The organism is Streptomyces wedmorensis, from assembly GCF_000716445.1.
Taxonomy (GTDB): domain Bacteria; phylum Actinomycetota; class Actinomycetes; order Streptomycetales; family Streptomycetaceae; genus Streptomyces; species Streptomyces wedmorensis.
Window position 1 is genome coordinate 1 of the sequence record NZ_JNWK01000061.1, and the last position, 42,905, is coordinate 42,905.

The following is a 42,905-nucleotide window of genomic DNA, read 5'->3' on the forward strand; positions in this document are numbered from 1 at the left end:
CGGTGATGTTGAGGGCGCAGCCGCTGGCGCTCTTGAGGGTCTGGGCGCCCTGGGCGGTGGCGAGGTTGAGCTGCTCGAAGGACGTGCAGGTGGAGTTGTTCCGGTCGGAACAGTTTCCGGAGGACGACCAGGTGATCCCGGAAGCGCTGAACATCGACGTGGCGGTGGCGTGGCTGATCTTGGTGACGGCGTGGGCGTCGGTGGCGGCGGACAGGGCGCCGAAGCCGGGGGCGAACAGCGCGCCGGTGACGAGTGCCAGTGCGGTCATGACGGACCGGATCCTCATGCTTCATCTCCTGGGTGAGAGGTGGGTGGAAAGGGCCTTCGGCGCGGATGCCGCACATGAAGGACAGATGGGGGCCTGGCGAACCTGGCGAGGTGAGGGCACTGCCTGTGGGCCGTGGTGCCGTACAGGGAGGGGCGCGAACGTGGGCGGTGGGGATGGTGGGAGGGCGCCTTGCCCAGGGTCAGGGCGTAGGGCGTTCGTCTCCGTCGTTCGCGTAGACGCGCGGAACGCGCGTCCCGATCCGAGTGACGATTTCGTACACGAGGGTGCCGGCCGCCTCCGCCCAGTCCTGGGCCGTCGGTTCGCCCCGGCTGCCCTGCCCGAACAGGACGGCTTGCGTGCCCGGCTCCGGTTCGTCGCCGCCGAGGTCGACCATGAACTGGTCCATGGCGACCTGTCCGGCCACCCGGCGGACGCCGTCCCCGACGAGGACGGGCCCGCGACCCGAGGCGTGCCGGGGGATCCCGTCCGCGTACCCGAGGGGGACCAGCCCGATGGTCGTTTCGTCCTCGGTGACGTAGCGCTGTCCGTACGAGACGCCGTGGCCGCCCGGCAGGCGCTTCACCAGGGCCAGGCTCGCTTTCAGCGACATCACGGGTCGCAGGCCGAGTCGGGCCGGGGTGCCGATCTCGGGGCTCGGTGAGAGGCCGTACAGGGAGATTCCCGTCCGGACCAGGTCGAAGTGGGCCTCGGGGAGGGTGAGGGTCGCCGGCGAGTTGGCGATGTGCCGGACCTCGGGCTCGACCCCTGCTTTCTCCGCGTGCTCGACCATCGAGCGGAAGACGTCCACTTGCGTGGCGTTCAGGGGGTGGCCGGGTACGTCCGCGCAGGCCAGGTGCGACCAGAGGCCCGTGACCTCCACCAGGCCGTCCTTCTGCGCGTCCAGGGCCGCGCCGACGAGCCGGGGCCAATCGGCGGGCGGGCAGCCGTTGCGGCCCAGCCCCGTGTCCGCCTTGAGCTGGACGCGGGCGGTCTTCCCGGTGGACCGAGCGGCCGTGCGTACCTCGTCGAGGGCCCACATGTCGCTCACCGACATGTCGAGTCCGGCCTCGATGCCCCGGTCCCACGGATCGCCGGGGGTCCACAGCCAGCACAGGACCGGCACGTCGGTGATGCCGGCGGCCCGCAGCGCGAGTGCCTCGTGAGGCGTTGCCGTGCCCAACCAGGAGGCGCCCGCGGCGAGCGCCGCTCGGGCACAGCGGACGGCGCCGTGACCGTAGCCGTCGGCTTTGACCACTGCCATCAGCTGGACGTGGGGGGCGACGCGGGCGCGCAGCGCTCGGACGTTGTGCCGCAGCGCACCGAGGTCGATCTCCGCGGTGGCCCGGCGGGGTGGTGAGGGTTCCGTCGTCACTGACTCTTCCTTCAGGAGGCGTCCGGTGTGGACACGCCGAGGACGTGTCGGCAAGCGGACGTCCGGTACCCGCCCGGCCTGTCGGGGGCGGGGAGCAGGTGGGGCGCTCGCTTCCCCGCGGTCGTCCGCGGGGTCAGGAGGTGCAGCCGGAGGACGGAAGGATCCACGGGGACGGCGGAGCGAGACCGTCGTACAGGGCGATCAGCAGCTGCTGGGGGCAGACGGACGCGCCCTGCCGGAAGATGCCGAAGTGGAGGTGGGGGCCGGTGGAGTTGCCGGTGTTGCCGGTGCGGGCGACCAGCTGACCGGCGGTCACCCTGGTCCCGTCGGCCACGCTGCGGCTGTCGAGGTGGCAGTACTGGTAAACGATGCCGTCATCGCCGTCGATCGCCACGCCCAGACCGCAGGAGTCGTCGAGTCCGCCGTTGAGACGGGCGGTGCCGGAGGTGATGGCGTAGGCAGGGGTTCCGGTCTCGACCGCCATGTCGCCGGCCGGGTAGTCGTGGTGGGGCCACAGGAGGCTTTCGCGACCGTCGAAGACAGCCGTGCGGGGGATGATGAAGGCGTAGGTGCCCAGGGGGCCGGATCCGGGCGGTGAGCCGAGCAGGTGCTGCCAGGTCGTGGCGCCCACGGTCGTTCCACCGGTGAGCTGGTGCTGCGCCTTGTAGTCCTGGACGGCGTTGCTCGTCAGCTCCCCGAAGACTCCGTCGGCGACGATGGCGTATCCGTGCTTGCGGAGTTGGAACTGCAGGGCGCGAACGGCGTTCACCTGGGTGGAGCCGGGAGCCACGGAGACCACCAGCCTGCTCCAGGTGGCCGGCCCGACGATCCCGTCGGCCGCGAGCCCCTGGCTCTGCTGGTAGGAGATCACGGCGCTTCTGGTCTGTGCGTCGAACTCGGCGTTGGCCGTGACGCTTCCTCCCTGCTGGCGCAGGAGGAACTGCAGGCCGGCGACGTCGTTTCCGGTGGCCCCCTTCTGCAGCACGGGCCAGTTCGGAAGGGCCGCGTGGGCCGGGACCGCGGACAGCAACCCGAGGAGCAGCACCGAGACGAGCGCGGTGACCACTGCTCGCGTGCCTCGGGGAGGGGAACTGTGCGTGGCGGAGACGGCGGATGCTGAGACCATGGGCGGTCCTCTCTGCTCGTACGGTTGCCGACCTCGGTGACCTCGGGGGAGACGGGCCCCAGGAGGACGGGACAACGTGGCCGCTCACGGGGAGCGTGGCCGGCAGGCGTACGGTAAGAACCGGACCGACTGTCTTGAAATGGACGGGATGTCGATCCGTCCGCAGGGTGCTTGGACTGTTTAACCCTGGGTGGGAACGGTGTTCTTGTATCTCTGCTGATGGGGGAGGGGTGTTCCCACCGCGCGTGCCGTCAGCGCCAGCCAGAGGTCGACCCGGTCCTCGGCCCGATCCTGCTGTCGTCCCGTCAGTCTGGCCACCTTCTCGATGCGGTTCTGGACGGTGTGCCGGTGCAGTCCGAGCAGGGAGGAGGTCTCGGCCCAGGAGCCGTTCGTCTCGAGCCAGACCCGAAGGGTTTCGACGAGCTCCCCGCCGGGGTCGGCCGCGTCGAGGGGGGCCAGTACCGTGTCGGCGAAGGCCGCCAGCGTCGCGGGACTTCCGAGACTGAGCAGGAGCCTGACGGAACCGGCTTCGGACGCGCTGACGGGACGCCCCAGTTCGGCACTGGAGGACAGGAGGGCGATCGCCTGTCGCATGGAAAGGGCCGCGTGCTGGGGGGCGACCGCCGGGCCGATCCCCGCCGGCCGGCCCGGTGCGAAGCGGCGGAGCACGGCCGACGTGTCCAGATCCTCCGAGACGACCATCTCGACCCTGCCGCCGGTCACGCGGGCCAGTCCTCCCGGCACCGCCAGGGCGAGGTCCGCCGCGAGTTCGACCGGCTCGCCGGCGGCGAGCACCGCCACGGCCCGGATGGTGGAGGAGGGGACGCCGGCGGTCTGCAGCAGGCCCCGGGCCTGCTCGGCCGTGATGTCGCTCTGGAAGAGCCGGGCGAGGAGGGCCGCACGACGACGGCGTTGCGGCTCGTCCGCCAGATGGCGCCGCTCCAGTTCGACCGAGAGCAGGGACACCAGGACGCTGATGAGCAATCGCGCTTCCGGCGAGTCCGCGTTCAGGAGGATGAGGAAGCCGCGCAGCCTGGTGGTGCCCAGAGGCTGCACCACCAGCCTTCCGCACGGCAGGTCGGCGCCACCGCTTCCCCGCAGGCCGTGCAGGGCGACGGTCTCGATCACCGGGGCGGCGTTGGTCAGGAGCTCTTGTCCGTCGGTCCCGGCCGAGCTGATCAGGCGGCCTGAGGCATCGCAGACGGCGACGCCCGAGTGCACTGCCTGGAACCAGGACGAGAGCAGCCCCGTCAATCCGTCGCTGGAGGCCGCCGCGGAAGACAGGCGACGTTGGGTGCGAAGGGTTTTCTCCAGCAGGCGCCGTTCCTCGGCCGCGCGGGCCGCGAACACGGCTTTGGTGATGGAGGCGAAGGCGACGCTCGGCGGCGCCGCGAGCACGGGCATGCCGGCCTGCTCTGCCTGGTGGCTCAAGGCGGGCGGCACCGTCTGCAGGGGGAGGCCGGGGCCCACTCCCACGATGAGGGCGGCTGCCTTGCCGGCGCTGAGCTCTTCGACGTACGCCGCGTAGTCGCTCTCGTCGGCCGACAACAGCAGGCCGCTGGTCATCACCACTTCGGAGCCCTCGAGCCAGGAGGCGGGGCGGGTGTTCTCGGTGGCGTGCGCTGCCTCGATGACCCGGCCGAGGCCCGTACTCCCGGCCACCAGGCGGAGCCGAAGGGAGGGAATGGCCAACAGGTCGCGAACGGTGAGGGGCATGGGACGCATGGTCCACGAAGCGGTCCCGCCTGTCGACCGTATGTCCAGGGCCGGTTCGAAGATCGTCCGTGACGGCGCACCGGCATGCCCACCCGGCAGGGGCTGCGTCCGCGGGGGCCTTCTGAGGCGGTACGCGGGCGGGCGGGACGCGGACGGCGGCGCTGCTGGGGGGCCAAGGCCGCGGAGTGCACGGCGAGGGCCAGGCGTCACCGACCGCCCCTGGCCCAGGGACGGTCGGTGCTGACCGGAGAGGTCAGTGCGAGGGGCGTGACAGCTTGCCTTGACGCTGGACGCGGTCCACGGCTGCCACCGCGTACCAGCATCCCGCCGGAGCCTCGGCATCGCGGTAAGTGGTCCGTCTTCCCCCGGGGATCACCGCGATGGGGGTGGCGCGTCCGGCCTGGGGACGGTGGCCGGGGTCAGTCGGGAAGCGGTACACCGCGTAACGGAAAGGGCTGTGATCGCTGCCTTGCGCACCTGCGGAGATGTGCAGGACGGCAGCGCCGACGGAGGATTCCCGCTGGACCTTCACGACCGGCCTGAGCGGGCCGGGCCGCGTGTCCAAGCGGGTCGGGAGCGGGCCCAGAACGGGTTCCCGCCAGTGGGCCAGCCGCATGGCGGCGAAGTCTCCCACGCGGTCCGCCCGGACGTCCTTGGCGCTGAAGAACAGGTCACCACCGATCTCGGGAAGCGTGGCGTTCAGCGTCAGGTGGCGTGTGAGCTCCTTGCCGTCCTGCCAGGGCGCCGGCTGGCCGGCCGTCCCGGACTTGTAGACCGCCTGCCCGATCCACAGCTCGGTGTCCGTGTCCCTGACCACCTCGGCCCACCACGGCGCGAGGACGGCGTAGTCGGCAACCGGCAGTCCGATGTGCCAGTACACCTGGGGCGCGACGTAGTCGAGCCAACCCCGTTGCACCCAGCCCCGGGTGTCCGCGTGCAGGCCGTCGTAGGACTGGAAGGCGGCGGTTCGCGACCCGCGTGGATCCGTGGTGGCATTGCGCCAGACGCCGAAGGGACTGATGCCGAAGAGCGCGTTCGGCCTGACCGCGCGTACGGCGTCCCGCATCTCACGAACCATGAGGTCCACATTGGCGCGGCGCCACGCGGCCTTGTCCGCGTGGCCCGCCCCGTGGACCCGGAACGTCTCCTCGTCGGGGAAGTCCGAACCCGCCACCGGATACGGGTAGAAGTAGTCGTCGAAGTGGACGCCGTCGATGTCGTACCGCCGGACGGCGTCGAGCATGGCTTCTTGGCAGAAGCGCCGGGCGTCCGGCACGCCGGGGTCGTAGTAGAGCTTGCCGCCGTAGGAACGGATCCACTCCGGATGCGCGCGGGCCGGATGCCGGGGGTCCAGCCGGGACGGGTCGGCCTGCATCGAAACCCGGTAGGGGTTGAACCACCCGTGGAACGCGAGGCCCCGCTGGTGTGCCGTCTCGATCATGAACGCCAGCGGGTCGTACCCCGGATCCTGTCCCTGCGTACCGGTGAGCCACTGCGACCAGGGTTCGAGGGGCGAGGGCCAGAAGGCGTCGGCCGTCGGCCGGATCTGCACGAACAGGGCGTTGAACCCCAGGGCGAGGGCGTCGTCGGCCAGCCTCACGAACTCCGCGCGTTGTGCGGCGGGGTCCAGGCCGGTGCGTGACGGCCAGTCGATGTTGACCACGGAGGCGATCCACACCCCCCGCATCTGCCGCCCGATGGAAGGGACGGAGGGCGTGGCGGCATGAGCCGCGGCAGGGGGGAGTGCCGCAGCGCAGCCGGCCGCCGCGAGGGCTGCGAGCACCGCTCGGCGGTCGAGGGCGGGACGGAGCGATGAACCGATGGAGTCTTTCGACGGCACGGCTGCCTCCGGGGGGCAAGTGGCTTCGGCCTGTGAGAGAGGGACGGTGCTGGACCGGGTGTCGTGGGCGTCCAGAAGGTGGGGCAAGAAGCGCGCAGCCCTCCGCGGCAAGTAACAGGCGTAAGCCTGGCTGTTAGAAGGCTTCATATGTATCGTCTGTTTCGTCCTTCAGGAGTGTCGCGGCGCGATCGCAGGCCCCTTGTCGAGCACGCGGTGCGTGTCGTGCCTCCAGCGATCGAACGCCGGGTGGGCGTGACAGTCGCCGCGCACGGCCATGCTCCGCCCCGACGGCCGGGAGCCGGTAACGACCCGATGTCCACTGTGCTGGAGGGAGCTTGGACATTCCGTCGATCGTCTGCCCGTCGGCCGGATACCTACGGTGTCGCCCCGGCCCCACTCCACGAGCCGTCCGTCAGCTGCCCCGCTCGGGGCGGCGAACCGCCTTCCCGAAATGAGCACAGCGCACATGAACACCGCCCGCTCCACCGTCCTGGCGGCATCGGTCGCCCTCACCCTCACCCTGGTCGCCACGGCCTGCGGACCGGCAGAGTCGACGAAGGCGAACAACGCGTCCGACAAGCCCGGCGGCACCTACTCGGTAGCGCTGACGGAGCCCGACCACCTCCTGCCGGGTCGGACCACCAGCAGCTACTCCCTGCAGGTCCTGCAGGGACTCTTCGACCCGCCTGCCTCGCTCGACCCGAAGGACGGCACCGTCAAGCCGCTGGCCGCCCTCTCCTGGCTCACCGAGGACAACGTCGTCTGGACCGTCAAATTCAGATCAGGCACCACCTTCCACAACGGCGAGAAGGTCACGGCCGCCAGTTTCGCGGACGCGTGGAACGCCGCCGCCTACGGGCCGAACGGCTGGGACAGCAACTACTACTTCGCCCAGATCAAGGGATACGACGCGCTCAACCCGACGGAAGAGGGCGCCAAGCCGACCGCCCGGACCCTGTCGGGGCTCAAGGTCGTCGACGAGACGACCCTGCAGGTCACCCTGAAGGCCCCCTTCGGCCAGTTCCCCATGCTGCTGTCCTTCCCCGCTTTCGCCCCCCTCCCCAAGGCGGCCGTCGCCAAGCCGGACGCCTTCGATGTCGCGCCGATCGGCAACGGCCCCTACCAGCTCGACGGCCAGTGGGAGCGCAACCAGAAGATCAAGCTGAAGAAGTTCGCCGCCTACGGCGGACCCCGCGAAGCCATGGCCGATCGCATCGACTTCAAGATCTACACCAGCCGCGAGACCGCCTTCACCGAACTGCAGGCCGGAAACGTGGACGTCCTGACGACCGTGCCGGCCGCCAACTCGATGCAGGCCAAGCGCCTCTTCGGCGAGCGCTTCTCCATACGTCCCAGCGGAACCATGGACTACCTCGGTCTGCCCGTGAAGGACCCCCGCTTCGCGGATCCCCGGATCCGCAAGGCCATCTCCATGGCCATCGACCGCAAGGGCATCACCCAGGCCATCTACAACGGCGTCTACAAGCCCGCCACCTCGATCGTGGGCGACATGATCCCCGGATACCGTCCTGACGCGTGTGGCAAGACCTGCGCCTACGACCCTGCCGCCGCCAAGAAGCTGTTCGACGAGGCCGGCGGCTTCGACGGCCCGCTGGAGCTCTACTTCTCGAACTCCGATCCCACCTACGAGCAGTGGATGACCTCCGTCGCCAACCAGCTCAAGGACAACCTCGGCATCCAGGACGTCAAGTTCCGCAAGATGGCCCCCGCCGACCTGTCCTCACTGCTCAACGACGGCAAGAACAAAGGACCCTTCCGGCAGAACTGGGTGATCGACTACCCCAGCATCCAGAACTACCTGGACGGCCTCTACTACCCCGGCAACCGGTCGGGCTGGAGCAACCGCGAGTTCGACGCCCTCGTGGCGAAGGGCAACGCCGCCAAGGGAACCGAAGCCGTCGCGGCGTACCAGGACGCGGAGGACATCGCGCTGCGCGACCTGCCGTACATCCCGCTGTGGAACTGGCAGGACCAGTCCGCGTGGAGCGACCGGATCGGGAACGTCGTCATCGACTCCTACGCCGCCGGCCTCCACCTGGACCGCGTCACCGTCAACGACTGAGGCCGTCACCGACCCTCTGCCGGCGCTCCTTCGGGAGCGTCACGCAGACCGATTCCCTGGGGGCCGTCCGTCGTGTGGAGATTCGTCGCCCGTCGCCTGCTGCATGCCCTGCCCGTACTCCTCGGCACCACCTTCCTCATCTACACCCTCGTCTTCGTCCTGCCGGGCGACCCGATCCAGGGCCTCGCCGGCGACAAGCCCGTCCCACCGGCGGTCCTCGCCGAGCTCCACGCCCGCTACCACCTCGACGACCCGCTGTGGACGCAGTACGCGCACTACCTCGCCGGCCTCCTCACGGGGGACCTCGGAACCACCTTCACCGGCCGTGACGTGTCGGACCTGCTCGCCGACCGCTGGGCCGTCACCCTGCAGCTCGGCCTGACCGCCTGGGTGCTGGAGCTCGTCCTCGGCATGGCCCTCGGCGTGTGGGCAGGCCTGCGCAAAGGAAAGTGGGACGACAGCGCGGTGCTCTTCGGCACCACGCTGATCATCTCCGTCCCCGTCTTCGTGGTCGGGTACCTGGCCCAGCTCGTCTTCGGTGTGCGGCTCGGCTGGCTGCCGGTGGCGGGCACCGAGGGCGGCTGGCCCCTCGCCTTCCTCCTGCCCGGTCTCGTCCTGGCCTCCTTCGGGCTCGCCTACGTCGCCCGGCTGACGCGCAGTTCCCTCATCGAGAACCTCCGGGCCGACTACGTGCGCACCGCCCATTCGAAGGGGCTGAGCCGACGGCGCGTCGTGGTCAAACACACCCTGCGCAACTCCCTCATCCCGGTGGTCACCTTCCTCGGGCTGGAGCTGGGCGGTCTCATGGCCGGCGCCATCGTCACCGAGTACATCTTCAACCTGCCGGGCGTCGGCCAGCAGCTCTTCCAGTCCATCCAGCTCCGGGAAGGCCCTGTCGTCGTGGGCACCACCACGGCCCTCGTGCTCGTCTTCCTGCTCGCCAACCTGCTCGTGGACCTGCTCTACGGGCTGCTCGACCCGAGGATCCGTCATGACTGAGACCACCAGGACCCTGGAGGCCACGAGCGGCGCGGCCGAGGACACAGCCTCCGACACGACGCCCCCGCCGTCGCGGCAACGGGCCTCCCTCGGCAAGGACGCGTGGTTCGAACTACGACGGCGCCCCACGGTATGGGCCGCCCTGATCACCCTGCTCCTCATGACGGCCATGGCCCTGACGCCCGGCGCGTTCACGTCGCTGCTCACCGAAGCCGGAGACCGGTGCGACCTGGCCGACTCCAAGCTCGGCCCCTCCGCCGGCCACCCCTTCGGGTTCGACCTGCAAGGGTGCGACTACCTCGCCCAGGTCATCCGCGGAACCCGGCCCTCGCTGCTGGCCGGCCTCGCGGTCACCGCGGCCTCCCTGCTCATCGCCGTCGTCCTCGGCCTCCTGTGCGGCTTCTACGGAGGCCGGCTCGACGCACTCGTCTCCCGGATCACCGACATCTTCTTCGGCCTGCCCTTCGTGCTCGGAGCGACCGTCATCCTGGTCGCCTTCCCCGACCACGGTCTCGGCGCCATGATCCTGGTCCTCACCGTGCTGGGCTGGACGACCATGACACGCATCATGCGCTCCCAGGTCATCGCGCTGGCCGACGCCGACTACGTGAGAGCCGCCCGCATGCTCGGGGCACGGCCCGTGCGCCTCATGCTGCGTCACATCCTCCCCAACGCCGTCACCCCCGTCATCGTCGTCGCCATGCTCAACGTCGGAGCGGTCATCTCGGGCGAAGCGACGCTCGACTTCCTCGGAGTGGGCCTGCAGTACCCCCAAGTCTCCTGGGGACTGCAGCTGAACGCGGCACAGGCCTTCGTCCTCGACCATCCCCACCTGCTCCTCTTCCCGGCTCTCTTCCTGTCCGCGACCGTCCTGAGCTTCATCCTCCTCGGGGACGCCCTGCGCGACGCCTTCGACCCCCGGCTGAAATGAGCGCCCATGTCCGCCGACACCCCTCCGCTCCTGGAGGTCGACGACCTCTGCGTCGAATTCCGCACCCGACGCGGCACCATCCGCGCGGTGAACGGTCTGTCCTACACGCTCCACGAAGGCGAGACCCTGGCGCTGCTGGGCGAATCCGGATCCGGCAAGTCCGTCGCCGCGCAGGCCGTCATGGGGCTGCTCGACACCCCGCCGGCACACATCACCCGCGGCTCCGTCCGGCTCCGCGGCGAGGACCTGCTCTCCATGCCACCGGAGCACCGCCGGGCAGCGCGGGGCACACGCGTCTCCATGATCTTCCAGGACGCGCTCACCGCGCTCAATCCCGTCCTGACGGTGGGCGACCAACTGTCCGAGATGTTCAGGGTGCACCGCGGAGAGGGGCGCAAAGCGGCGCTCGCCCGGGCCGTCGCGCTCATGGACCGCGTCCGCATCCCGGCCGCCGCCCGCAGGGTCCACGACTACCCCCACCAGTTCTCCGGCGGCATGCGACAGCGCGTCATGATCGCGATGGCGCTCGCCCTGGACCCGGAAGTCGTCATCGCCGACGAACCCACCACCGCCCTCGACGTCACCGTCCAGGCCCAGATCATGCGGCTGCTCAAACAGCTCCAGGACGAAACCCGCATGGGCCTGCTGCTGATCACCCACGACCTCGGCGTCGTCGCGCAGGCCGCCGACCGCATCACCGTGATGTACGCCGGCCGCACCGTGGAGTCCGCGGGGGCGGAAGACCTCTACACCCGACCCGGCCACCCCTACACCCGGGGCCTCCTCGATTCGGTCCCCCGACTGGACCGCATGGGCAAGCCGCTCGTCCCCATCAACGGCGCCCCGCCGCTGCCCTCCTCCGTTCCCACCGGATGCGCCTTCCACCCCCGCTGCCCCCGCGCCGAGCCGCGCTGCGGCAGAGAAGCACCTCCCTACCACACCCTTTCGACCGCAGGACATCGCAGTGCCTGCCACTTCGCCGAAGAGGTTCACCGTGCCCCCGTTGGCTGAGGCCGCTCCGCCCCTCCTCCAGGCGACAGCGCTCACCCGTCACTTTCCGATCACGGAAGGCGTCCTGCTGAAACGCCGCACAGGAGCGGTCAGAGCGGTCGACGGCGTCGACCTGACCGTTCACCCGGCGGAGACGCTGGGCATCGTCGGCGAATCCGGGTGCGGCAAGTCGACCCTGGCCTCCCTCCTGATGGCCCTCGACCGTCCCACCTCGGGCAGCGTCGTGATCGACGGGCAGGATCCGTTCTCCCTGTCCTCCCGGGAACTCCGCACGGTCCGCCGCCGCGTCCAGATGGTGCTGCAGGACCCGTACACCTCCCTCAACCCGCGGATGACCGCCGGGCAGATCGTCGGAGAACCGTTCGCCATCCACCCCGAAGCCGTCCGCAAGGCCGACCGCGGGCGCCGTGTGGACGAACTCCTCGAAACGGTCGGCCTGGACCCCACCCACCGGGACCGCTACCCGCACCAGTTCTCCGGCGGACAGCGCCAGCGTCTCGGAATCGCACGCGCACTGGCCCTCGGGCCACGGCTGTTGCTGTGCGACGAGCCGGTGTCTGCCCTCGACGTCTCCGTCCAGGCACAGGTCCTCAACCTGCTGCAGGAACTCCGCCGCGATCTCCGCCTCGCCTGCGTGTTCATCTCGCACGACCTCGCGGTCGTACAGCACCTCTGCGACCGGATCGCGGTGATGTACCTGGGGAAGATCGTGGAGACCGGAACCCGGGAGCAGATCTACACGACCCCCCGCCACCCCTACACCCGCGCGCTCCTGGCCGCGGCACCCGTTCCGGACCCGAGACGCCGCGCGGCCGACGACGAGCACCTCCTGGAAGGGGACCTCCCTTCCCCGGCCTCGCCACCGTCCGGCTGTCGCTTCCGCACCCGCTGCCCCCACGCGCGCGAACAGTGCCTGGTGGAACCGGAACTGCGCACGCGTGACGGAGCCGATCACCCCACAGCCTGCCATTTCCCCATCACGAGGAGGAACGCATGACAAGACCCGTCCCGCGTCGACGAGTGGCCGGCGCAGCAGCCGTCGTGACGGTCCTGATGACCGCGGCACTCGCCACGCCCCCCGCGCAGGCGCGGTCGTCCGTGCCCACCGAGCGCGACACCGGCGCCGGGAAGTCGTCCCGCGCCGAACTCTTCCGCGAGGCCGGCGAGCGCCACCACGTGCCCGAGACGGTCCTGCTCGCGGTCTCGTACCTCCAGAGCCGATGGGACGACCACCGCGGCGCGCCCAGCGTCGACGCGGGCTTCGGCCCCATGCACCTGACCGACGCCCGGGCGGCGCTCGCCGAGACGCACCACCACTCGAGTGGTCACGAGGACCCACGGGGCGACGCGTCCCGGCCGCCCCTCGTACACCGTGAAGCGCCCGTCGACCAGGAACGGCTCCCCGCCTCACTGGAGACCCTGGGCCGGGCGGCGGCACTCACGGGACTGCCCGCCGGCCGCCTCCGCACCGACCCCGCGGCCAACATCGAGGGCGGCGCCGCGCTCCTTGCGGACCACCAGCGGTCCGCGGGACTGCCCCTGAGCGCCGACCCGGCCCAGTGGTACGCGGCGGTCGCCGCCTACTCGGGCGCCGGCGAGACGGGCGCGGCCCGCCGATTCGCCGACGACGTCTTCTCGCTGATCAACGCCGGAGAGTCGCGCCGCACCGACGACGGGACCGTCGTCACCCTTTCCCCCGTGCCCGTCCGGCCGGAGACCCGGCAGCTGGAAAGGCTCGGACTGAAGGCCACCGTGCCGGGCGCCGAGTGCCCCCGCGACCTGGGCTGTGACTGGACGCCGGCCCCGTACCGGATGCTCTCCGCGGAGCCGGGCGACTTCGGAAACCACGACCTCTCGGACCGCCCGCACAACCAGGCGATCGACTACATCGTCATCCATGACACCGAAGCCACCTGGGACACGACCCTCAAGCTGGTCCAAGACCCGACCTACGTGTCCTGGCACTACAGTCTCCGTTCCGCGGACGGCCACATCGCCAACCACCTGCGGGCCGAGGACGTCGGCTGGCACGCCGGCAACTGGTACGTGAACTCCAAGTCCATCGGTCTCGAACACGAGGGCTTCCTGGCCGAGGGCGGCCAGTGGTACACCGAAGCCATGTACCGGACGTCCGCCCGCCTCGTCCGCCATCTCGCCAAGACGTACGACGTCCCCCTGGACCGGGCCCACGTCATCGGCCACGACAACGTGCCGGGCACCGTGCCCGCCAACGTCGCCGGCATGCACCAGGACCCCGGCCCCTACTGGGACTGGGACCACTACTTCGACCTCCTGGGAAAGCCGTTCAAGGCCCACGGAAAGCCCACCTCGCCCCTGGTGACCATCCGCCCCGACTACGACTCGAACACGGAGCCGTACTACTGCGGAGCGACCCCGGCCGACCTCTGCCCGGTGCACGGTTCCGCCTCCATCACGCTGCGCAGCGAACCCCGTGACGACGCCCCGCTGGTCACCGACGTCGGCATCCGGCCGTCCCCCGGCACCTGGTCCGTCTACAACCACGCCGCGCGCGTGAGCACCGGGCAGAAGTACGTGGTGGCCGAGCACCGCGGCGACTGGACGGCCCTGTGGTACCTGGGACAGAAGGGTTGGTTCGAGAACGACCCCCGCCACCCGATGACGCTGCCCTCCAAGGGGCTGGTGGCGCGGCTGCGCCCCGGACTCGACGGCGCGCCGCTCTACGGCCGCGCCTACCCGGAGCCCGCCGCGTATCCCGCCGGCATTCCCGTCCAGCCCCTGGTGCCGCTGCAGTACACCCTCCGCCCGGGACAGTTCTACAGCGTCGGCCAGACGGTCAACGGCGAGTACTACCACTCCAAGACCTTCGAGCTCGCCGGCCACACCGTGGTCCGCGGCGCACTCAAGTACCACCAGGTGCAGTTCGGCCACCGCATCATGTTCGTCAAGGCGGACGACGTCGTCCTGACATCCGCCGCCGGACTGCCCCGCGTACCGAAGTAGGGCCTGATCCCTGAGACAGGCCCTGACCGTAGGCGGCATCCGGAGCGGCCTGGAACTCCTCATCGGGAAGTCCAGGCCGCTACCATGTGGGGCCCGCCCGCCACCAGCGACAGGCAGGGTCGTACCGGAGCTACGAGAGAGCGGCAGGCAGACCGTGACAGGCGAGAATCCTGGGCGAACGAACGACCCATTCAAGCCCCAGGCGGTGCTGCACCGCTGGTCAGAGGCACGTCACTTCTCCGACGCCACCTTCAAGGGCACGGCCTGGGTGGACGGGGCCCTGCGCCTGGAGAACGTCGGAGGGCAAGAGGCCTTCGTGGACCAGCACGGCCACGCCACCCTGGAATGGGATTACGCGACCTGCTCCACCGGCTGGCGTGAGCTGCCCTTCCCCGCCGAGGAGCTCATCCCCTCGTGGACGGCGCTCACCCCGGCGGGAACCCGGCTGATGGTGAGGCTCCGCGTACGCGACGCGCAGGGAGACACCTCCCCCTGGTACGTCATGGCGCACTGGACATCGGACGACGACGTGGTGCACCGCACCACCGTGCCCGGCCAGTCCGACCCCTTCGGCACGGCCGACGTCGACGTCTTCGTGGCGTCTCCCGGCCGACCCGTGCGCGCCTACGAACTCGAGGTCCGGCTGGCGCGCACCCGAGGCGCCTCCGAAGGACCCGTCGTGCAGGCCCTCTGCCTCGCCGCCTCGTCGACGCCTCCCGACCACCGCCAAGCGGTCAGCGCACCGGCCGGGGCATGGGGCAAGGTCCTCGACGTACCGCGCCGCTCGCAGGAAGTGCACACCGGCCACAGTCCGCAATGGGACGGAGGTGGAGAGGCGTGGTCGGCCCCCACCTGCACGGCGATGCTGGTCGAGTACTTCGGCCACGGCCCGGGCGATGACGAAACGGCGTGGATCGATCCCGCCGACACCGCCCCCCAGGTCGACTTCACGGCCCGCGCCGTGTACGACTACGCCTACAAGGGATGCGGCAACTGGGCCTTCAACGCCGCCTATCCCGCCCGCTACGGACTCAGGGGCCTGGTCACGCGTCTCCGTTCGCTGAGCGAGCTCGAACGCTTCATCTGCGCGGGCATTCCGATCGCCACGGCCCAGAGCTTCCGCATCGGCGAACTGGCGGGCGCGGGATACTCGCCGGCCGGCAGCATCAAGATCGTCTGTGGGTTCACGGACGACGGGGACGTCGTCGTCAACGACCCGCTCTCCGCCACCGACGAAGACGTACGAAGGGTCTACCCGCGCGGGGAGTTCGAACGAGTGTGGCTGTCGGCGTCCGGCGGCGGGGGAGTGGTCTACCTCCTGCACCCGCCCGAACTGCCCCTCCCCGCACCCGTGCCCGGTCTGGACCCCAACTGGTGACGCGTAAGGCACTTCCGGCCCCCGCCCCCTGGAACCGCTTGGCGGAGCGGACCGGCGCCCCAGGGCGAAGCACGGCACCGTGCTTCGCCCTGGGGCGCCGGTCGTCACGGGCCCGGTGCTCCCGAAGCCGCGACTCCCTCCTCCGCCTTACGGGGTGACCCCTCTCCCCGGACGGGCCGTGCCGCCCTCCGGAGCAAAGGCCGCGCCCCGAACGGGCCTTGCCTCCAGGACGGTCCCGAGGACCGACGAAACGTCGTGTGCCTCGTTCCGGGCCGGGACCTTTTGTTGATCGCTCGACCCCGCACCGCCTCTCTAACGTGTGGGTCATGAGAACGGCCCCGCCGCACGACCGCGGTTCGCGTGACGGCACGGTGCACCTCTGCCCGCCGCCATGAGGCACCCGGCGCCCGCGCGTCGGACACGCCCACGCGCAGGCCCGACGCGCCCCGGCCAGGGGCAGGCCCCGCTCGCCCGAACGACCCCCGCGGCCGGCAGCCGCCCGGACGTCCCCGCACGTACCCCCGCACGTGTGCTCCCTCGGCCCTGAGACCCGACCAGCGAAATGCCCGGCGCCCCCGGTTCGCTCGGCACCAGAAGGAACACACCGCCCACCGGCCCGGATCGTGTCCGATCCCGGCCACGAACCCTCCGTGACCGATCTTCGCGACGCCCATGAGCATGGGCACAAGGCGGTAACCCGATGAGTCACCCTTCCGCCGCCCGGACCACGCCGAGTGCTTTCCGGGCCTGGCCCTCCCCCATCACCGCCGCGGCCGTCGCCCGCCAGGACGGCACGCCCGGCTGGGTCTCCCTGGTCGGCGACGAAGTCTGGTGGGACGAACCGCGGCCCCACGAGGCCGGGCGCCGCTGCGTCGTACGCGCCAGACCGGACGGCGAGGTCGAGGACGTGCTCCCGGCCGGCTTCGACGCCCGGAACGGCCTTCACGAGTACGGCGGCCGGAGCTGGCGCCCTACCGGCGACGGTCTCGTCTTCACCCACTGGCACGACCAGCGCCTCTACGTCCACTGCCCGGACGGTCCCGACGCGCCCCGGCCCCTGACGCCCACGCGCAAGAACGTCACCTACGGCGATCTCTACCTTCCCCCGTCGCGCGATGAGGTCTGGGCGGTCCGCGAGACCCGTCTCGGCGGAGTGTGCGACGTCGAACGGGCCCTCGTGGCCGTCTCCCTCAGCACGGGCACCGAACGAACGATCGCCGCGACCCACCGGTTCATGACGTGCCCCCGCATGTCACCGGACGGCCGGCACCTGTCCTGGATCGGATGGAACCATCCGAACATGCCCTGGGACGGCACGGAGTTGTGCGTCGCGCCCTTGCGGGCCGACGGGACGGCCGGCGTCCACGCCCTCAGGGCGGGCGGTCCGAGGGAGTCCGTGGTCCAGGCCGAATGGAGGGACGCCGACAGCCTCTGGGCGGTCACCGACCCCGACGGCTGGTGGAACCTGCACCTCGTGCCCGCCCGGGGAGGCCCCGCACGGCCCGTCGCCGCCGCCGAGGAGGAGTTCGGCGGCGCCCTGTGGAAACCGGGCACCTCATGGTTCGCTCCCCTTCCCGACGGACGCGCGGTGGCCATCAACGGAACAGGCGCGGGACGACGGATCTCCCTGGTCGATCCGGACGCCGGACCCGGAACGCCCGCACTGACACATCTCGACCTGCCCTACACCGACTTCGTCCAGAGCATCGACGCCGACGCCGGCCGCCTGGTCGCGGCCGGAGCCGCCACGACCCTTCCCTACGCGGTCTTCACCGCCGCGGTCCCCGCCACCGGAGCCGTACCCGACCACGAGGTGAGGATCGTCTCCGGCTCGTTCGTCCCGGACGTCGACCCGGCCTGGCTGCCCCGCCCCACGGCACGCACCTTCCCGGCCGGCGCGACCGGGTCCGCCCGCGGCCGGACCGGCACCGACGACCTCCTGGTGCACGCCCACACCTACCCACCCGCCCACCCCCACCACACCACCCCCGACGGGGAACGCCCGCCCTGGGTGATCTTCGTGCACGGCGGTCCCACGGGCGACTACCCGATGGTGTACGACCTCGAGATCGCCTACTTCACCAGCCGTGGCATCGGAGTCGCGACCGTCGACTACGGCGGGGCCGTCGGCTACGGCCGCGCCTACCGGGAGCGCCTGAACGGCGCCTGGGGCATCGTCGACGTCCAGGACTGCGTGACCGTCGCGTGGGCCCTGGTCGCCGAAGGGCTCGCGGACCCCGACCGACTGGCGATCCGGGGCGGGAGCGCGGGCGGCTGGACCGCCCTTGCCGCCCTGACGCACACGGACGCCTTCGTCGGCGCGGTCTCCTTCTACGGCATCACCGACCCCGTCAGCTGGGCGGACACCACCCATGACTTCGAGTCCCGCTACCTGGACGGCCTGATCGGCCCCCTGCCGCAAAGCGCCGCGCTCTACGAACAACGCTCCCCGGTCCTCGCGGCATCCCACGCCAGTGGGCCCGCCCTGCTGCTCCACGGACTGGAGGACGTCATCGTGGACCCCGCCCAGTCCTCTGCCATGGCCCGTGCCCTGAGAGCGGCCGGCATCCCCTACGAGCACGCGGAGTTCCCGGGCGAACGGCACGGCTGGCGGCGCGCCGAGACCATCCGGGCGGCGCTCGAGGCCGAGATCCGTTTCTACGAGCGGATCTTCACCCCTCCCGAAGGACCTGCTGCGGGCCCTGACCGACCTGTGGGCTCCCCGCTCACGGCGGACCGGTCGTGACGGCCGGCACCGCGGGCGGTGCCTCGGCGGCAGACGCCGCGAGAAGGCCACGCCTGCTCCCTCCGCTGTTGCGACCCGGTGACACCGTGGCCCTCGTCGCACCGGCCGGTCCGGTGGACGCGACGGAGGCATCCGCTGCCCGGAGCCTGTTGGAGGGCTGGGACCTCACGGTGCGCTCCACTCGCCGGCTCCTCGCCGGCAGGCTCGGCTACCTGGCGGGCTCCGACGAAGAACGCCTCCAGGACTTCACCGAGGCATGGCTCGATCCCGAGGTCCGGGGGGTCGTCTGCGCGCGGGGCGGTTACGGAACCCAGCGCATGGCGGACCGTCTCGACTACCCGCGCCTCGCCGCCGCGGGCCCCAAGTTCCTCGTCGGATCCAGCGACGTCACGTGCCTCCACCAGGCCTTGGGCGACCGGCTCGGCCTGGTCACGCTCCACGGCCCCATGCCGGCCTGCCGGCCGCTTCACGACGACGAGGAAACCGCCCGTCACCTCCACGCCGCCCTGTTCGGACCGTCCGCGCCCTCGCTTCCCCTCAAGGGGCCCGTCCTCGTTCCGGGAAGGGCCGAGGGACCCCTCACCGGGGGCAACCTCTCCATGCTCGCCTCGTCGGTCGGAACCTCCACCGCACCCGACACCGCAGGCCGCATCCTCGTCCTCGAAGACGTCGGCGAGGACCCGTACCGCCTGGACCGGGCCCTGACGCAACTCAGACGCGCCGGCGCTCTGCACCGAACCGCCGGCATCGTCCTCGGTGACTTCTTCGCCTGCGGCCCCTCGAAGCAGGTGGAGGGCGTCCTGCGTGACCGCTTGTCCGATCTGGGCGTCCCCGTGGCAACCGGACTGCCCGCCGGTCACGGACCGCGGCAGTTGACCGTTCCCCTCGGCGCGGACGCGGTACTCGAGACCGCCCGGCACCGCATCGAACTTCCCCCGCGGAAAAGGACGTCCCGATGACACGCGTACTCATCTCCGCGGACATGGAGGGCGTCACCGGCGTCACGTGCCCGGACGACGTCGAACCCGGCACCGCCTCCTGGGAACGGTTGCGGCCCCTGTTCACCGGCGACGTCAACGCCGTCGTCGACGGACTTCTCGCCGGCGGCGCCGGCGAAGTCATCGTCAACGACGCCCACTACACCCAGCGCAACCTGCTCATAGAGGCCCTCGACCCCCGCGCCCGCCTCCTCACCGGCCGCCACAAGCCGCTGGGCATGATGGAGGGGATCGACCGGGCCGACGCGGTCGTCTTCCTCGGCTACCACACCGGCGCCGGACAGCAGGGCGTCCTGTCCCACACCTATCTCGGAACCGGCCTGACCGCCTTCAGGATCGACGGCGAGCCCGCCGACGAAGGGCGCATGAACGCCTTGATCGCCGAGGAACACGGCGTGCCCGTCCTTCTGGTCACCGGCGACGACCGCACCTGCGAGGCCGCCCGGGCCTGGGCCCCGGGCGCCCGCGTCGTCGCGGTCAAGGAATGCGTCAGCCGATACGCCGCGCTGTGCCTTCCTCCCGCCCGGAGCGCCGAGCTGCTGCGCGCGCAGGCCACGGAGGCCGCCCGCGCACACGGTGCTCACACCGGGCGCCCGGACGGACGGACACGACGCGCGCGCGGCGGTCCCGCACGCCCCCACCGCTTCGAGCTCGACTTCCACGCGCCCCATCTGGCCGCCGCGGTACTCGCCGTCCCGACCGTCGAGCACAACGGCCCGCGCGGCATCGCCTTCACGGCACCCGATGCCACCACGGCGGCCAGGACCTTCAAGGTGTGCACCTCCATCGCGGGCGCCGCGATGGAGGACCACTTCGACTGACCAGGCCCCCGACCCCTCCGTCCCGACTCTCCGCGGAGACCTCCGTGATCCTCGTACCACCGCACGGTCTGCACGACGGCTTCGCCACCGACGTCGCCCGGCTGTGCTCGGACCTTCTGCGCATCGACTCGACCAACGCCGGGGACGAAACAGGACCCGGCGAGCGACAGGCCGCCGAGTACGTGGCGGAAGCCCTCGACCAGGCCGGCGTCGCCGCGACCCTCACCGAACCCAGGCCCCGCCGTACCAGCGTCCTCGCCCGGGTCGCCGGGCAGGACCCGAACCTGCCTCCACTCCTGGTGCACGGGCACCTCGACACCGTGCCCGCCGAACCCCGCGACTGGGCCAGGCACCCCCTCTCCGGCGACCTCCACCACGGCTGTCTGTGGGGCCGGGGAGCGGTGGACATGAAGGGGACCGTGGCCATGACCCTCTCCCTCGTACGCGCCTGGGCGCGCACCGGCCACCGCCCCCGACGCGACCTGGTCCTCGCGTTCCTGGCGGACGAGGAGGCCACGGGGGAACACGGGTCCCGCCACGTCGTCACGACGCACAGGGACCACTTCGCCGGGGTGGAGGAGGCGATCAGCGAATCCGGCGGGTTCTCGATCACCACACGGCCGAGGCACGCCGGGACGGACGCACGGGTGTATCCCATCGCCGTCGGAGAGCGCGGCACCGCTTGGATGCGGCTCACCGCCCGGGGCACGGCCGGTCACGGATCGGGCCCCGGACAGGACAACGCCGTCGCGGAACTCGTCCACGCCCTCTCACGGCTCACCACCCACCGGTGGCCCACCGCCGTGTCGCCGGCGGTCGGCACCCTGCTGGACACCCTCGACCGGATACTGGGCATCCGCATCGACCGCACCCGACTGGAGGAGGAAGCCGACCGCCTCGGACAGCTGGGCGAACTGTTCGACTGCACCGTCCGCAACACGACCAACCCCACCGTGCTCCGAGCCGGCCGCAAGGTGAACGTCATCCCCTCCCGCGCCCGGGCCGAGGTGGACGGCAGGTTCCTTCCCGGCGCACAAGCCACCTTCCTGGAGACCGTCGACCGGCTCCTCGGCCCCACGGTGACGAGGGAGTTCATCAACTGCGAGGAGGCGGTCGCCGCCGACCACGAAGGGCCGGCCTTCGCCGCCATGGCCGACGCCCTCCGCAGCCAGGACCCGCACGCGCATCCGGTGCCCTTCATCCAGTCCGGCGGCACCGACGCCAAAGCCTTCGCGAAGATCGGGATCAGCACCTACGGGTTCACCCCCCTCCTGCTCGACCCCCACCTGCACTACTTCGGCATGTTCCACGGAGTGGACGAACGCGTGCCCGTGTCCGGCCTCGACTTCGGAGTCCGCGTCCTCCACCGGTTTCTGACCACCTACTGAACGCCCTTCGAAGGGGAACCACCGTGCACCCTCCTCAGCACCTGTGGCCCGTCACGACCACCCACGGCACCGAAGGCATGAAGATCGGCGGCCTGCTCCTGAGCGACCTCGCCGAAGAGTTCGGCACCCCCGCCTTCGTCCTGGACGAAGAGGACTTCCGCGGGCGCTGCCGATCCTGGCGTGACGCCTTCAGCGGCCACGGCGTCTACTACGCCGGCAAGGCGTTCCTCTGCCACCAGGTCGCCACGTGGCTCAAGCAGGAGGGCCTGGGAATCGACGTGTGCTCCGCCGGCGAGCTGCGCACGGCCCAGCGCGCGGGAGTGCCAGGCGCCTCGTTGATCTTCCACGGCAACAACAAGTCGGCGGACGAACTCGCGGAGGCCGTCTCCTACGGGGTGTCGCTCATCGTCGTCGACTCCGAAGACGAGATAGCGAGGCTCTCGGCCATCGCCAAGCTCCACGGCGTGCGCCAGCGGGTCCTCATCCGCGTGACTCCGGGCGTGGAGGCACACACGCACGCCCACATCACCACCGGTACCGACGACCAGAAGTTCGGCTTCTCGCTGTCCACCGGAAGCGCCCACCGCGCGATCTCCCACGTCCTCGGCGCACCAGGACTCGAACTCGTCGGCCTGCACAGCCACCTCGGCTCGCAGATCCTGCGCCCGGACGTCTTCGAACTCGCCTCCGACCGACTCGTCGGCCTCATGGCCGACACCGCCCGCACACACGGAGTCCTGCTGCGCCGACTCGACCTGGGAGGGGGACTGGGCATCGCCTATCTTCCCGACGAGAGGCCCCTGGACGTGCGGGACCTCGCCCCGGTCGTCATCGACCGGGTCCAGAAGGCGTGCGCTGAAGCGGGCCTCCCCATGCCGCGGCTGGCCGTCGAGCCCGGGCGGGCGATCGCGGGGCCCACCACGGTGACCCTCTACACCGTGGGCACGATCAAGCGCCAGCCCGGACTGCGCACGTGGGTGTCGGTGGACGGCGGTCTGAGCGACAACATGCGTCCCGCGCTGTACGACGCCTCCTACACGGTCGTCCGCGCGGGCCGCACCACGGGAAGGGCCGCCGAGGAAACGGTCACCGTCTGCGGCCGGCACTGCGAGTCCGGAGACGTCGTCGTGCACTCCGCCCCACTCCCGGCCGACCTCGCCATCGGCGATCTTCTGGCCGTGCCCGCCTCCGGCGCCTATCACCGCTCCATGGCGAACAACTACAACTGCCAGCCGCGCCCACCCGTCATCGCCGTCCGCAACAGCACGGCACGCGTCATCGTCCGGAGGGAGACCGTCGACGACGTGCTGCGCCTCGACGTCGAGTGAGCGACCTCCGGCGGACGGAGCGCGACGACGCCGCCACCGCTCGACGGGGCATCCGGCGCCCACCCCGGTACGGCCCTCATCCCTCACGTCCGCTCACCCGAGGCGACCGGGCACCGCACCCACTGGAAGCGAAGGGAAAGACGCACCATGCTGCACCAGGAAAAAGTTCAGGCCGCACTGCGAAAAGCAACGACGGAGGGCGTCCTGGGAGAGGGTCACCCCGTCGCCGGCTTCATCGACGTCCAGGGCGTACGTGACAGCGTCACCGCACTCCACGACGCGTTCGCCCACGTGCCGGACGTCCTGCACGCCTTCGCCGTCAAGGCGTGTCCGCTCGTTCCCGTCCTGCGGCTGTTGGCGGACGCCGGAATGGGATGCGAAGTGGCCAGCCCCGGCGAGACCCGCCTGGCCCTGGCCGCGGGATTCACCCCCGAGCGCATGGTCCTCGACTCGCCGGCCAAGACCCGAGCGGAGATCCGAGAAGCGCTCACGCTGGGAATCGCGCTGAACGCGGACAACCTCACCGAGCTCGACCGCGTCGACGCCCTGCGTCCCCAACATTCCCGATCCGTCATCGGCCTGCGCGTCAACCCGCAGGTCGGGGCCGGCACCATCGCGGCCATGAGCACGGCGACACACCACTCCAAGTTCGGAGTCGCCCTGGACGACCCCGGAGCCCGTGCACGCGTACTCGAAGCCTTCCTGCGGCGTCCTTGGCTCACCCGCCTCCACGCCCACGTCGGCTCGCAGGGTTGCCCCCTGCCTCTGATCGCGAAAGGACTCGCGGCGCTGCACCGACTCGCCGAGGACATCAACGCGTACGTCGGCAGACGCCAGGTCACCAGCCTGGACCTGGGCGGAGGGCTGCCGGTCAACTTCTCTGACGACACGACCATGCCGACGTTCAAGGACTACGTCCGCGTCCTGGCCGATGCCGAACCGGCCCTGCTCGACGGCCGCTACGAGCTGGTCACCGAATTCGGCCGTTCGCTGCTCGCCAAGAACGGCTTCACCGCGGCGGTGGTCGAGTACGTCAAGACCTCGGGCGGCCGGCGGATCGCGCTCACCCACGCGGGGGCGCAGGTCGCGACCCGTACAGTGTTCATGCCTGAGGCCTGGCCGGTCCGGATCACCGGTCACGCCCCGGACGGCGTGCTCAAGACGACTCCGGCGGTGCCCCAGGACGTCGCGGGGCCCCTGTGCTTCGCGGGGGACGTGGTGGCGCACGAGCGCCTGCTCCCCGAGCTCTCCGAAGGCGACCTCGTGGTGTTGCACGACACCGGGGCCTACTACTTCTCCGCGCCGTGGGCGTACAACAGCCTGCCGCGACCGGGGGTGTACGGAGTTCTCCACCGGGCCGGGGACACCGTGCTCGTCCCGGTGCGGTCGCCCCAGCCGGTGGAGGAGCTGGTGGAGGAGAGCGGCGGGTGTCATGCCGAAGCGTTGCTGGGGCCGTGACCGCGTAGGCGCACCGGCGTGGTCGTGTCAGGCAAGGCCGGCGTCGCGGGCCAGGAGCGCGGCCTGCACGCGGTTGGTGACGTCCAGAGCGGTGAGGATGCGGCTGACGTGGGCTTTGACCGTGCTTTCGCGCATGCCCAGGGAGCCGGCGATGTCCGCGTTGGTGTCCCCCTGTGCGAGCAGGGCCAGGACGTCGCGTTCGCGGGGCGTGAGCCGGTCGAGCCGGGCGCGGGCGTCGGCGGTCTGCGGCAGCCCGGACCGGTGGTAGCGGTCGATGAGACGGCGGGCGGCGGCGGGGTGGAGCATCGCGGAGCCGGTGGCGACCAGATGGACGGCGCGCAGGATCTCGGCCGGATCCGTGTCCTTCAGCAGGAAGCCGTCGGCTCCGGCGGCCAGGGCGTCGTAGACGTACTCGTCGAGGTCGAAGGTGGTCAGGGTGATGATCTTCGGCGGATGGGGCAGGGCGCGCAGGTGGGCGATGGCCGTGATGCCGTCCATGCGGGGCATCCGGACGTCGACCAGGGCCACGTCGACCCGGTGCGCGGTGGCCAGTTCGACCGCCCGCAGACCGTCGGGTGCCTGAGCGACGACGCTGATGTCCTCGTCGCCTTCCAGGAGGTCTGCCAGGCCGAGGCGGACCAGGGCGTCGTCGTCGGCGATCATGACGCGGATCATGGGCGGGAGCCGTTCTGTGCGGGGGGGGAGCGGTTCGGGGGATGCGGGCGGCGAGCCGCCAGGAGCCGGCTCCGTGGGGCCCTGCGTGCAGGTGCCCGCCGAGGGCGTGGACGCGCTCGGCCAAGCCCACCAGCCCGAAGCCGGACGGGGCGGTGTGCTCGGCCGTCTCGCCGGCGGTGTTGATGATCTCCACCACGGTGGCGGGCGCTCTGTATTCCAGACGAATGCGCACCGGTGCGCCGGCCGCGTGTTTGCGGGCGTTGGTCAGGCCTTCCTGGACGAGACGGTAGACCGCCAGCCGGTGAGCGGCCGGTGCCTGTTCGGCCTGGCCGTCGACCTCGAGTTCGACCTGTTGGCCGGCTTCTCGCGCCTGCTCGACGAGCTCCTGGACGTCGCGCAGGACGGGGGCGGGAGGAGTGCCACCGGTGGTGGGGCCGCGCTCGTGCAGGGCTCCCAGCACGTCGCGCAGGTCCGCCAGGGCTTCGGTGGAAGCGGTGCGCAGCAGCGTGAGGCGTTCGGCGACCGGGGCGGGCAGGGTGTCGGCGCGGGTGGCCAGTACCCCGGTGTGCAGGGCGATGAGGCTGAGGCGGTGGGCGAGGACGTCGTGCATCTCGGCGGCGATGCGGGAACGTTCCGCGGCCCGTGCCGTCTCCTCTCGGAGTTCTCGCTCGATGCGCAGATGCTCGACCTGGCTGCTCAGTGCCTGTAGCAGGCGGCGGCGGTTGCCCATCCACAGCCCGCCGACCACGGCCAGGAGCAAGAAGAGGCTGGCGCCGTACTGCTGGGGCCGCCACAGCGAGACCGTGGCCGGCGCCACGACGTTGGCGGCCAGGACGATTCCGCAACAGCCCGCGGCCACGGCGACGCGGCGACGGGCGGCCAAGTCGAACAGAGCCACCAGCAGCAGCGGCAATGTCAGCCACCCCCACAACGCCGTCGCTGCGGTGGTCAGCAGGGGAGCGACGAACCAGGGAAGCCGGGGCGTCACCAAAGCCGCCCCGCACAGGACGGGTGCGATGGCGCGGACCGTCAGGTAATGGCCCCCCTCGGCCACGGCGCTGCTCTGCACCGCGGCGGCCGTCAGCAGCAGTACCAGCCCGTAGCGTCCGTACACGGCCCACCCGGGTCCCTCTTTCCCGCTCATACCGGAAGCCTAAGAGCGCGGCGGGGAAGCCGTCCTCCGGCGATCTTCCCTCCCCGCCCCCTACTTTCGTAGGGGTAAGCCGTCGCACAACAGGGGATCTGTCAGCAAGGCGTTGTCCCTAGCGTCAAATCCATGGACAACTGGACTGCCTCACATGAACGTGTCATCGCGCAGCGCCATGCCGAGGGGTGGATGTTCCTCCTCGAGGCCGCTCGCGACATCCGTACGACCGGCGCCATCGCACCCAGCGGCCCCTCCTTGGCCCGTGCCCTGACCGACCCCGTGCGGGCCCGGGCGGACCGGCCCCTGAACATCCTGGAGGCGGGCGCGGGGACCGGGGCGGTGACCCGCGCGCTGATTCCCCGGCTGTCGCCCGGAAGCCGCCTGGACATCGCCGAGGCCAACCCGCGCTTCACCACCCGACTGCACCGTCTCGTGCACACGCACCCCCACCTCGCGGGTCGCGGTCAGCAGGTCCGTGTCCACTCCCGGCGCGTGGAGGACCTGGACGCCGATCAGCGCTACGACGTCATCCTCTCCGGCCTCCCCTTCGCCAACTTCACTCCCCTCCAGGTGGAGACGATCATGGACCGGTATCTCGAGCTGCTGCATCCCGGCGGCACCCTGACCTACTTCGCCTACCTCGGCACCCGCCTGGCCCGGTCCCTGCTCGTGTCCCGGGTGCAGGCGCGCCGCCACCAAGCAGTGGAAGAGGTGCTGCGCGGCTACCAGCACCGGTACGCCACGGGATGCTGGACGGTCTGGGCGAACCTTCCCCCCGCCCGGGTCTGGCAGCTCACGCTTCCGGCGCCCGCGATCCCCGGCCCTGAGCGCACCGCGTCCGGAGTCGACCGGTGAACACGCTGATCACCGCCCTCGGCCACGTCCCGCCGGCAGGGGCGTACGTGATCGTGGTCCTGGCGGTCCTGGCCGAGTCGGTCCTGCTCGTCGGGGCTTTCGTCCCCACCCTCACCCTGCTCCTCACGGCAGGCGCGCTGGCCCGTACGGGGCAGCTCAGCCTTCCGCTGCTGATCGCGACCGCCGCATGCGCGGTGGTCGCGGGTGACTTCCTCGGCCACCGCACGGGCCGGGCGCTCGGTCCCCGCCTGCGTACCGGCAGCCTGGGCCGCCGTCTGCCCGCCGCCGCATGGCAGCGCACCGAGGTGCTGATGGCCCGCCGCGGCGGCCAAGCCGTCCTGTTCTCCCGCTTCCTGCCGGTCATCCGCACCCTCGTTCCCCACCTCGCCGGTGCCACCCGCGTGCCCTACCACCGCATCGCCCCCTACAGCCTCGCCGCCGCTCCCCTGTGGGCCGCCCTCGAAGCGGGCACCGGATACGCGGCCACCGCATCCCTCCAACACGTCCTCACCCTCGGCGGCCCGGCCCTCGCCGCGGCCGCGGTCGCCCTGGCGGCGATCCTGGGAGGAGTGAAGCTGCGCCACCGCAGCCGGAGCCACGGGCTTTCACCGGCTGCGCGCCGATAGCGGACCGTGCTTTCCTCACTGGAGGGGAGCCAAGGCGCGCACGCAGGCCGAACAGCCATGACGAAGACGACTTTCGGACAGCCAGGGGACGTGAGGTCCCTCGGACTGGTCCGCCACGCGCTCCTGTCGGCGTACTCCACCATGGGTGCCATGCGTGCCCCACCACACCCGGGGAACATGACTGAGCGTTTCAGTCGGCCCCTGAGCGTTGCACTTGGCCGGTTGCGCCGGACGGTTGGCCCGGGCCGTTTCCTCGTTAGGCCGCCACGCCGACGCCGACGGCGCCCGCTCGACGTCACCTCCACCACGGGCCTGTTCCATGTCGAGGCCCGACGTACTTCGGCGTCCTCGGCTGCCCCGGGAGACGGACGCATGATGACCGGCCCGCACCACCGCGAGTGCGGGCCGGTCTTCACCGTGCCCGGGCCCTGCGGACGGGGGAGGCCGCGGGCCCTGAAGGAGCGGCCTGTTCTCCGCTCACGGTCCGTGTGCCCGCGAACCCGGCCCCCATGCGCGCCGTTTTGCGCCGTGATGCAGAGCACTCCTCGCCGGGGTGGGGAACCACCCACGAAAACTCAGCGGTACCCGCGCAGGGTGATGTACAGCCCCATCACCGGCTCTGGTGGTGTCTGAGCCATCCCAAGGCGGTGGTCGAGGGGGAGGAGCTGGTCGGGGACGTTCCGGACATCGGCCAGGGACAAGGTCGCGCGGGCGGCGAGGTGGTGGCCGGCAGGCAGGACGGCAACCTGTCCCTCGGTCGTCAGTGCCTCGCTGTCGAACCCGGCGAGGGAGTTCCACGGCGTGTGCACGAGCGCGACATCAGCGCGTCCGTCGCGCAGCAGCTCTTCCTGCTCGGAAATGCCGCACGGCAGCACCTCGATCTCGGCACTGTCGGGCTCGGCCGCGTACACGTCGAGAAGTTTCCGCAGCAGTTCGTGGGACGCGGCGGCCTTCACCGCGAGCACCAGCCGACCGCGGGGGCCGCCAGGGTTGTCGGCACCGCCGGCGCGCCGGGTGCGGCGAGCGGCGGCGGCGGTCGCGTCGAGGGCGGCCCGGCCCTCGTGCAACAGCACTTCCCCGGCACCGGTAAGACGGACGCCACGGCGGTTGCGCTGCAGCAGGCAGACCCGAGACGCCGTTCGAGTTGCTGGATCGCGCGCGACAGTGGCGGCTGGGCCATGCCGAGGCGCTCGGCGGCGCGCCCGAAGTGCAGCTCCTCGGCGACGGCCACGAAGTACCTCAGCTCGCGGGTCTCCAGGGTGTCCACGGCCGCAGCATGCGGGGTGATACCCGGCGGGTATGACAGGGCACCGCATCGGTGTTGGCCGCGCCACTCGTCCGCGAGCCGACATCATCGGCATGAGCGAAACGATGATCGCGTTGGTGACCGGCGGGAACAAAGGCATCGGGTACGAGATCGCGGCCGGGCTGGGCAGCCTCGGGTACCGCAACGCCCTCACCGTGCAGTACGCCCGGCAGTTCGCCGGTACGAACATCCTGATCAACGCCGCCTGCCCGGGTCTGGTCGCGACCGACTTCACGGGCTTCCGCGGGCCCCGCACCCCTGAACAGGGCGCGGCCACGGCGATCCGGCTCGCCACCCTGCCCGACGGCGGCCCGACCGGTTCGTTCTTCGAGGACGACGGTGTCGTCCCCTGGTGATCACGACCCACAGTGGATCCGCGGAAACCAGATGCGAGGGCACCAACTCCCGGAGTACCGAGGTCCGGCAAACTTGACGGCCTGGGCCATGTGCAGCGGGCACGTGGCCGACGACGTTCACGGGGTGCGTTGGTGGATCTCAGTTCGGTGGTCATCGCTGTCGCAGGTGTCGCAGGAACCCTGGGAGGTGCGCTACTCACCCAGCGCGGCTCCGAACGGGCGAAGCGCCGAGAGATAGAGATGGTGCGAGACCATGAGGAGGCCCGCGAGAACCGTTCGCTGCGACGCACCTGCTACGGAGAACTCAACCGAGATGCCCGGCAGTTCACCACCGCACTCAACCGCCACCTCCACGTCATGAGGGAACGCGGGGTGGAGGAGGCCGACAGCGGCGTACTCGAGGAGGCGAAGAACGCGCACCGCGATCGGTACTCCGAAGCCCAGATGATCGCCCCCGAAGAAGTGCTCCTGCGGGCGAGTGCCGTCAACCAAGCTCTGAACAAGGTCTACGGCCAGGTCAAGCGCCTCGAACGCGGTGCCCCCGAGCCGGGCGAAACGATGGAGACCGCGGCCCAGGCGCAGTACGAGGTCTGGGAGATGCTCCGAACCATGAGGACCGCTATGCGCCACGACCTCGGTGTGTCGCACGAAGACTGAGAGCTGGCACGTGACTCTCGCGGCAGGAACGCGGGCCTTCCGGTGGCGGGCCGGGGGCCCGCCACCGGAAGGGTGCGGTCAGGCGATGGCGTCGAAGGAGGGCAGGTAGCCGTACTGCTGGCCCTTGGTGTTGGGGTGGTAGCTCTCGTCGACGGGGATGCGCGTGCTGTGGAGCCACGCGTCGCCCGAGCAGATCTCGTGGCCGCTGAACGCGCCGCGTACGTCGATGAACCGGAACCCGGCTGCGGCCGCCCTCTGGCTGATGACGCTGTTCAGGGTGTCGGCGGCCTCGTCCAGGGCCCTGCGCTTGGTGTCACCGATGCCGACGACGCAACTGCCGAGCTTGTAGAGCCTGGGGTAGCCGAGCACCATGACGCGAGCCTGCGGCGAGCGCGACCTGATGTTCGAGTACAGCTGGTCGAGCTGGCCGGGCAGCTGGTTGCGGGCCTTGGACGTGCCCTCGTTGACCGCGTTGATACAGGCCTGGTCCGACTGCAGTACACAGACGCCCATGATGTCGGCGAACCCGATGTCATTGCCGCCGGCGCTCACGCTCACCAGGGACGTCGAGCTGTTCAGACTTCCGAGCTGGCTGTTCCTGACGGTCGTGCTGGTGGCTCCCGAACAGGCCGCGAAGCTGAACGAGGAGGGGGCGTTCGCCGCGCTCCACAGCGCCGGGTAGGAGCGGGAACTGCGCTTGCAGCTCCCGCTGTCGGAAAGGTAGGAACCCGCCCCGACGCCGGACGAGTAGGAGTCGCCCAGCGCGACGTAGCGTTCCCCTGCGGCCTGCGCCGAGCCGGCGCCGACCAGCAGTGCGGCGGCCGAGGCCAGCATGGTGAGGGAAGCGGACAACCTGCGGAATCTGCGCACTGCGTGCCTCCATGGGCGGAGTGGTCGTCCGGGACGGCCCTTCCGTCCCGGGGCGTCGGATGCCGACGGAGAACGGGACACGTTCTCCGGATTCGCGGGTTGTCGACGAGACGCCCCCTGCGGCCGACGCGGCTGAGCCGAGCGACCGCACAGTAACGTAATCGATTACGTCCGGGGAGGGGGCGCGCGCTGATTTCGTCTTGGCGCCCAAATCGCCCTGCTCATGGACCTCTTGAGGATGCCTCGGAGGTTCGGTCGCGCGCGGCGAGCGGTGGTCCGGGTCGACTGCGGCTCCGTTGGACGGGTCGCCCCGACTGATCGTCACGGCGTCGAGAGGCGTTGCCTGCCGTTTGCCCGGTCTGGGTTGCCGTCAGGCGGCTGATGACCGGTGATGCGTAATCGATTGCGCGTAACGAACGTGCCGCGTTGACCGGACTAACTTCCCTGGAAACAAGCAGGTCAATGGGTGTTCAGTCGGCCGATACGGGCAGTTCCCGTGGGTGGAAGGGGAGTTGAGGGCAGCGCCGTCTTCGCTGAAGGCATTGACTTTCCCTCGCCCCTGCTGTGTGGTGTGGCGACCGCTTGGTCGGAGCGGAACTCGGCGCAAGGAGCGACCTCATGGTGATGCGTGATCGCACTTCTCTGATCAGACGCTGCGTGCTCGGTGGAGTGGCCCTGTCCCTCACTGCCGTGACCGCCTGCGGTGGCGGGGGAGGCGAAAGCGACGGCGCGGCGAACGCGATATGCGAGCCCGCCGCCGGCAAGGTCACGCTGGACTACTGGTCCTGGGTGCCGGGCATGCAGAAGGCCGTCGACGTCTGGAACAGCGAGAACCCGGACATCCAGGTCAAGTTGAAGACGGTGCCATCGGGCAACGCCGGCACCTACCAGAACCTCTCCAATGCCCTCAAGGCCGGCAAGGCCCCCGACCTCGGCCAGATCGAGTACGACTCCCTGGCGAGCTTCCGCCTCAAGGAAGGACTGACGGACATCTCTCCCTGTCCCGGCGTCAAGGAGGCGGGCGGCAAGTTCGTCGACTGGACCTGGTCGCAGGTGGAGTTCGGTGCCGACGGCAAGGACGGCACGTGGGCGGTCCCTCAGGACACGGGCCCCATGGCCCTGTTCTACCGCAAGGACATCTACGACGGGCTGGGCATGAAGGCGCCCGTCACCTGGGACGAGTACGCGGAGCAGGCCCGCAGGCTCAAGGAGGAGGGCAAGTTCATCACCCACTTCTCCCAGACCGACCCGAACTGGTTCACCGGCCTGCTGTGGCAGAACAGGGCCACCATGTTCGAGCGCGACGGCGATTCCTGGAAGGTCACCGTCGACCGTCCCGAGAGCCGGAAGGTCGGCGACTACTGGCAGAAGATGATCGACGACAAGCTCGTCGCCACCGACCTGCAGGGTTTTTCGCCGGCGTTGTACAAGGCCTGGAACAGCGGTGAGGTCGTCACCTGGGTCAGCGCCGCCTGGGGCTACAGCACGATCCGCGACAACGCCAGTTCCACTGCGGGCAAATGGGCGGTCGCCCCCATGCCGCAGTGGAAGGCGGGCGACCGTCAGGCGGGCAACTGGGGCGGTTCCACCACGACGGTGATGGCCGGTGCCGAACACCCGGCGGAGGCCGCCAAGTTCGCCCTGTGGCTGAACACCGACTCCAAAGCGCTGGAGATCCTCAACCGGGAGGGCGGCCTCTACCCGGCGGCCAAGGCCGGCCTGGAAATGCCCGCGCTGCAGCAACCGGTGGACTTCTACGGCAAGCAGAAGATATTCGACGTCTTCGCGCAGGCGTCCGCCCAGGTCGACACCGGCTTCACCTGGGGTCCGACGATGACGGACACCTACCGCTTCCTCAGCGACGGCACGGCAAACACCATCGCCGGCAAGAGCACCCTCGGTGACGTGCTCAAGGACACCGGCACCCAGAGCGCCGACTCCCTCCGCAAGCAGTCGCTCGACGTCACCGAGTGACCTGCCCCCTCCTGCCCTCCCCGCCGCCTCCCGGCGGCGGGGGACAGCACCCCGAAGGTTGTCCGTGACATCCACCACCGCATCGGCGCGCAGCCGTCCACGCCGGACCCTCGCCCCCTACGCCTTCCTCGCCCCCTTCCTCATCCCGTTCGTCCTGTTCACCCTCGTCCCCGTCGGCTACGCCTTCTGGCAGAGCCTGCACAAGACCGCCCGCACCGGCGGCACCTTCGGCAAAACCCGGACGGTCTTCGCCTGGCTGGAACAGTACGGGCGAGTACTGGGGGAGGGCTATCTCGCCGACAGCCTGCTGCGCGTCCTCGGCTTCGCCCTCGTGCAGATCCCCGTGATGCTGCTGCTGGCCCTTGTCCTGGCCCTCCTCCTCGACTCGGCGGTCGCCCGCGCCAAGAGGTTCTTCCGGCTCGTGTACTTCGTCCCGTACGGCATTCCCGGCGTCGTGGCCGCCCTGATGTGGGCGTTCCTGTACGACCCGCGACTGTCGCCCGTGGTGGACCTCCTGCGGTCGGCCGGCATCCACGCCGACCTGCTCGGCCCGGACGTCATCCTGTGGTCCATCGCCAACGTCGTCACCTGGACGTACACCGGTTACAACATGCTGATCATCTACGCCGCCCTCCAGGCCGTGCCGGCCGACATAGGGGAAGCCGCCCGGATGGACGGGGCGAGCGGCTGGACCATCGCCCTGCGCGTCAAGATCCCCATCATCCGCCCGGCCCTCGTCCTGACCGGGGTGTTCTCCATCATCGGAAGCTTCCAGCTCTTCACCGAACCGCAAGTCCTCAGAAGCATCTCCACCAGCGTGACCAGCACCTACACCCCGAACATCGCGGCCTACTCGCTCGCCTCCGGCGACAGCTACAGCGAGGCCGCCGCCCTGTCGGTCGTCCTCGCGGTCGTCACGTTCGTCCTGTCGTCCGCGTTCCTGCGCTTCACCACCAGGAGTCAGGGATGAGCCTCCTCACCCGCACCGAGGGGGCCCACCACCCCGCCGCCCCGAACCGCCGGCGACGTGGCGCCGGCATCGCACCGACCGTCGCCGTCACGTTCATGGCCGCGGTCGCCTGCTACATGCTGCTGCCGGTCTACTGGCTGTTCGTTTCGTCCACCAAGAGCCAGGGCGACCTCGTCGCCACCCCCGGATTCGTCACGGCCGAATGGAACCTGGGCGACAACCTCTCCTCGCTCTTCGCCCAGCAGGACGGCATATACCTCCGCTGGCTCCTCAACAGCCTGCTGTACGCGGGCGCGGGGGCCGCCGTCGCCACCCTGCTGGCCGCCGCCGCCGGCTACGCGCTCGCCAAGTACGCCTTCCGCGGACGCGAAGCCGTCTTCTCCGTGGTCCTGGGCGGTGTCCTCGTGCCGGCCACCGCCCTCGCCCTGCCGCTGTTCCTGATGTTCGCCGAACTCGACGCCACCAACACGTTCTGGGCGGTGTTCCTGCCCAGCGTCGTGAGCCCGTTCGGCGTGTACCTCTCCCGCGTCTTCGCCGCCGCGTCCGTCCCGGACGAGGTGATGGAGGCCGCCCGCCTGGACGGGGCGGGCGAGTTCCGCATCTTCCGGACGATGGCGCTGCGCCTCATGGCGCCCGCCCTGGTGACCGTCTTCCTGTTCCAGTTCGTCGTCATCTGGAACAACTTCCTGCTGCCCCTGATCATGCTCCAGGACGAGCGCCTCTACCCCGTCACCCTGGGCCTGTTCACCTGGCAGACGCAGACGAGCCGCCTGCCCGAACTGCAGACCCTGACCATCGTGGGCGCCCTGGTCTCCGTCGTACCCATCGTGCTGACCTTCCTCCTCCTGCAGCGCCACTGGCGTGCGGGACTCGCCGCTGGAGCAGTGAAATCGTGAACCACCCCGCCCACCCCCTCACCGGCGTGACCCGCACCCTGGGCGGAATCGCCTACGGCGGCGACTACAACCCGGAACAGTGGCCCCGGGAGGTATGGCAGGAGGACGTACGTCTCATGCGCGAGGCGGGCGTCAACCTCGTCACCCTCGGCGTCTTCTCCTGGTCCCGCCTCGAGCCCCGCCCCGGCACCCACGACTGGAGCCTCCTCGACGAAGTGCTCGACCTGCTGTACGAGCACGGCGTCGCGGTGGACCTGGCCACCGCCACCGCCGCCCCGCCCCCGTGGTTCACCCGGCAGCACCCCGAAGCCCGCCCCGTCACCGCCTCGGGCACCCGCCTCGCCCACGGCAGCCGACAGGTCTTCTGCCCCAGCAGCCCCGCCTACGCCCGGTCCGCGGACGCCCTCGTCACAGCCATGGCGACCCGTTACGCAGGACACCCCGCCCTCGTCATGTGGCACGTCCACAACGAATGGGGCAACCACAACGCCCTGTGCTACTGCGACACCAGCGCGGACGCCTTCCGCACCTGGCTGCAGGAGCGGTACAAGACTCTCGACACGCTCAACGAGACCTGGGGCAGCGACTTCTGGAGCCAGCGCTACGGCGACTGGACCGAGATCGACCCGCCCCGTGACACCACGGCGTTCCGCAACCCCGGACAGGAACTCGACTACCACCGCTACTCCTCCGACGCGTTGCTCGCCCGCCACCACGCCGAGACCGCCATCCTGCGCCGAATCGCCCCCCACCTACCCGTGACCACCAACGTGATGGGCACCCTGGAGAAGAAGGTCGACGCACACGCCTTCGCCGCCGCGTGCGACCTGGTCTCCGTCGACCACTACCTCCCGGCCGCCGACCCGGACGGCCACGTCGACCTCGCGCTCAACGCCGACCTCGCCCGCGGCATGGCCGGCGGAAAACCCTGGATGCTCATGGAGCACTCGACCTCCGCCGTCAACTGGCAGCCGGTCAACGTCGCCAAGCAGCCCGGCGAAACCCGCCGCAACAGCCTCACCCACCTCGCCCGCGGCGCGGACGCGGTGATGTTCTTCCAATGGCGCCAGTCCCGCGCCGGCGCCGAGAAGTGGCACTCCGCGATGCTCCCGCACGCGGGCACCGAAGGCCGCGTCTGGAACGAGGTCAAGGCGCTCGGCGCCGAGCTCGCCGCCCTGAGCGAGGTGACCGGCAGCCGCGTCCGAAGCGACGTGGCCCTGCTGTTCGACTGGCACACCTGGTGGGCACTGGAACTCCAGGCCCGCCCCTCGGAACACATGCGCTACCTGGACGCGGTCCGGGACTGGTACGAAGCACTGTGGACCCTGAACGTCACCTGTGACCTCCTCCCGCCCGGTGCCGACCTGACCGGCTACCGCGCCGTCATCGCCCCCAACCTGTACCTGCTCTCAGACTCCGCCGCCGACAACCTCACCCGCTACGTCGACCAGGGCGGTCACCTCGCCGTCGGCTGCTTCAGCGGCGTCGTCGACGAGTACGACCGCGTCCGCCCCGGCGGGCACCCCGGGGCGCTGCGCGAGCTCCTCGGCCTCGTCATCGACGAGTACCTGCCACTGCGCGCACAGGACCACGCCCTGCTCGACGACGGCTCCCGCGCACACCAGTGGACGGAACGCGTCGAACCCCGCGGCTGCACCACCGTCACAAGCTTCGCCGACACAGCCGACGGCGGCCCGGCCCGCGGCGGCCCCGCCGTCACCCGGCACGCCTTCGGCCGGGGCACCGCCTGGTACACGGCCTGCCGCCTGCCGGCCACGGCCCTGCGCGAAACGATCCGCGTCCTGTGCGCCGAGGCCGGCGCCCTCCCCGTGGTCGAAGCCCCGGCCGGACTGGAGGCGGTGCGCCGCACCGGCGGTGATCACACGTACCTCTTCCTGATCAACCACACGCAGGACCCGGTGCGGATCGCCGTCACGGGGGTGGGCCTCGCCGGCGCCGAGGTCACCGACGGCCTGGCGTACGTACCGCCCGGTGGCGTCGTCGTCATCCGTGAGGACCCCACGACCGCCGCGTCCTGACCGTCGCACCCAAAGAACACAGGCGAGAGGACCACCCTCCGTGAGGACCAAGCCCACGCTGCCGGCCCCGCCGGCGCAGATCGACGAGGCGAGCGGCACCGTCCTGCTGCGCACCACCCGCAGCGCCTATGCGCTGCGGGTGGACCGGGCCGCCGGATCCGTGCTCCATCTTCACTGGGGCGCCGTGCTCCCGCAGGCCGACGCGATCGCGCTGCCGCTGTGGTCCGAGCACGACGACAGTTTCGCCGGCCGCTGGGACGGGGTGGAGGAGTACCCGGTCGACGGCGGAGCACGCTTCGGAGTGCCCGCCCTCGAGGTCCGGTTCGCCGACGGCTCCAGCCCCCTCGAACCCACCGTCCGCGAGACGGCCCTGGAGGCGGACGACCACCTCGTCATCCGCCTCCGGGACCGGACCCGGCCACTGGCCTGGGACCTGCACTACCACGTCCCCGCCGACAGCGACGTACTGGAACGCTGGACGGAGTTCCACCACACCGGCACCGCCGCCGACGGCGACATCCTGCTCCTGCGGTACGCGTCGGCGCACTGGCCGCTTCCGTCCCGCCCGGCCTGGCGAATCGGCTCCGTCCACGGCGGCTGGTCCCGCGAGGGCCACCTCCACAGGTCCGGACTGCCGGTGGGGGAGACGGTCCTGGGCAGCCGGCGCGGACACACCGGCCACCACGCCAACCCCTGGGCGACCCTCGACGCGCACGACGCGAGCGAAGAACACGGCGAGGTCTGGACCGTCGCACTCGCCGCGAGCGGCAGCTGGCGCCTCACCGCCCAGCACACCGCGGCCGGCCGAACCGGCATCGTGGCAGGCGAAGGCCACGAAGGCATCGAACTGCGCCTCGCCCCCGGCGGCAGCCACCGCACCGCGCGCAGCCTCGCGCTGTACACCGACCGCGGCTTCGGAGGCGCCTCCCGCGCCTTCCACCACCACCTGCGCACCCACGTCCTGCCCCACCCACGAGAACCGCGGCCCGTCCTCTACAACTCCTGGGAGGCGACGTCGTTCGCCGTCGACGAGGACAACCAGATCGCCCTCGCGCAACGTGCCGCCGACCTCGGGGCCGAGCTGTTCGTCCTCGATGACGGCTGGTTCCGCGGCCGCGACGACGACCGGGCCGGCCTCGGCGACTGGACCCCCGACCCCCGCCGCTTCCCCAGGGGACTGCGCCCGCTCGCCGACGAGGTCCACCGCCTCGGCATGGCCTTCGGCCTGTGGGTGGAACCCGAGATGGTCAACACCGACAGCGACCTCTACCGCCGGCACCCCGACTGGGTCCTGCACCTGCCCGATCGCACCGCGACGGAACTGCGCAACCAACTCGTCCTGGACTTCTCCCGCCCGGAAGTCACCAACTGGGCCCTCACCTGGCTGCGCGAGCTCGTCGCCCACCACTCGGTCGACTTCCTCAAATGGGACTTCAACCGGTCCTTCAGCGAAGCAGGCGTGCCAGGCCCCGCCCCCGACGCCAGGCGCGTCCACGTAGCACACGCCCGAGGCGTCCACCACGTGCTCGACCACCTGCGCGCCGAGTTCCCGCGACTGCGCGTCGAAGCATGCGCGGGCGGCGGTGGACGCCTCGACCCCGCCACCCTCGCGCGCACCGATCAGGCGTGGACCTCGGACAACACCGACGCGGTGGACCGCCTCACCATCCAGCACGGCTTCAGCCAGATGTACCCGGCGGGCGTCATGTCCGCATGGGTGACCGACAGCCCCAACCCGCTGACCGGCCGCGCGGTCCCGATGCCCTTCCGGTTCCACAGCGCCATGGCGGGCGTACTCGGAATCGGGGGCGACCTCACCCGCTGGACCGAAGCCGAACTCGCCGAGGCCGGCCGACTCGTCGAGGTCTACAAGGACATCCGCCCCGTCGTGCAACACGGGGAGCAGTTCCGCCTCCTGGCGCCGCGCGAGGGGCCCCTCACGGCCGTGCAGTACCTCGACGCGTCCGGCGAACGCGTGGTCGTGCTGATCTGGCGTCCCGGAACGGCCTTCGCGCCACCGCACCCGCCGCTGCGCTTGCGAGGGCTCGAACGGGAAAGCAGGTACCGCGACGAGGAGACGGGACGGGAGTGGTCCGGGGCCACTCTGACCGGGTTCGGCCTCCCGCTTCCCGACCTTTCCCCGGGCGACTGCGCCAGCGCTCTGGTACGGCTGCGTCGTGTCGACGGCCGGGAGCGGAGCGCCTGACGGCCCTCCGGAGAAGTGGGACCGGTACCCGCAGGCGGGCCCCCCGGACCTCGGACGCGAGCGCCTCCACGGCGCGACCGCACGTGGCATAGGGTGGCCGCAGAAGGGAGGGTGCGCTGTGCGCGAGCGGGTCACCATGGCGGATGTCGCCCGTGCGGCCGGAGTGTCGTCCGCGACGGTCTCCTACGTGCTCTCCGGCAAGCGACAGGTCGCCCCCGAGACCCGGGCCGCGGTGGAGGCGGCCATCGCCGAACTGGCCTTCACCGTCAACACCACGGCGCGCAGCCTGCGGACGGGACGGTCCAGCCTGGTGGCGCTGATCGTTCCCGACATCGCCAACCCCTTCTACGCGCAGCTCGCGGCCACCTTGCAGGAAGAACTGCGAGAGCGCGGACTGCACGTCGTCGTCTGCAACACGCGCGCCCGCCGGGACGAGGAGCAGGCGCTCTTGGCGGAGGCCGTACAGCAGCGATTCGCCGGTGTCGTCATCACTCCCTTTCGGCTCAAACCGCGCGATTTCGAGCCCCTGGCCGAGGCGGGCCTGCCCGTCGTCGTCAGCGCAGACGTCTCCTTCGGCCCGATCGACCAGGTGACGCCCGACGCCCGCGCGGCAACACGATCAGCACTGGAACAGGTGGCGGCGGCCCAACGACGACGCATAGCCATGATCGCGGGGCCCCGGGACGCCACGGGCGGCGACCCCCGCCTGGAACAGCTCAGAAGCCTGGCGCTCCAGCTCGGCATGGCGCTGCCCCACGAACTGGTCGTCCGGGGCGAGCACACGAGAGAAGCCGGAGCAGCCGGATTCGCCGAACTCATGAGCCGCCGCCACCGACCCGACGCCGTCTTCTGCGGCAATGACGTGATCGCCGTCGGGGCCATGGAAAAGGCGCACGAACTAGGATTTGAAATCCCCCAGGACGTCGCTCTGATCGGCCACGACGACGCTTCCTTCGCCTCCTTGGTGCGCCCCCGGCTGACCACTATCCGCTACCCGGCGGACCAGGTCGCGCGCGCCGCCGCCCGACTGCTCGCAGAACGCCTGGACGGCCGGAAGGTTCACAAGTCCGTGCACGTCAAAGCCGAGTTCGTCGCACGTGCCTCGGTCTGACGCGAGCCGTGCCGGCCGGTGAACGATATCGCCCCGAGCGCCTCCGACACCCACTTCGACGCCGGCTCTCCGCAGCCGCCGGTAACCCCGACCGCCCTCGCCCTCCCGTTCGATACGAACGGGAGCGAGACGGCCCCGCTCATATGCGCCGCGCAGCGTGAGCGCCTGCGCTGCGGCTTCAGGACCGACCGGACCGACGGAAAACCGGATGACCCACCCCGCCCCGTATCCCTGACCTGCCGCCATGAAAGACGGATCCACCCCTTCTGAACGTCATCGACGTCGAGGCCACCTGCTGGGAGGGGCAGCCCCGCCCGGCGCGGTGAGCGAGATCATCGAGATCGGGCTCACCGTCGTGGATCCGGCGGCCCGCCGACGCGTGGGGTGGCACCGGATCCTCGTACGGCCCCAACGCTCCGAGGTGAGCGGTTTCTGCACCCGGCTGACCGGGCTCACCCCAGCCGAGGTCGCCGGCGGCCTCGGCTTCGCCGAGGCGTGCCGCCTCCTCGCCGACGCCCATGACGCACGCGGCCGCCCCTGGGCGAACTGGGGAGACTGCGACCGCAAGCAGTTCGAACGGCAGTGCCGGGCGGCCGATACGCACTATCCGTTCGGCCGGCCGATCAGGGGCACACCAACGCCAAGGCCGTGTTCACCGAGGCGTAAGGCCTGCGCAAGCGCCCCGGCATGACAGGAGGCGCCCTGCAGCTCGCGGGGCTTCCGCTGGAGGGCCGCCACCACCGGGGCGAGGACGACATGTGGAACATCGCCGCTCTCGTCCTGGACCTGAGGAGCGTGGAGCCCGGACCACCTCGGGGACCGGTTCGCCGTCGACACCGTCATGAGGAAGCCCGTCCCCGGCAGCGAGCCGCCCGCCCTCCTGGCCCCGTAGGCCACCGGATCCCCGGAGACAGCCACGTCGCCGGAACCACCGGGCCCGGCCATCCCACCCCCGGCTGGTGCGACGCTTCGACGCCGGCAGCTACGTCGTACTCTGCGAGGTCAGGAGCAGCCACGACGTAGGCCGCGGCCGCGGCGGCACCCGGGCCGCCCTCAGCCGCGTCACCGCCCCCACCCTGGTGGCGGGCGTCGACACCGACAGGCTCTACCCCCTCAGCCAGCAAGCCGAACTGGCCGCCCTCGTACCGACCGCACACCACCTCAGAGTGGTCGAGTCCCCGCACGGACACGACGGATTCCTCACCGGGACGGAACAGGTCTCAGCCCTGGTGAAGGAAATCCTCACCACGACCCACCAACCCGTCCCTGACCGGCGCGGCCAGGGACGCCGCACGACGCGGACGCCGGCGGAAGCAGCGGACGAGAGCGGCTCGTCCCACGAGACGGCGCTCCTTACCGGTGTCGGCCCGCCCGGTTCTGGAGGACGCGTACCCCGCCCGCCCCGGGAAGGCCGGCCGCTCGGCCCGCCGGATCAGCCTGGCCGGTAGGTTCCCACGCTCCACTCGTGTCCCTCGGGGTCGAGGACCCGGGCGCGCCGCGTACCCCACTCGGTCGCCTCCGGCTCGATCACCGGGACACCGCCCGCGGAGACCGCGTGGAAGTACCACTGGTCCACCGCCGACGGGGAGGGGAGGCACAGGTACAGGCCGCTCCCCGTGCTGATGCCGTGGAGGGCGGGCCTGCTGTACTCGGCGTGCGCGCCGGCCACCATCAGGACCACGTCCCCGTACCGGATCTCGGCGTGGGCGAGTGAACCGTCCTCGGCGTCCTGGCGCCGCACGAGCTCGAATCCGATCTCCGAGAGCCAGGCCAGCGCGGCCTCGGTGTCTCTGTAGCTGAGATAGACGTGGAGGTCCGCGGCCACGTCACCGGGGCGCTCCGGATCCTTCACGACCCCGGCGCCCCTGGTCGCCCGCGCTGTGTTCGTCATGACGTCCTCCTTCGTCGCGGGCGGTCACCAGCCCCAGGTGCCGGGACCGCCCTTGAAAGGACCTTCGATCTCGTGCGTGATCCACCCGCCGTAGAAGTCGCCCTCCTGGGCTGCCACCACTTCGCCGTCGACCGTGCAGTGCACCGTGGACGGGATAGAAGGCCAGGTGGCCGCGGAGGGCCTCGTAGGGGCCGTGGGGCCGTTCGTAGCTCCAGGCGGCCCGCACCACCACGATGTCACCGACGACGACGTCCCGGTACGACGCCTCGCCCTTCCACTCGCAGTGGGTCCGGCCCGGCCGGGGGCGCAGGAACGATGTGCGCACGTCGCGCCGGGGCAGGTAGAAGACCGGCGGGTGGCTCGTCTCCAGGACCCGCAGGCTCGCGCGCGTGTCCGCCACGACCTGGGAGCCCACCGTGACCGTCACGGGGCGGTCGTCGCCCGTCAGCTCCGGGGGCCGCGGGTAGTCCCACACGGACTCCGTCGGTCGCGACCCGGAGAGTACGAGACCCCGGGTGCCGTCCGGTGCGCCGTCCGCCTCGTTCATGGGCCCCACTTCGCCGTTCGTTCGTACCCGTATTTCTCCCGCGGGCCGACCCGCGGATGCGCCGTTGCCTCCCGGACCGCAGGCGCCGCGGATGCGCCGGGCCGCCCGGGGAGCCGTCGGGCCTCCCCGGGCCTCCCGGGGGCTCGGCGGCGCCTGCGGCGCATCCCCGCTGGGGGCAGCCGGAAGGAAAGCGAGGCCGGGGCGTCCGTCGCACAGGATCATCGGGTCGTGGTCCACGGGCTGTCGGCTCCGGCCGCCGCCGGCCGCTCGGCCCTGGCCGGGCAGCAGCCGATCGGGCACAGGTCGTGGGAGGCGCCGAGGGCGCCGAGGGCGC

At 70.9% G+C, this 42,905-nt stretch carries 28 protein-coding genes and 8 pseudogenes; 25 read left to right on the forward strand and 11 right to left on the reverse strand.

Going from position 1 to position 42,905, the window contains the following annotated elements; translation table 11 throughout:
* The 5 genes and pseudogenes from OO54_RS33915 to OO54_RS33935 all read right to left on the reverse strand — a co-directional run.
* Positions 1-286: pseudogene (locus OO54_RS33915) on the reverse strand (hypothetical protein); the annotation flags it as partial.
* A gap of 181 nt (positions 287-467) precedes the next feature.
* Positions 468-1,640: an alanine racemase gene (gene alr, locus OO54_RS33920; RefSeq protein ID WP_033210221.1), complete on the reverse strand. Its 1,173-nt coding sequence runs from the start codon at positions 1,638-1,640 to the stop codon at positions 468-470.
* A 133-nt stretch (positions 1,641-1,773) separates the two neighbouring features.
* On the reverse strand, positions 1,774-2,766 hold the full coding sequence (locus tag OO54_RS33925) for a peptidoglycan-binding protein (RefSeq protein ID WP_078905478.1): 993 nt from the start codon (positions 2,764-2,766) through the stop codon (positions 1,774-1,776).
* Between the two features lie 180 nt (positions 2,767-2,946).
* Positions 2,947-4,482, reverse strand: a complete 1,536-nt coding sequence (locus tag OO54_RS33930; protein ID WP_063738357.1) for a PucR family transcriptional regulator — start codon at positions 4,480-4,482, stop codon at positions 2,947-2,949.
* A 595-nt stretch (positions 4,483-5,077) separates the two neighbouring features.
* Positions 5,078-6,232 (reverse strand): annotated as a pseudogene (locus OO54_RS33935) (glycoside hydrolase family 10-like protein); the annotation flags it as partial.
* A gap of 541 nt (positions 6,233-6,773) precedes the next feature.
* On the opposite strand from OO54_RS33935, the gene OO54_RS33940 reads away from it, so the two are divergent.
* The 13 genes from OO54_RS33940 to OO54_RS34000 all read left to right on the forward strand — a co-directional run bounded on the left by OO54_RS33940 (position 6,774) and on the right by OO54_RS34000 (position 24,445).
* The gene (locus OO54_RS33940) at positions 6,774-8,405 is read left to right on the forward strand and encodes a peptide ABC transporter substrate-binding protein (protein WP_078905480.1); all 1,632 of its coding nucleotides are present in this window, start codon (positions 6,774-6,776) and stop codon (positions 8,403-8,405) included.
* Positions 8,406-8,477: 72 nt separating this feature from the next.
* Positions 8,478-9,404, forward strand: a complete 927-nt coding sequence (locus OO54_RS33945; RefSeq protein ID WP_033210227.1) for an ABC transporter permease — start codon at positions 8,478-8,480, stop codon at positions 9,402-9,404.
* Complete coding sequence (locus OO54_RS33950; protein ID WP_033210230.1) at positions 9,397-10,335, forward strand: ABC transporter permease; 939 nt, start codon at positions 9,397-9,399, stop codon at positions 10,333-10,335. Before OO54_RS33945 ends, OO54_RS33950 begins: the two co-directional genes overlap by 8 nt.
* Before the next feature lie 6 nt (positions 10,336-10,341).
* Positions 10,342-11,346: an ABC transporter ATP-binding protein gene (locus OO54_RS33955; RefSeq protein WP_033210233.1), complete on the forward strand. Its 1,005-nt coding sequence runs from the start codon at positions 10,342-10,344 to the stop codon at positions 11,344-11,346.
* Positions 11,330-12,343: an ABC transporter ATP-binding protein gene (locus OO54_RS33960; RefSeq protein WP_200146777.1), complete on the forward strand. Its 1,014-nt coding sequence runs from the start codon at positions 11,330-11,332 to the stop codon at positions 12,341-12,343. The genes OO54_RS33955 and OO54_RS33960 overlap by 17 nt, the downstream gene beginning before the upstream one ends.
* A complete protein-coding gene (locus OO54_RS33965; protein ID WP_051787471.1) occupies positions 12,340-14,328 on the forward strand; it encodes an N-acetylmuramoyl-L-alanine amidase in 1,989 nt (662 codons plus the stop codon). Before OO54_RS33960 ends, OO54_RS33965 begins: the two co-directional genes overlap by 4 nt.
* Positions 14,329-14,533: 205 nt before the next feature.
* The gene (locus tag OO54_RS33970) at positions 14,534-15,706 is read left to right on the forward strand and encodes a C39 family peptidase (protein ID WP_051787477.1); all 1,173 of its coding nucleotides are present in this window, start codon (positions 14,534-14,536) and stop codon (positions 15,704-15,706) included.
* 700 nt (positions 15,707-16,406) lie between these two features.
* The gene (locus tag OO54_RS48410) at positions 16,407-18,452 is read left to right on the forward strand and encodes an alpha/beta hydrolase family protein (RefSeq protein WP_063738358.1); all 2,046 of its coding nucleotides are present in this window, start codon (positions 16,407-16,409) and stop codon (positions 18,450-18,452) included.
* Positions 18,453-18,520: 68 nt separating this feature from the next.
* On the forward strand, positions 18,521-19,411 hold the full coding sequence (locus OO54_RS47750; protein WP_245236741.1) for a S66 peptidase family protein: 891 nt from the start codon (positions 18,521-18,523) through the stop codon (positions 19,409-19,411).
* A complete protein-coding gene (locus tag OO54_RS33985) occupies positions 19,408-20,271 on the forward strand; it encodes a M55 family metallopeptidase (RefSeq protein ID WP_033210236.1) in 864 nt (287 codons plus the stop codon). Before OO54_RS47750 ends, OO54_RS33985 begins: the two co-directional genes overlap by 4 nt.
* A 47-nt stretch (positions 20,272-20,318) precedes the next feature.
* Positions 20,319-21,659, forward strand: coding sequence for a M20/M25/M40 family metallo-hydrolase (locus OO54_RS33990; RefSeq protein WP_051787482.1), 1,341 nt, complete (start codon positions 20,319-20,321; stop codon positions 21,657-21,659).
* The gene (gene lysA / locus OO54_RS33995) at positions 21,656-22,987 is read left to right on the forward strand and encodes a diaminopimelate decarboxylase (RefSeq protein WP_051787484.1); all 1,332 of its coding nucleotides are present in this window, start codon (positions 21,656-21,658) and stop codon (positions 22,985-22,987) included. The genes OO54_RS33990 and lysA overlap by 4 nt, the downstream gene beginning before the upstream one ends.
* Positions 22,988-23,134: 147 nt before the next feature.
* Positions 23,135-24,445: a type III PLP-dependent enzyme domain-containing protein gene (locus tag OO54_RS34000; RefSeq protein WP_033210240.1), complete on the forward strand. Its 1,311-nt coding sequence runs from the start codon at positions 23,135-23,137 to the stop codon at positions 24,443-24,445.
* Between the two features lie 27 nt (positions 24,446-24,472).
* Here the strand turns inward: OO54_RS34000 and OO54_RS34005 are convergent, their stop codons facing one another.
* Both OO54_RS34005 and OO54_RS48880 read right to left on the reverse strand, forming a co-directional pair.
* Entirely contained in the window at positions 24,473-25,120 is a 648-nt protein-coding gene (locus OO54_RS34005; RefSeq protein ID WP_033210242.1) for a response regulator, read from the reverse strand.
* A gap of 496 nt (positions 25,121-25,616) precedes the next feature.
* Positions 25,617-26,264 (reverse strand): annotated as a pseudogene (locus tag OO54_RS48880) (histidine kinase); the annotation flags it as partial.
* Positions 26,265-26,396: 132 nt separating this feature from the next.
* Between OO54_RS48880 and OO54_RS34015 the strand changes: the two are divergent.
* Both OO54_RS34015 and OO54_RS34020 read left to right on the forward strand, forming a co-directional pair.
* Complete coding sequence (locus OO54_RS34015; RefSeq protein ID WP_033210247.1) at positions 26,397-27,122, forward strand: class I SAM-dependent methyltransferase; 726 nt, start codon at positions 26,397-26,399, stop codon at positions 27,120-27,122.
* Positions 27,119-27,748, forward strand: a complete 630-nt coding sequence (locus tag OO54_RS34020; RefSeq protein WP_033210249.1) for a DedA family protein — start codon at positions 27,119-27,121, stop codon at positions 27,746-27,748. Before OO54_RS34015 ends, OO54_RS34020 begins: the two co-directional genes overlap by 4 nt.
* A gap of 653 nt (positions 27,749-28,401) precedes the next feature.
* On the opposite strand, the pseudogene OO54_RS41885 reads toward OO54_RS34020, so the two are convergent.
* A pseudogene (locus tag OO54_RS41885) lies at positions 28,402-29,006 on the reverse strand (LysR family transcriptional regulator); the annotation flags it as partial.
* Positions 29,007-29,197: 191 nt separating this feature from the next.
* Here OO54_RS41885 and OO54_RS34030 point away from each other — a divergent pair.
* Together OO54_RS34030 and OO54_RS34035 are read left to right on the forward strand one after the other, a co-directional pair.
* Positions 29,198-29,410, forward strand: a pseudogene (locus OO54_RS34030) (dehydrogenase); the annotation flags it as partial.
* Between the two features lie 132 nt (positions 29,411-29,542).
* Positions 29,543-30,067, forward strand: coding sequence for a hypothetical protein (locus OO54_RS34035; protein WP_033210251.1), 525 nt, complete (start codon positions 29,543-29,545; stop codon positions 30,065-30,067).
* 78 nt (positions 30,068-30,145) lie between these two features.
* Here OO54_RS34035 and OO54_RS34040 read toward each other — a convergent pair whose 3' ends face one another.
* A complete protein-coding gene (locus OO54_RS34040) occupies positions 30,146-30,901 on the reverse strand; it encodes an SGNH/GDSL hydrolase family protein (protein WP_051787487.1) in 756 nt (251 codons plus the stop codon).
* A gap of 654 nt (positions 30,902-31,555) precedes the next feature.
* On the opposite strand from OO54_RS34040, the gene OO54_RS34045 reads away from it, so the two are divergent.
* The 8 genes and pseudogenes from OO54_RS34045 to OO54_RS34080 form a co-directional block, all read left to right on the forward strand.
* On the forward strand, positions 31,556-32,911 hold the full coding sequence (locus OO54_RS34045) for an ABC transporter substrate-binding protein (RefSeq protein ID WP_051787478.1): 1,356 nt from the start codon (positions 31,556-31,558) through the stop codon (positions 32,909-32,911).
* A gap of 64 nt (positions 32,912-32,975) precedes the next feature.
* The gene (locus OO54_RS34050; protein WP_234439222.1) at positions 32,976-33,881 is read left to right on the forward strand and encodes a carbohydrate ABC transporter permease; all 906 of its coding nucleotides are present in this window, start codon (positions 32,976-32,978) and stop codon (positions 33,879-33,881) included.
* Positions 33,878-34,777 (forward strand): carbohydrate ABC transporter permease, encoded by a 900-nt coding sequence (locus OO54_RS34055; RefSeq protein WP_033210262.1) that lies wholly within the window; start codon positions 33,878-33,880, stop codon positions 34,775-34,777. The genes OO54_RS34050 and OO54_RS34055 overlap by 4 nt, the downstream gene beginning before the upstream one ends.
* A complete protein-coding gene (locus OO54_RS34060) occupies positions 34,774-36,816 on the forward strand; it encodes a beta-galactosidase (protein WP_234439223.1) in 2,043 nt (680 codons plus the stop codon). The genes OO54_RS34055 and OO54_RS34060 overlap by 4 nt, the downstream gene beginning before the upstream one ends.
* A gap of 40 nt (positions 36,817-36,856) precedes the next feature.
* Complete coding sequence (locus OO54_RS34065) at positions 36,857-39,022, forward strand: alpha-galactosidase (protein WP_234439224.1); 2,166 nt, start codon at positions 36,857-36,859, stop codon at positions 39,020-39,022.
* A gap of 136 nt (positions 39,023-39,158) precedes the next feature.
* Complete coding sequence (locus OO54_RS34070; RefSeq protein ID WP_033210280.1) at positions 39,159-40,133, forward strand: LacI family DNA-binding transcriptional regulator; 975 nt, start codon at positions 39,159-39,161, stop codon at positions 40,131-40,133.
* Positions 40,134-40,399: 266 nt separating this feature from the next.
* A pseudogene (locus OO54_RS44210) lies at positions 40,400-40,922 on the forward strand (3'-5' exonuclease); the annotation flags it as partial.
* 164 nt (positions 40,923-41,086) lie between these two features.
* A pseudogene (locus OO54_RS34080) lies at positions 41,087-41,377 on the forward strand (homoserine O-acetyltransferase); the annotation flags it as partial.
* 188 nt (positions 41,378-41,565) lie between these two features.
* On the opposite strand, the gene OO54_RS34085 reads toward OO54_RS34080, so the two are convergent.
* A complete protein-coding gene (locus OO54_RS34085; protein ID WP_234439226.1) occupies positions 41,566-42,024 on the reverse strand; it encodes a VOC family protein in 459 nt (152 codons plus the stop codon).
* 211 nt (positions 42,025-42,235) lie between these two features.
* Positions 42,236-42,793, reverse strand: a pseudogene (locus OO54_RS48630) (DUF427 domain-containing protein); the annotation flags it as partial.
* Positions 42,794-42,905: the final 112 nt, after the last annotated feature.

Excerpts from the sequence above, each read along its gene's own strand:
- OO54_RS34085 (WP_234439226.1), bottom strand. The coding sequence starts at position 42,024 with ATGACGAACACAGCGCGGGCGACCAGGGGCGCCGGGGTCGTGAAGGAT.
- OO54_RS33950 (WP_033210230.1), top strand. The coding sequence starts at position 9,397 with ATGACTGAGACCACCAGGACCCTGGAGGCCACGAGCGGCGCGGCCGAG.
- OO54_RS34005 (WP_033210242.1), bottom strand. The coding sequence starts at position 25,120 with ATGATCCGCGTCATGATCGCCGACGACGACGCCCTGGTCCGCCTCGGC.
- OO54_RS33965 (WP_051787471.1), top strand. The coding sequence starts at position 12,340 with ATGACAAGACCCGTCCCGCGTCGACGAGTGGCCGGCGCAGCAGCCGTC.
- OO54_RS33925 (WP_078905478.1), bottom strand. The coding sequence starts at position 2,766 with ATGGTCTCAGCATCCGCCGTCTCCGCCACGCACAGTTCCCCTCCCCGA.
- OO54_RS34000 (WP_033210240.1), top strand. The coding sequence starts at position 23,135 with ATGCTGCACCAGGAAAAAGTTCAGGCCGCACTGCGAAAAGCAACGACG.
- OO54_RS34040 (WP_051787487.1), bottom strand. The coding sequence starts at position 30,901 with ATGCTGGCCTCGGCCGCCGCACTGCTGGTCGGCGCCGGCTCGGCGCAG.
- OO54_RS33940 (WP_078905480.1), top strand. The coding sequence starts at position 6,774 with ATGAGCACAGCGCACATGAACACCGCCCGCTCCACCGTCCTGGCGGCA.
- OO54_RS33930 (WP_063738357.1), bottom strand. The coding sequence starts at position 4,482 with ATGCCCCTCACCGTTCGCGACCTGTTGGCCATTCCCTCCCTTCGGCTC.
- OO54_RS34070 (WP_033210280.1), top strand. The coding sequence starts at position 39,159 with ATGGCGGATGTCGCCCGTGCGGCCGGAGTGTCGTCCGCGACGGTCTCC.
- OO54_RS33985 (WP_033210236.1), top strand. The coding sequence starts at position 19,408 with ATGACACGCGTACTCATCTCCGCGGACATGGAGGGCGTCACCGGCGTC.
- OO54_RS34045 (WP_051787478.1), top strand. The coding sequence starts at position 31,556 with ATGGTGATGCGTGATCGCACTTCTCTGATCAGACGCTGCGTGCTCGGT.
- OO54_RS48410 (WP_063738358.1), top strand. The coding sequence starts at position 16,407 with ATGAGTCACCCTTCCGCCGCCCGGACCACGCCGAGTGCTTTCCGGGCC.
- OO54_RS34055 (WP_033210262.1), top strand. The coding sequence starts at position 33,878 with ATGAGCCTCCTCACCCGCACCGAGGGGGCCCACCACCCCGCCGCCCCG.
- OO54_RS34015 (WP_033210247.1), top strand. The coding sequence starts at position 26,397 with ATGGACAACTGGACTGCCTCACATGAACGTGTCATCGCGCAGCGCCAT.
- OO54_RS33955 (WP_033210233.1), top strand. The coding sequence starts at position 10,342 with ATGTCCGCCGACACCCCTCCGCTCCTGGAGGTCGACGACCTCTGCGTC.